At 52.5% G+C, this 57,671-nt stretch carries 53 protein-coding genes (1 of these 53 only partly in view); 26 read left to right on the top strand and 27 right to left on the bottom strand.

Going from position 1 to position 57,671, the window contains the following annotated elements; all coding sequences use genetic code 11:
• Together P1U71_RS05320 and P1U71_RS05315 are read left to right on the top strand one after the other, a co-directional pair.
• Nucleotides 1–1,073 carry the 3' portion of a long-chain fatty acid--CoA ligase gene (locus P1U71_RS05320; RefSeq protein ID WP_301104518.1) on the top strand. Its footprint begins 760 nt before the window's first position, so the window shows 1,073 of its 1,833 coding nt (coding positions 761–1,833); its start codon lies beyond the left edge, outside the window; its stop codon occupies nt 1,071–1,073.
• A 70-nt stretch (nt 1,074–1,143) separates the two neighbouring features.
• Entirely contained in the window at nt 1,144–2,337 is a 1,194-nt protein-coding gene (locus tag P1U71_RS05315; RefSeq protein WP_301104517.1) for an ABC transporter substrate-binding protein, read from the top strand.
• A 58-nt stretch (nt 2,338–2,395) separates the two neighbouring features.
• Here P1U71_RS05315 and P1U71_RS05310 read toward each other — a convergent pair whose 3' ends face one another.
• Nucleotides 2,396–3,322, bottom strand: a complete 927-nt coding sequence (locus tag P1U71_RS05310; RefSeq protein ID WP_301104516.1) for an aminotransferase class IV — start codon at nt 3,320–3,322, stop codon at nt 2,396–2,398.
• Nucleotides 3,323–3,560: 238 nt separating this feature from the next.
• Between P1U71_RS05310 and P1U71_RS05305 the strand changes: the two genes are divergently transcribed.
• The 8 genes from P1U71_RS05305 (at nt 3,561) to P1U71_RS05270 (ending at nt 11,809) form a co-directional block, all read left to right on the top strand.
• Nucleotides 3,561–4,100 carry a sigma-70 family RNA polymerase sigma factor gene (locus P1U71_RS05305; RefSeq protein WP_301104515.1) on the top strand — a complete coding sequence of 180 codons (540 nt, stop codon included), beginning with the start codon at nt 3,561–3,563 and terminating at the stop codon, nt 4,098–4,100.
• Complete coding sequence (locus P1U71_RS05300; RefSeq protein WP_301104514.1) at nt 4,097–4,819, top strand: anti-sigma factor; 723 nt, start codon at nt 4,097–4,099, stop codon at nt 4,817–4,819. The genes P1U71_RS05305 and P1U71_RS05300 overlap by 4 nt, the downstream gene beginning before the upstream one ends.
• Before the next feature lie 95 nt (nt 4,820–4,914).
• Nucleotides 4,915–5,475, top strand: coding sequence for a fasciclin domain-containing protein (locus tag P1U71_RS05295; protein WP_301104513.1), 561 nt, complete (start codon nt 4,915–4,917; stop codon nt 5,473–5,475).
• Nucleotides 5,476–5,757: 282 nt separating this feature from the next.
• Nucleotides 5,758–6,975: an FAD-dependent monooxygenase gene (locus tag P1U71_RS05290; protein WP_301104512.1), complete on the top strand. Its 1,218-nt coding sequence runs from the start codon at nt 5,758–5,760 to the stop codon at nt 6,973–6,975.
• Nucleotides 6,976–7,092: 117 nt separating this feature from the next.
• Nucleotides 7,093–8,256 carry a phytanoyl-CoA dioxygenase family protein gene (locus P1U71_RS05285; protein WP_301104511.1) on the top strand — a complete coding sequence of 388 codons (1,164 nt, stop codon included), beginning with the start codon at nt 7,093–7,095 and terminating at the stop codon, nt 8,254–8,256.
• Nucleotides 8,257–8,335: 79 nt separating this feature from the next.
• Nucleotides 8,336–8,902 (top strand): LemA family protein, encoded by a 567-nt coding sequence (locus tag P1U71_RS05280; protein ID WP_301104510.1) that lies wholly within the window; start codon nt 8,336–8,338, stop codon nt 8,900–8,902.
• A gap of 19 nt (nt 8,903–8,921) precedes the next feature.
• Entirely contained in the window at nt 8,922–10,865 is a 1,944-nt protein-coding gene (locus tag P1U71_RS05275) for a DUF2207 domain-containing protein (protein WP_301104509.1), read from the top strand.
• Between the two features lie 77 nt (nt 10,866–10,942).
• Nucleotides 10,943–11,809: a DUF1989 domain-containing protein gene (locus P1U71_RS05270; RefSeq protein WP_301104508.1), complete on the top strand. Its 867-nt coding sequence runs from the start codon at nt 10,943–10,945 to the stop codon at nt 11,807–11,809.
• Between the two features lie 10 nt (nt 11,810–11,819).
• Here P1U71_RS05270 and P1U71_RS05265 read toward each other — a convergent pair whose 3' ends face one another.
• Nucleotides 11,820–12,956 (bottom strand): acyl-CoA dehydrogenase family protein, encoded by a 1,137-nt coding sequence (locus P1U71_RS05265; RefSeq protein WP_301104507.1) that lies wholly within the window; start codon nt 12,954–12,956, stop codon nt 11,820–11,822.
• A 216-nt stretch (nt 12,957–13,172) separates the two neighbouring features.
• Between P1U71_RS05265 and P1U71_RS05260 the strand changes: the two genes are divergently transcribed.
• From P1U71_RS05260 to P1U71_RS05240, 5 genes are all read left to right on the top strand, one after another.
• Entirely contained in the window at nt 13,173–14,030 is an 858-nt protein-coding gene (locus tag P1U71_RS05260) for a TauD/TfdA family dioxygenase (RefSeq protein ID WP_301104506.1), read from the top strand.
• 33 nt (nt 14,031–14,063) lie between these two features.
• Nucleotides 14,064–14,672 carry a glutathione S-transferase family protein gene (locus tag P1U71_RS05255; protein ID WP_301104505.1) on the top strand — a complete coding sequence of 203 codons (609 nt, stop codon included), beginning with the start codon at nt 14,064–14,066 and terminating at the stop codon, nt 14,670–14,672.
• Between the two features lie 112 nt (nt 14,673–14,784).
• On the top strand, nt 14,785–17,643 hold the full coding sequence (locus P1U71_RS05250) for a YdbH domain-containing protein (RefSeq protein WP_301104504.1): 2,859 nt from the start codon (nt 14,785–14,787) through the stop codon (nt 17,641–17,643).
• A complete protein-coding gene (locus P1U71_RS05245) occupies nt 17,636–17,854 on the top strand; it encodes a YnbE family lipoprotein (protein WP_301104503.1) in 219 nt (72 codons plus the stop codon). Before P1U71_RS05250 ends, P1U71_RS05245 begins: the two co-directional genes overlap by 8 nt.
• A gap of 1 nt (nt 17,855) precedes the next feature.
• Nucleotides 17,856–18,227 (top strand): YdbL family protein, encoded by a 372-nt coding sequence (locus P1U71_RS05240; RefSeq protein ID WP_301104502.1) that lies wholly within the window; start codon nt 17,856–17,858, stop codon nt 18,225–18,227.
• A gap of 3 nt (nt 18,228–18,230) precedes the next feature.
• Here P1U71_RS05240 and P1U71_RS05235 read toward each other — a convergent pair whose 3' ends face one another.
• Complete coding sequence (locus P1U71_RS05235; RefSeq protein ID WP_301104501.1) at nt 18,231–18,695, bottom strand: L-2-amino-thiazoline-4-carboxylic acid hydrolase; 465 nt, start codon at nt 18,693–18,695, stop codon at nt 18,231–18,233.
• 68 nt (nt 18,696–18,763) lie between these two features.
• Nucleotides 18,764–19,648, bottom strand: coding sequence for a glutathione-dependent disulfide-bond oxidoreductase (gene yghU / locus P1U71_RS05230; protein ID WP_301104500.1), 885 nt, complete (start codon nt 19,646–19,648; stop codon nt 18,764–18,766).
• A gap of 458 nt (nt 19,649–20,106) precedes the next feature.
• On the opposite strand from yghU, the gene P1U71_RS05225 reads away from it, so the two are divergent.
• Nucleotides 20,107–20,829 carry a haloacid dehalogenase type II gene (locus P1U71_RS05225; RefSeq protein WP_301104499.1) on the top strand — a complete coding sequence of 241 codons (723 nt, stop codon included), beginning with the start codon at nt 20,107–20,109 and terminating at the stop codon, nt 20,827–20,829.
• 7 nt (nt 20,830–20,836) lie between these two features.
• Here P1U71_RS05225 and P1U71_RS05220 read toward each other — a convergent pair whose 3' ends face one another.
• The 3 genes from P1U71_RS05220 to P1U71_RS05210 all read right to left on the bottom strand — a co-directional run bounded on the left by P1U71_RS05220 (nt 20,837) and on the right by P1U71_RS05210 (nt 24,693).
• Nucleotides 20,837–22,489 carry a hypothetical protein gene (locus tag P1U71_RS05220; protein ID WP_301104498.1) on the bottom strand — a complete coding sequence of 551 codons (1,653 nt, stop codon included), beginning with the start codon at nt 22,487–22,489 and terminating at the stop codon, nt 20,837–20,839.
• 205 nt (nt 22,490–22,694) lie between these two features.
• A complete protein-coding gene (locus P1U71_RS05215; RefSeq protein ID WP_301104497.1) occupies nt 22,695–24,242 on the bottom strand; it encodes a sodium:alanine symporter family protein in 1,548 nt (515 codons plus the stop codon).
• A gap of 13 nt (nt 24,243–24,255) precedes the next feature.
• The gene (locus P1U71_RS05210; protein WP_301104496.1) at nt 24,256–24,693 is read right to left on the bottom strand and encodes a universal stress protein; all 438 of its coding nucleotides are present in this window, start codon (nt 24,691–24,693) and stop codon (nt 24,256–24,258) included.
• A 513-nt stretch (nt 24,694–25,206) separates the two neighbouring features.
• On the opposite strand from P1U71_RS05210, the gene P1U71_RS05205 reads away from it, so the two are divergent.
• A complete protein-coding gene (locus P1U71_RS05205) occupies nt 25,207–26,031 on the top strand; it encodes an enoyl-CoA hydratase (RefSeq protein WP_301104494.1) in 825 nt (274 codons plus the stop codon).
• Nucleotides 26,032–26,059: 28 nt separating this feature from the next.
• Here the strand turns inward: P1U71_RS05205 and P1U71_RS05200 are convergent, their stop codons facing one another.
• Nucleotides 26,060–27,286: an MFS transporter gene (locus tag P1U71_RS05200; protein ID WP_301104493.1), complete on the bottom strand. Its 1,227-nt coding sequence runs from the start codon at nt 27,284–27,286 to the stop codon at nt 26,060–26,062.
• Nucleotides 27,287–27,460: 174 nt separating this feature from the next.
• The gene (locus tag P1U71_RS05195; protein ID WP_301104492.1) at nt 27,461–28,255 is read right to left on the bottom strand and encodes a hypothetical protein; all 795 of its coding nucleotides are present in this window, start codon (nt 28,253–28,255) and stop codon (nt 27,461–27,463) included.
• Nucleotides 28,256–28,346: 91 nt separating this feature from the next.
• Between P1U71_RS05195 and P1U71_RS05190 the strand changes: the two genes are divergently transcribed.
• The 8 genes from P1U71_RS05190 (at nt 28,347) to P1U71_RS05155 (ending at nt 36,769) form a co-directional block, all read left to right on the top strand.
• Nucleotides 28,347–29,129 (top strand): IclR family transcriptional regulator, encoded by a 783-nt coding sequence (locus P1U71_RS05190; RefSeq protein WP_301104491.1) that lies wholly within the window; start codon nt 28,347–28,349, stop codon nt 29,127–29,129.
• Nucleotides 29,126–30,124, top strand: coding sequence for a thiamine pyrophosphate-dependent dehydrogenase E1 component subunit alpha (locus P1U71_RS05185; protein ID WP_301104490.1), 999 nt, complete (start codon nt 29,126–29,128; stop codon nt 30,122–30,124). The genes P1U71_RS05190 and P1U71_RS05185 overlap by 4 nt, the downstream gene beginning before the upstream one ends.
• A complete protein-coding gene (locus P1U71_RS05180; RefSeq protein WP_301104489.1) occupies nt 30,124–31,101 on the top strand; it encodes a transketolase C-terminal domain-containing protein in 978 nt (325 codons plus the stop codon). Before P1U71_RS05185 ends, P1U71_RS05180 begins: the two co-directional genes overlap by 1 nt.
• Nucleotides 31,101–32,831 (top strand): thiamine pyrophosphate-binding protein, encoded by a 1,731-nt coding sequence (locus tag P1U71_RS05175; protein ID WP_301104488.1) that lies wholly within the window; start codon nt 31,101–31,103, stop codon nt 32,829–32,831. The genes P1U71_RS05180 and P1U71_RS05175 overlap by 1 nt, the downstream gene beginning before the upstream one ends.
• Before the next feature lie 34 nt (nt 32,832–32,865).
• Complete coding sequence (locus P1U71_RS05170; protein WP_301104487.1) at nt 32,866–33,882, top strand: DctP family TRAP transporter solute-binding subunit; 1,017 nt, start codon at nt 32,866–32,868, stop codon at nt 33,880–33,882.
• Between the two features lie 87 nt (nt 33,883–33,969).
• On the top strand, nt 33,970–34,473 hold the full coding sequence (locus tag P1U71_RS05165; protein ID WP_301104486.1) for a TRAP transporter small permease: 504 nt from the start codon (nt 33,970–33,972) through the stop codon (nt 34,471–34,473).
• Nucleotides 34,470–35,762 (top strand): TRAP transporter large permease, encoded by a 1,293-nt coding sequence (locus P1U71_RS05160; protein WP_301104485.1) that lies wholly within the window; start codon nt 34,470–34,472, stop codon nt 35,760–35,762. Before P1U71_RS05165 ends, P1U71_RS05160 begins: the two co-directional genes overlap by 4 nt.
• 101 nt (nt 35,763–35,863) lie before the next feature.
• Nucleotides 35,864–36,769 carry a neutral zinc metallopeptidase gene (locus P1U71_RS05155; RefSeq protein WP_367281130.1) on the top strand — a complete coding sequence of 302 codons (906 nt, stop codon included), beginning with the start codon at nt 35,864–35,866 and terminating at the stop codon, nt 36,767–36,769.
• A gap of 108 nt (nt 36,770–36,877) precedes the next feature.
• On the opposite strand, the gene P1U71_RS05150 is transcribed toward P1U71_RS05155, so the two are convergent.
• The 4 genes from P1U71_RS05150 to P1U71_RS05135 all read right to left on the bottom strand — a co-directional run bounded on the left by P1U71_RS05150 (nt 36,878) and on the right by P1U71_RS05135 (nt 41,096).
• On the bottom strand, nt 36,878–38,203 hold the full coding sequence (locus tag P1U71_RS05150; RefSeq protein WP_301104483.1) for a TRAP transporter large permease subunit: 1,326 nt from the start codon (nt 38,201–38,203) through the stop codon (nt 36,878–36,880).
• On the bottom strand, nt 38,203–38,769 hold the full coding sequence (locus P1U71_RS05145; protein ID WP_301104482.1) for a TRAP transporter small permease subunit: 567 nt from the start codon (nt 38,767–38,769) through the stop codon (nt 38,203–38,205). The genes P1U71_RS05150 and P1U71_RS05145 overlap by 1 nt, the downstream gene beginning before the upstream one ends.
• 176 nt (nt 38,770–38,945) lie before the next feature.
• The gene (gene dctP / locus P1U71_RS05140) at nt 38,946–39,986 is read right to left on the bottom strand and encodes a TRAP transporter substrate-binding protein DctP (RefSeq protein ID WP_301104481.1); all 1,041 of its coding nucleotides are present in this window, start codon (nt 39,984–39,986) and stop codon (nt 38,946–38,948) included.
• A 282-nt stretch (nt 39,987–40,268) separates the two neighbouring features.
• Nucleotides 40,269–41,096, bottom strand: a complete 828-nt coding sequence (locus P1U71_RS05135; protein WP_301104480.1) for a 3-keto-5-aminohexanoate cleavage protein — start codon at nt 41,094–41,096, stop codon at nt 40,269–40,271.
• A gap of 283 nt (nt 41,097–41,379) precedes the next feature.
• On the opposite strand from P1U71_RS05135, the gene P1U71_RS05130 reads away from it, so the two are divergent.
• A complete protein-coding gene (locus P1U71_RS05130; protein ID WP_367281129.1) occupies nt 41,380–42,588 on the top strand; it encodes an acetyl-CoA C-acetyltransferase in 1,209 nt (402 codons plus the stop codon).
• A 78-nt stretch (nt 42,589–42,666) separates the two neighbouring features.
• Here P1U71_RS05130 and P1U71_RS05125 read toward each other — a convergent pair whose 3' ends face one another.
• From P1U71_RS05125 to P1U71_RS05060, 14 genes are all read right to left on the bottom strand, one after another.
• Entirely contained in the window at nt 42,667–43,638 is a 972-nt protein-coding gene (locus tag P1U71_RS05125; protein ID WP_301104478.1) for a nickel/cobalt transporter, read from the bottom strand.
• Nucleotides 43,623–44,258 carry a DUF1007 family protein gene (locus P1U71_RS05120; protein ID WP_301104533.1) on the bottom strand — a complete coding sequence of 212 codons (636 nt, stop codon included), beginning with the start codon at nt 44,256–44,258 and terminating at the stop codon, nt 43,623–43,625. Before P1U71_RS05120 ends, P1U71_RS05125 begins: the two co-directional genes overlap by 16 nt.
• A 229-nt stretch (nt 44,259–44,487) precedes the next feature.
• The gene (locus P1U71_RS05115) at nt 44,488–45,864 is read right to left on the bottom strand and encodes an aspartate aminotransferase family protein (RefSeq protein WP_301104477.1); all 1,377 of its coding nucleotides are present in this window, start codon (nt 45,862–45,864) and stop codon (nt 44,488–44,490) included.
• 28 nt (nt 45,865–45,892) lie between these two features.
• Nucleotides 45,893–47,383, bottom strand: coding sequence for an NAD-dependent succinate-semialdehyde dehydrogenase (locus tag P1U71_RS05110; RefSeq protein WP_301104476.1), 1,491 nt, complete (start codon nt 47,381–47,383; stop codon nt 45,893–45,895).
• Between the two features lie 160 nt (nt 47,384–47,543).
• Nucleotides 47,544–48,017, bottom strand: a complete 474-nt coding sequence (locus tag P1U71_RS05105; protein WP_301104475.1) for an Lrp/AsnC family transcriptional regulator — start codon at nt 48,015–48,017, stop codon at nt 47,544–47,546.
• Nucleotides 48,018–48,035: 18 nt separating this feature from the next.
• Complete coding sequence (gene doeB, locus P1U71_RS05100) at nt 48,036–49,025, bottom strand: N(2)-acetyl-L-2,4-diaminobutanoate deacetylase DoeB (protein ID WP_301104474.1); 990 nt, start codon at nt 49,023–49,025, stop codon at nt 48,036–48,038.
• A 4-nt stretch (nt 49,026–49,029) separates the two neighbouring features.
• Entirely contained in the window at nt 49,030–50,211 is a 1,182-nt protein-coding gene (gene doeA / locus P1U71_RS05095) for an ectoine hydrolase DoeA (RefSeq protein ID WP_301104473.1), read from the bottom strand.
• A gap of 17 nt (nt 50,212–50,228) precedes the next feature.
• Nucleotides 50,229–51,221 (bottom strand): cyclodeaminase, encoded by a 993-nt coding sequence (locus P1U71_RS05090; protein WP_301104472.1) that lies wholly within the window; start codon nt 51,219–51,221, stop codon nt 50,229–50,231.
• Nucleotides 51,214–52,227, bottom strand: coding sequence for a hydroxyectoine utilization dehydratase EutB (eutB, locus tag P1U71_RS05085; protein WP_301104471.1), 1,014 nt, complete (start codon nt 52,225–52,227; stop codon nt 51,214–51,216). The genes P1U71_RS05090 and eutB overlap by 8 nt, the downstream gene beginning before the upstream one ends.
• 244 nt (nt 52,228–52,471) lie before the next feature.
• On the bottom strand, nt 52,472–52,909 hold the full coding sequence (locus P1U71_RS05080; RefSeq protein ID WP_301104470.1) for a universal stress protein: 438 nt from the start codon (nt 52,907–52,909) through the stop codon (nt 52,472–52,474).
• 17 nt (nt 52,910–52,926) lie between these two features.
• On the bottom strand, nt 52,927–54,210 hold the full coding sequence (locus tag P1U71_RS05075) for a TRAP transporter large permease (protein ID WP_301104469.1): 1,284 nt from the start codon (nt 54,208–54,210) through the stop codon (nt 52,927–52,929).
• Nucleotides 54,211–54,219: 9 nt separating this feature from the next.
• Nucleotides 54,220–54,762 (bottom strand): TRAP transporter small permease, encoded by a 543-nt coding sequence (locus P1U71_RS05070; protein ID WP_367281128.1) that lies wholly within the window; start codon nt 54,760–54,762, stop codon nt 54,220–54,222.
• Nucleotides 54,763–54,881: 119 nt separating this feature from the next.
• Nucleotides 54,882–55,898, bottom strand: coding sequence for a TRAP transporter substrate-binding protein DctP (dctP, locus tag P1U71_RS05065; protein ID WP_301104467.1), 1,017 nt, complete (start codon nt 55,896–55,898; stop codon nt 54,882–54,884).
• Nucleotides 55,899–56,139: 241 nt separating this feature from the next.
• Entirely contained in the window at nt 56,140–57,531 is a 1,392-nt protein-coding gene (locus tag P1U71_RS05060; RefSeq protein ID WP_301104466.1) for a PLP-dependent aminotransferase family protein, read from the bottom strand.
• Nucleotides 57,532–57,671: the final 140 nt, after the last annotated feature.

Raw genomic sequence — 57,671 nt, 5'->3', positions numbered from 1 at the left:
CGCTCTTTGCGGGGTCTGTGATTAATTTCGTTGAGGGGCCGGACACAGTGCCGGAAAATATCCGGGAAGTCTCGCCGACCGTATTCTTCGCCGTGCCGCGTATCTGGGAAAAATTTTACTCGGCGATAACATTGCAGCTGAAGGAAGCGACAGGACTGCAGCAGCTTGCCTATAAACTGGCAATCGGGGCAGGCTACAGAATAGCGGATCGGAAGCTGAACGGAGAAACACCGAATAAACTGGAAGAACTTACTTTCTGGCTGGCAGACCATTTGGTGCTCAAGAACGTGAAGCGTCTTTTGGGACTTGATCGCGCGCATTACCTTGGTTCCGGCGCCGCGCCGATTTCACCTGACCTCATCAAATGGTACTGGGCGCTGGGCCTCAGCATGTATGAGGTTTATGGGCAGACGGAAAATACCGGCGTTGCGACGACCAATCTTCCTGATCAATACAAGCTCGGTACGGTGGGGGTTGCGGCGCCAGAGACGGAAGTGCGTATCTCCGATGAAGGAGAGATACTCCTTAAAGGACCACATGTCTTTCTTGGTTATCTAAATCAGCCGGAAAAGACCGCAGAAACGGTGACGGACGGCTGGTTGCATACCGGTGATGTCGGGTATGTGGATAACAATGGATTTGTGAAAATTACCGACCGAATGAAAGATATCATCATTACGGCCGGGGGGAAGAACATCACACCGTCAGAAATCGAAAATCAACTAAAATTCAGTCCCTATATCTCGGACGCGGTTGTCATCGGTGACAAGCGGAAATACCTCAGTTGTCTGATTATGATCGATCACGAGAATGTAGAGAAATACGCGCAAGACCTCGACGTCCCTTTCACGAACTTTCAGAGCCTTTGCAAAACCAGCGAGGTGCTGGACCTGATCCGCGAGGAAGTTGAAAAGGTGAACAAGAATTTTGCGCAGGTTGAGACAGTAAAGGAATTCAGGTTAATTGAGGAGGTTCTCACGGCGGAGGATGATGAGTTGACGCCGACCATGAAACTGAAGCGCTCATTCGTAAACCAGAAATACAAAGGGTTGATCGATACGATGTACGCTTGAGCAGTAATTTCGATAAATTAGAATAATAGAGTATAATGTCGCTATCAGGGAATAATTTGGGAGAATAACCATGAAACGTAGAAGCTTTTTGAATATCTCGTTGGGGGCTGTCGCGACAATCGCAACAGTATTTATCGGATCGGCTGGAACAGCCTTGGCCGATCAGGGAATTTCTGACGATAAAATTGTCCTTGGATCGCATCAACCGCTGTCCGGTCCGGTTGCTCTTTGGGGAGTGCCAGTGACTAACGGAATGCGGATGGCTGTCGAGGAAACTAATGCCAATGGCGGTGTCAATGGCCGGATGATCGAGTTGATCGTTGAAGATTCAGCTTATCAGCAGAACAAGGCTGCCCAGGCCGGGGATAAGCTGCTCAAGAAGGACAAGGTTTTCGCGCTTGTCGGTGCTCTTGGAACTCCGCCGAATATGGTAACCATGCCCCGCGCCCTTAAAATGGGGGTCATGAATGTTTTTCCGGTTACGGCCGCGAATGAGATGTTCCTGCCATACCATAAGCTTAAATTTGGCGGCTTTACACCCTATAGCGACCAGATGCAGGCTGCCGTGAAATATTTTGTTGATAATAAGGGTGTCAAAAAAATCGGCGTACTGTACCAGGACGATGACTTTGGTAAAAATGTACTTCACGGTTGTGAAGATCAGGCCAAGGACATGGGTCTTACGGACGTTGTAAAAACCAACTTCAAGCGCGGGTCCAAGGACTTTTCGTCACAGGTTGCCCAACTAAAGTCTGAAGGGGTTGAACTGGTCTGCCTTGGCACGATCATCGGTGAGACCATCGGTAGCATGGCGACAGCCAAGAAAATTGGTTACGACCCGATCTTTGTTGTCAGTTCAGCGGGTTATGTTCCTGAGAATGTAACGCTGGCGAAGGGCCTGACAGAAGGTCTATATGGTACGGGGCAATCCCCCATCCCTTATTACGAGGACGCAACGCCAGAAGTGAAGGCATGGATGGATGACTATAAGGCGCGCTTCGGTGACGACGCGGTTTTGCAGTCGATTGCCGGTTATGACGCAATGCATGTTTTTATCATGGCACTTGAAAAGGCTGGCCCGGATCTGACCGCCGAGAAAGTCGCTGAGGCTATTGAGAGCATTCAGGACTATCAGAATATATTTGGTGGCGCTCCCTACAGCTTCTCGGCTGAGGATCATCTAGGTCCGGACGCGCGTAATAGTGCCAGCCTTTATCAGGTTGTTGGCGACAAGTGGCAAAAAGTCAGCGCGATCAGTTATTAATACCGCGTAGTGGGAGGTGAAAAGCCCGGCTTTCGAGCCGGGTTTTTTATTGCCGGAATTATGGTTGCGTGTTCTGGGCGACAAGCTCCCGATAAAGGCTTTGAAGTCGGGCGGTCATGGGCCCGGTGCCGTCGTGAGGTCCGATCTTTTTTCCATCAATCCGCGCGACAGGTGTCTGGGCGCCGAACGTGCCGGTCAGGAATGCCTCTTCGGCGCCATATGCCTCGACAAGAGAATAGTTCTTCTGAAAAACCGGAATATTGTTCGCTTTGCAAAGGTCTATAACCTTCTGACGGGTCACGCCGTTCATGCAATAGTCGCCGGTAGAAGTCCAGACCTCCCCCTTTCGGACGATGAAGAAGTTGCAGGCGTTTGTGGTATTGACGAAACCATGCGGGTCCAGCATCAGGCCTTCGTCCGCCCCGGCCTGCTCTGCTTGCAGGCAGGCGATGACGCAGTTCAGCTTGGAATGTGAGTTATATTTTGCATCCTGCGACATAGGCAGGCCGCGCACTTGCGGCACGGTTGCAAGTGAAATGCCCTTGGCTTGAAGATGCGCTGCAGGTTTTGAATGCTCCATAATGATCACGATTGTCGGGCCGGATTTTGAAAGGTTAGGGTGCTGAAACGGCTTGGATTTAACGCCGCGTGTGATCATCAGGCGGCAATGAACGTCATGGGTCATTCCGTTGGCTTCAGCCGTCTGGGTGAGGGCGTCGAGAACGCCTTGCCGGTCCATACCGATATTCAACGAAACCGCTTTGCAGCTGTCGAACAACCTGTCCATATGTTCATCGAAGAATGCCCATTTGCCTTGGTAAAGGCGCATTCCTTCCCACATCCCGTCGCCCAGCATGAAGCCGGAATCATAGACCGATATCTTCGCTTCTGCCCGAGGAACAATTTCACCATTCACATAGATCATGATGTCCCGGTTTCGAATATCCTCTTCTGCATCGTGAGTGCTTATTTCGCTGTCGTCCATCTTGTCCACCTTGAATAATTTAGCGCCAGAGCAATATTCTGCCCGACCGCTATACTTTACTGATCTTGCGGCAAGGGTGAACGGGAAATAAAGATGTGATCTAAAAAAAAGGATAAAGAGAGTTCCTACATCCGCCGCAATCGTGAAAAGGGTTTCTTTGAAAAACGAGTGACAATTTGAGGGACCTTCCCTACTGTCGTGGGATGAGAAGTAAAGCACTTCAGGATAGCGTGTACCCGTGACCGCAAATGATATTTCATTATTGATCAGCCGTGTTGCGCTCGGGAACCGGGAAGCCTTTACTGATCTTTATTCCGCCACAAGCTCGAAACTTTTTGCGGTCTGCCTTCGTATCTTAAATAATCGGGCGGAAGCGGAAGATGCTTTGCAAGAGATTTACGTCAAGATATGGCGGGATGCGTCGAAATATGCGCCGAGTGATTTCAGTCCGATGTCCTGGTTGATTGCCATTGCACGCAATCACTCAATTGACAAAATAAGAGCAAGCAAGCCTGCCGCGGTTGATATTGATGAAATGACGGATTTATCAGATGAGGCGGCAGATCCGGAAAAAGAGGCAATAGCCTCCTCCGACCGGCGCGGAATTGATCGCTGCTTGAACGAGTTGCCGGACACGCGGGCTGCAGCAATACGTGGTGCCTATCTTGAGGGTTACAGCTATCAGGAACTGGCAGAGCAACAGAATATTCCATTGAACACAATACGGACATGGCTGCGCCGTGGCCTGTTGAAACTGAAAGAGTGTCTCGAAAGATGACAACTGAGGACGACATAAAGGAGCCTGACGACATACTCGCCGCCGAGTATGTGCTGGGTGTCCTGCCACATGCGGAACGGGTAGCCTTTGCGGCACGCCTTTCCAGTGAGGCGTCGTTGCGGGCTCGCGTTCAGTTCTGGGAGGGGCATTTTGCGGAACTCGAAGATGAGTTCGCACCGGTTTCCCCGCCATCTCGTGTGTTTTCCGGCATAGAAGCTGAAATTTTTGCATCGGGTGCCAGGTCATCCGCACCAACTTCTGGCTGGTGGGGCAGCGTTGGTTTCTGGCGTGGTTTGAGCGCAATTTCACTTGTTGCGCTCGTCATCCTTGCCGGACTTTATAGCGGCATCATAGCCGGACCGGGTGGATCAGGGCCTATTGTCGCGCCAGTCTTCGTTGCCGAGCTTTCCGGCGAAAGCGATGAAGTGGAACTGGTCACTCTCTATGATGCGCGGAGCGGTATTCTGAAGGTTAGTCGGGTCAAGGGCGCCCCTGCCGCCGGGCGATCTTTCGAGCTTTGGTTGATCGAGGGCGGCAATGACCCCGTCTCCCTCGGCCTGGTGCCGACAGGCGACCGTGGTGAAGTTACTGTGCCTGAAGCTTTGCGTGATAAGTTCTCCGAGGCGATTATCGCAATCAGTGATGAGCCCGAAGGCGGATCGCCGACCGGAAAGGCAACCGGGCCGGTACTTGCAGCCGGCAAGGCGATAGAAATTTAAATTTTTTTCCGAATACTGAAACTATTTCAGCAAGTCTCTCGTTGCTCCCTGTAACGGTTCATTGAAGAGCCGTGCATTCAACAAGGAGAATAGGAATGAGACTTCAAAGTATGCTACTCGCCGCCACGCTTGCCCTGCCTGTCGCTATCACGGGCTGTGCCGCTTCTGCCGATAATCCAATGGTTGGCGGAGCACCTATGTATGAGAGCAAGAACATCGTTGAGAATGCCTCAAACTCCAAGGACCATGAAACGCTGGTTGCGGCCGTAAAGGCCGCCGGTCTTGTCGAAACACTTCAGGGTGAAGGTCCCTTTACCGTTTTTGCGCCTACGGACGCAGCTTTCGCGGCGCTGCCCGAAGGCACGGTTGAAATGCTTTTGAAGCCGGAGAACAAGGACAAGCTTACTAAAATTCTGACCTGCCATGTGGTCGCGGCGAAAGCCCTCTCCGGCCCGATTAAGGGGATGGTGGATGACGATAGCGGTGCCCACCCCGTCAAGACAGTGGGCGGATGTGTTTATACCGCCATGTATAAGGGTGATACCATCATGCTCAAAGACGGCCAGGGCAATGTCGCCCATGTCACGATTGCGGATGTCGAACAGTCAAATGGCGTCATTCACGTGATTGACAAGGTATTGCTTCCTGCGTCCTAACTCAGAGCATTGATTGCCCCCGCCAAGGCGGAGGGTCACTCCGGGGCCGCAAATCCTTTTAGGGTTTGCGGCCTTTTAATTTGCCCACCTCTCAATGATGTGCAAATCTCTATCAAATTAGAAACTCCTGATGCGAATTTCCGGCAAAATACGGAGACAATAAATAAAATAGTGAATGGAGATGGGGGATGGCTTTTTTCTTGTCGTTTGTGCTTAAGTCTGCAACCCTTAAGCTCTTGCATTTTCAAGAATAACACGGAGAAAATCCGGAGGGAGAATAACATGCATGTTATTTTGATTGGCTGTGGGATCGCAGGCGCGGCATTGTCGCTCACTTTACAGAGGGCTGGAATTTCCCATTTGGTGCTGGAGCAGGCATCGGAACTTTCCGAAGTTGGCGCGGGCCTTCAGCAAAGCCCGAACAGCATTAGGGTTCTTGAATATCTGGGTCTTAAGGACGAACTGGCGCGCATCGGCGTGCCGCCCTCGGCCCACCTGTTCAAAGATTATAAAACAGGGGAAGTTTACCTCAAGACACCATTAATGCCGAAGGTCGAAGAATTCTTTGGCGCACCCTATTACCATGTACATCGGGCGGACTTGCTCGATATTATGGTGAAGGCGATGGATCCGAAAAACATCCGGCTGAACTGCAAGGTCGTCGATGTTAAAGAAAATGACGACTGGGTCGAAGTTCACTTAAGTGACGGAACGGTCGAAAAGGGAGATGTCCTGATCGGATCTGACGGGCTTCATTCCATGGTGCGGGAGAAATTCTTCGCGCCCGAAAAACCCCGCCCCTCGGGCTGTGTCGCCTGGCGCGGACTGGTGCCGGTTGATGTCGCACGGAATCTCGGCTTCGAACAGAATTCCTATGTCTGGATGGGGCCGCATCGGTCTGCGGTACTCTATTATGTCTGTGGCGGCGATCTTTTTAACTGGGTCGGGATTGGCCCCTACAATGACAATGCGAAGGAATCCTGGTCACAGACTGGCTCTCGCGATGCTGCCCTTAATGAGTATGATGGCTGGAACGAGCAGATACGTGAGTTGATCGCGGGCACGGAAAGCCTCTTCATGACCAATATGATCGATCGTGAACCGCTGGAGAGTTGGGTCACGAGCCGGGTTGCTCTGATGGGGGACGCGGCCCATGCGATGATGCCGTATCACGCACAAGGCGCAGGGCAGAGTATTGAGGATGCCTGGGTGCTGGGCCGATCCCTGGAGATGGCGGAAGGTAATATTTCTGCGGCACTTAAAAAGTACGAGAGACTTCGCCTCGACCGCGCCAATCGGGTCCTCCTGCAATCGCGCGCGGCGGAACATCTGTTCCATATGACCGACCCGGAAGAGGTTTCGCGCCGGAACGCCCGTTTCGCGCGTCATCAGCAGGAAGATCAGGACGGCTTCCCGGTCGGTCAGCGCTGGCTCTATTCCTATGATGCGGAAAAGGCGGTCATGGGCACGGATGATGAATGGCGAGAACTATCCTGGTAAGGCATAATCCTGCCCGGAAATAACAACCATTCTGATGACCTGTTTTTTAAACTCGATAAGAAACGGGTCTGCTTAGCCGGGCAGGAGCGCCAGTCAGATTACAAAAAGGGGAAAATAATGAATAATACACAGCCCGCAGACTATATCACCGTCGCTGATCATGCGCATTTAATGGAGACATATACCCGGGAGGGCGAGGCGCGCGCCTATGCGCTCGGGAATCGCGGTCCGATCAAGTTGGACCCGGATGGCAAGTTGGACAAGGAAATCCTCGATGCCTACCGGGAGCATGGTTTTTACGTTTTTGAGAATGTCGTGGATGCCCCTGAACTGCATGAGCTCCGTGAAGATGTCGAACACTTCCTGTCGCGAGCGCCGGTCGAGCCGGAGGCAGAACTGGACGCGGCGGGTCGACCGGCGTTAGGTCCAGAATTTGTACGTTATCCCTACCGCTTTGCCAAGCCGCTCAGCGATCCGCTTGGGGGAACTACAAAGAACAAGGGGCGTCATCCAGTCAAGATGCTCAATCCGACACCGGGCGAAGATGCGCCGAGTTGGACCATCGAACTTTTGACGGGCAATTTGCACCTGATGGATTCCTGTCTGCGCCTCTATGGTCATCCGGGCTTGCTTGCCGTGGCGGAGGCTATTAGCGGCCCCGATTTTGTTCCCTATAACGAAGTGGTTTTCATCAAGGAGCCGGGCCTTGGGCCCTCTGTTGCCTGGCATCAGGACGGCACGACCCATTGGGATGCGCCGGACTGGGACGGAGATGCGCATGGCTTTAATTTCATGACCCAGCTTTACCCAAGCACACCCGCCAACTGTGTCTGGGTTCTGCCGGGCAGCCATAAGGGTGGGAAAGCGGATATTCCTGCCCTTGTAAACGAAAGCAGATCGGAGCGGCTGAATGAAGCTGTGCCGCTTGTCTGTAAGGCAGGCGAGGTTTTTGTCGTTAACCGGCAGATGGTGCATGGATCTTTTGCGAACTCCTCACCGGATCGACGCGTGACCATAAATGCCGGATTTTTCCCGCGTCATCGTGTCCTCGATATTTCGACAAGTCAGTTGGATGGGCGAATGGAAACATATGATGCAGAGCGTATTCATACGCGCAGCCGGATCATCGCACTTGGCATTGATGCGCGCCAGCAGCGGTTTCCGGATGAACCAAGGTATGATTATCAGCCGTTGTCAGGTGAAATTGAGGAAAATCGCTGGAACGAGGAGAATCGCGAAAAACTCCTCAAAAATTACAACCTCAAGGATATCTATATTTGACGTTAACGATTTAGGCCGTAAACTTGCAGCAGCGCGCATATCCATGAATGAAATGTGCCTGCCGTGGGAGTAACGCGACATGATTTCCTTACTGATTGTCTTTGGCCTGATTGCCGCCGTCATTCTATATGTCATTGTGACTTACAATGGATTTGTCACTCTGCGTGAGAAAACCAACGAGGCATGGAGCGGGATCGAAGTCCAGATGAAGCTTCGATATAATCTCATTCCCAACCTGGTCGAGACCGTAAAAGGTTATGCCAAGCATGAGGCGGGCACGTTCGAGGCCGTAACACGGGCGAGAAACGAGGCTATGGCCAATGATGGGTCTCCGGCGGAGCAGGCGGAAGCTGAAAATATGCTGTCGGGCGTTTTGAAATCCCTGTTCGCCCTTGCGGAGGATTATCCCGAGCTCAAGGCTAATGAAAACTTCCAGAGTCTTCAGGATCAGCTATCGGAGGTAGAGGACAAGATACAGTCCGCCCGGCGTTACTATAACGGGATGGTGCGGGACAACAATATCAAGATTGATCAGTTTCCCAGCAATCTCGTTGCCAACGCCTTTAACTTCCTCAAAGCCGAATTTTTCGAGCTGGCCGAGGATGAAGAGGCAGCTCGCAAGCCGGTCGATGTTAAGTTCGACTAATCGGTGCATCCCTGATCCGGTGACTTTTACAGCCCGAACGCCAAAATTTCCCCTCGCGGCTCTGTTCGGGCTGTTCTTTCTGATTGGAGCTATTTCTCCGACCTTATCCCATGCAGAAGAACTCATTCGGAATTTCCAAAGCAATCTCTGGGTTCATAGCGATGCAACCCTGACAGTGCAGGAGCGGATTACCGTCGTAAGCGAGGGGAACCAGATCAGGCGCGGAATTTACCGCGATTTTCCGACGGACTACAAAGATACCCAAGGAAACCAGTATCGGGTTGGCTTCGAGGTCGAGGAAGTCACCCGCGACGGGCAAGCGGAACCATTTCACACCGAGCGACAATCCAACGGTGTGCGCGTTTATATCGGGGATAAGGATGTCATCATTCCACATGGTGAGCATAGCTACATGATTACTTATCGAACGACGCGCCAGATTGGGTACTTTGATGGAATTGACGAGCTTTACTGGAATGTGACTGGAAATGGTTGGGCCTTTGCGATCGAAAGGGCGAGTGCCCGCGTGCATCTGCCGGAAGGTGCCTCTGTACAGGATTATATCGCCTATACCGGATATCAGGGGGATCAGGGCAAAGCCTATGGAACTCGCGATTTTGTCGATGGCATTGAATTCTATACGACGAAGCCGCTTCGTCCCCAGGAAGGATTGACCATTGCCGTTTCCTGGCCGAGCGGTTTTGTTACGAAGCCCACGAATACGGAGAAGCTGGGCTATCTGCTGTCTGACAATAAAATCCTCTTCATTGGTATCATTGGCTTGCTGGTTATCGTTGCCTATTATCTATTTGTCTGGTGGCGTGTCGGACGGGATCCGGCGGCTGGAACGATTATTCCCTTTTTCGAGCCCCCCGATGGATATTCTCCTGCGGCGATGCGATATATCCGGAACATGGGCTTTGATAACAAGGTTTTTTCAGCGGCCATATTGAGCATGGCGGTGAAGGGCTACGTGACAATTCATGAGGATTCTTCGGGGACATATACCGTGAAAAGGATCGCAAAGAAGGTGCCGCTCTCTATGGGGGAAAGAGCGGTTGCCAGAAAGTTTTTCAATTTCGAAGATAATGAACTTGAGCTCAAGCAGAAGAACCGGGCGATCATACAAGCTGCTCGTAATAGCCTGAAAGAATGGTTGCGGACCGAGTATGAAAAAACCTACTTCAATGATAACCGGCATTATTTCCTGCCGGGTGCAGGGCTTTCAATTCTTGTCATCATATTGATGATTATCGGGGCAAGGGAGCCGAGTGCTGCCGCTTTTATTTCGTTTTGGCTCGCCGGCTGGGCTGCAGGGGTCTATTTTATTTTGCGCCGAGGTTATCGGGCATGGCGGGAATTTTTAAGCGGAAAAAATCCTCTTTCCGGTATTGGCGCCATAATTTTGTCTGTCATGGCAATTCCGTTTCTCGGCGGGGAAGCTATGGGCCTGATGTTTTTGGTCGAGGCAACCTCACCTGCAGCTGCGATCGTTTTTCTGCTGATACAGATAGTAAATCTTGTCTTTTATCATTTGTTGAAGGCGCCGACTTTGCTGGGCCGGAAGATGTTGGACAGGTTTGCGGGCTTTGCCGATTTCCTGAGTGTTACCGAAAAAGATCGGATGAATTTTTTCAATCCGCCGGAACGGACACCGGAGCTGTTTGAAAAGTTCCTGCCCTTTGCCGTGGCGCTGGATGTTGAAAATGCCTGGGCCGAGCAATTCTCGAACAGCTTTGCAAATGCACATGAAGCTCCTGCGCAGATGACCGGCTATCGCCCGACCTGGTATCACGGACGGCATTTTAATCCGACAAATCTGGGCGAATTTTCCACCTCTCTCGGACGTGGATTTACGAGCGCTATTTCCTCCGCGGCGACCGCACCCGGCAGTTCCAGCGGCTCGTCAGGCGGCGGGTCTTCCGGCGGTGGCGGAGGTGGAGGCGGCGGAGGTGGCTGGTAATTAAATTTCCGGCTCCTCGCTTGCTCGCCTTGTCAGAGCATCGTAGGATCGGCTGTCCTTAACGAAGGAGCCGTTCGATGAAATGCAGCCCGCAAAACAATCCCCCTGAAGATGCAAAGAGCCGCAGAGCCATCAAGCCGGTGATTGTTTATCCCGTTGATACGCTCCCGCTGCCAAACGCAGATATTTATTCTGACGCACGGGCACATCTGGAGCAGATCGATGAAGTTATTGTCGCCCCGCGAGATGCGAAATGCTTTCAGGTGCCGGCTGGGCATTTCTTCCGTATTGTCAGTATCGAAGGCCCTCAGGTTGGTGACCTTAACCTCTGGAACGCACATGACGTGAACGAACGGTTTTTCAGCGGCAAGACACGGGCGCTTCATGGTACCCATGTCAGCGTTGGAGACCGGCTCTGGAGCAACCTGCCCTATATGCGGCCCATGGCGACGATCACTCATGACACGCTTGACTGGTATGGCTGGGATGAGGATGGCGGGGGCATCCATGATGTCATCGGAACGCGCTGTGATCCCTATACCAATGTCATGCTGGGCAGTGAGGAATATCATTACTGCTGTCATTCCAATCTTATTCGCGCCTTCGCGACGTCGCGGAATATTTCATACGATGCGGCGGAGCCCTTTGTGCATGACGTCCTGAATGTATTTATGTGCACGGGTTTCACCAAAGATACGCATCAGTATTTCATGAAAGCGAGTCCTGTCCGACCTGGCGACTATCTGGAAATTTTCGCGGAGATTGATCTTTTAGGCGGGCTCTCGACTTGCCCCGGCGGGGATTGCAGTTCCGGTCATTCCAGCGATGAGGCGGCCTGCTATCCGCTGAAAGTTGAGATATTCAGGGCTTCCGAAGGTTTGCCCGTAGACTGGCAACCGGCGGAGCGATCCCCATACTCCCGTAATCACGGCGCAAAAGGCTAATATTAGCGGGTTATCGGCTTCTCGCATGATGGAGGACCGTCGTGCCGATTTTTGCAAGACGGGCGACATGGGCATTTTTGGCGATAGAGAGTGATTTTGATATATCGCGGAACAGATAATTGATATGAGGACTGTCTGAATCGGGCAGCTTTTCAAGCAGGGCGCCAAACGCTTCGGAACAGTTCTGGCATTGCTGATGAAATCCGAGCTGTAACTCCAACAGAGGCTGAAGATCATTCCCTGCGGCGTCCGCCATTGATGCAAGATGCTCAGCAATAACATCCAGTGCTTGCAGCCTTGTCGCGATTGCTCCGATTTCCATAGCGAGATCGTTGCCTGCCGTCTCGGCAATATCCGACAGAAGGCAATACATCGATCCGACCTGACCGGCGGCCCCGGCGGCATCCTCGATCGCCCGCATTCGCATAGAGGTTTTAGTAAAGGCGTCCCCCTCCTCACCAAGCAGGTTTGCTACCGGAACGCGGCAGTCCTCAAGCGCGATGCCACCGTGGGGACAGGGGTGCAGGAAATCTATCTTAACGCCTTCCGTCCGGTGAAATCCGGGGCTATCGGCGGGCACGAGAATGGCGCTGAAGGCTTTCCTGCCATCTGTTTCACTGGTTATCGCAAGGACGATAAACTGATCGGCGAGTGGCCCGTTCGTCAGAAAGGCCTTCTCTCCGTTTAGAACGAAATCATTACCGTCCCGTCGTGCCGTTGTTTTTAAATGCTTCGGATGGGCACCGGCGCCGGGTTCGGAAATCGCGACAGAGAGCGTCGTTTTCCCGGCGGTGAGTGATGGTATCAAATGCCGCTGCAGCGAGGAAGGAGCGTCTGTCGCGATATGCAGTTTGGACATGAGCCAATGGGCCATGAAGACCATGGTTACACCCGGAACGCCGCCGGTCCGGCTGATTACACGTGCGGCAGCAGACAGAAGCTTATAGTTCGCGCCAAGGCTTCCGTGATCTTCGGGTAGGGAGAGGCCCGCGAGACCGGAGGCAGCAAAAGCCTGCCAAAGATCCTCTGGAAATACGTCGGAGACAATTAATTCCGCACGCCGTGGCCGGATATGATCGTCGGCAAAATTCCTGATTAGTTGTAGTATGTCTGCTGATTGGTTCTTTGCCGGATTCACGTCACTCATCCTTTATTATGGGTCTGGTTTTTATTTTTCGCGTGAACGCTGCGGCCATCATAGCATAACGGTGGAGATAATTTCGAGTTCCTTGCATGTCAGCTGTTATTCACTCTGTAGACGCTGACATCGCAAGCCTTTATGGTAGGAATATTGATGGCGGCGGAATCAAGCAAGAGAAATCAAAAACTCCCGCCGCCCTATTTTTCAGGGAGGGTTAATATCATGAATTTTACCGTAAAACCTGTCGATGCAACGTTCGGCGCCGTTGTTACAGGCCTTGATCTGAAATCCTTGAGCGAGGGTGATTTTTCCGATCTTTATGCCAACTGGCTGCAGTATTCACTGCTGATATTTCCGGCGCAGCATTTAACCACGGAAGAACAGGTAGAGTTTGCCCGCCGCTTCGGCGATATGGAGTTTGATCTCACGGCCATCAGCAATGTTGATGCCGCCGGAAATTTGGTCAAGTCTGATGAGAATGATATGGTCAAGATCCTCAAGGGAAATATGGGATGGCATCAGGACAGCACATATATGCCGGTGCAGGCCAAGGGCGCGGTATTCAGTGCCCATGTCGTTCCGTCAGAGGGAGGGGAGACAGGTTGGGCCGATCTCACCGCAGCTTATGGGGCGCTTGATCAAGCAACGCGGGACCGCATTCAAAACCTGAAAGCATATCACTCGCTCCATTATAGTCAGCAGAAAATGGGTTTCATCCAGAAGAAGAAAGATAGTGAATACAATGGTTACGGCCTTCACAATCTGGAGCCGCCGCTTCGTCCTCTCGTAAAAACGCATCCGGAGACCGGTCGTCCTTGCCTGACCATCGGACGTCATGCGTATGGTATTCCGGGCCTGAGTGAGGAGGAGTCTGAAACGCTGTTGGAAGAACTGGTCGATTTCACTTGTCAGGCACCTCGCATTTATCATCATCACTGGGAGCCAGGGGATGTGGTGATTTGGGACAATCGCTGCCTCCTGCATCAAGCCACCCCGTGGGATATGAACCAGCCGCGGGTTATGTATCATTCGCGTATTGCCGGAGATCCGAAAAGCGAATTTGCATCGAGCCAGCCGTAATCTCACGGATATAAAAACAAAGAGGAGAGCATTGTGAAGCTTTACGATCTACCCGCATCGCCAAATGCCCGCCGGGTCCGGATTTTTATCGCGGAAAAGGGGTTGGATATCCCGAAAGAGGAAATCGACCTTTCCACGGGCTATAACAAAACATCAGAGTATTTAGAGAAAAATATTCTTGGACGTATGCCGGTGCTTGAATTGGATGATGGAACAACGATCTCGGAAAGCCATGCGATCTGCCTCTATCTGGAAGGGATGCATCCTGAACCGCCGCTAATGGGAAACACCCCTTTGGAGCGGGCGCAAATCGAGATGTGGAACCGGCGTATGGAATTGGAGTTGCTGATCCCACTTGTAAGCGCCTTTTCTCATGGCCATCCCATGTGGAAGGGTATTCGCGAACAGATCCCGGATTACGTGCCGGTTTGCCAAAAACAGGCGACCCGAAGTCTAGACTGGCTTGAGACGTCTTTAGACGGGCGTGAGTATATCGCGACAGATGCCTACAGTATCGCTGATATTACGGCGCAGTGCGCGATCCTGATGGGAAAAGCGGTTGGCGTCCGTCCCGCTGAGGAGCAGGCAAACATAAATAGCTGGTGGGTGCGCGTAACCAGCCGCCCGAGCGCCCGAGCGTAAAATTATAGGAGCGTGAGAAAGAAATATAACTTTCTCACCCCTTTAGTCATGCTCTAGGCTTGCCTTATTGGTATGTCCATGTAACTGACATAAAGACATGCAGGAAGGGTCGATGGCGGCAGGCGCTAAATCAGGCAATCTTCGAAAGCTTATTTGGGGCGGGTTTTTTTTGCTCGTTGCCTTGCTTGTCTCCCTGATTCTCCTGCGCTCCACCGTGCTTGAATATGTTGGCGAACTTGCTCTTGATTATTACGGGTTTGACGATGTCACCTTGACCGTTGAGGTGGTTACTCTCGATCACGTCACTATTGAAGAATTATCGCTCTCTGATCAGATTATACTGCGTGATGTTGCTGTGCATTATACGCCTCTTTCCCTCCTGCGGGGAGAGATCGATAAGGCGGAAATCGACGAACTTCTTATCGATTTTTCCAACCCGGAAGATGGTGCAATAAGGCAAATAGTCAGCCTTGTTAATGAGGAGGGTGGCGGTGAAGATGCCGTGCAAACCCGCCAGATTCCGGAAATCTCCCTAAAAGCGGGAAAAGCTTTCTCGAAAAACGAAAAGCGGTCGTTTCATGCGGATTTTTCGGGCGCCTTGTCTGCCGATCAGAGGCTAATGGTCAAGGCCATGGTAAAGGCTCAGGTCAAAACAACCTCAGGTCCGATCATTCTGGAAGATATGACGCTCTCTCTGCGCGCGGATTTGGGGATGCAATCAGCGGCGCTGGTGCTCAATGGTGGGATCATACGCCATGCCGGACCCAAGCCGGATTGGGCGCCGCTCATGCTCACGGGGCAAGGAGAGCTGGCGGCGGGCGTATCTACTCTACAAATGGCGGTGAAAACAACGGACGGCCCGTCTCTGATGGAGTTGACAGGAAATTATGACATCGCCTCCGCATCTGGCAAGGTTCAGCTTACGCTGGAAGCCTTAATATTCCGGCGTGATGGGCTGCAGCCTGTGGATTTAACACGTTACGCGGAAAGATTCCCGGCCATTGATGCAACGGTAAAATTTGTGGCAACTGCTGACATTGCGGGATCCGCCATCACTTATGAGGGGGATTTTGTCGTTGAGGAGATGGCGATGGCGGTCGCCGATGGGCATCTTGTCTCGGATCGGCTGCCTGTTGGATTTCGGGGGAAATATGATCTGCAAGACAATGCGCAAAATGCCCGAGTGACATTACATAAGTCTGAAGTGTCGGGTGAATTTTCTGGTAAGACGCTGGTCGTCAGTGACCTTTTCGGCGAGCTGGATGTTCAAAATCTTACCAAAAAGCTTGATCTAAAAACACTGAGCGGAGTGATGAGAGATACTGGTTCAATACCCGATTTTTTTCCTTTTTATTTTACGCTCGCCGGTGGGATGTTGTCATTACAGGACCTATCGCTTCAAGGAGAGGTGGGCAATAGAGCGGAGAATTTCAAAGTTGATGTATCCGCGGCGTATGGGATTGAGTCCGGTGAAGGGAAGCTATCCTTCCAGATACCGAACACCCAAATCGGAAAGGACGGAGCGTCACTTGCCGGGCTATCATCTCATTTAAAGGAAGTTGGAAATAGCCTTACCGGGACTGTGGCGGGAGCTGGCGAAATAACCCGTGATGCAGCGGGTAAACTTGTCTTTTCATCGCTGGAGGCTGAGCTGAGAGATGGCCGTTGGCAGGACAAGACGCTGGTCGCAGAGGGGCTCAATTTCAAAGTAATTGGCGGGCAGAAGGAAGAGGGCGCTCTATTTGAGGGAGATATTACAGGGCGCGCTGGAAATGTTCGGCTGGATGCCCAGAATATGGCCATTTCGGATATTAGGGCGGGGTTTGAGACCTCACTTGAGAACCTCAGTCCCGGGGAAAGCGGGGGTTTTGTGATATCCCATCTGAAGGTAAACCCGAAAGAAGGCGCGCTTTTCAAGGAGGCTCAAACCGTGACGGGAGATGCGAGCTTAAGAGGCGGACAAATTGTTTTCTCGCTGGCGCTGGCCTCAGATTTTCTGGGGAAGTACCTCCATCTGGGTGGTCATCATTCTTTATCGGGCGGTGCCGGAGCGGTACAAGTTACCGTTAATCCGCTCTCCTTTTCGGAAGACGGCCTGCAACCCTCTGATCTTATCGCTGTCGATACCGAAATGAAAGTAGAGGGCAGCATTGTGCCGATCGGCGAGGCAAGCTGGTCTGCAAAAGGGATGAAGTCTTCTGCGGATATCAGTCTTGACGATCTTTCGATCAAGGCGGCGGGGAGCAGTATTTCGGGCCTCACTGGAAAGGTTCATGTTAGTGAGTTGAACCCAATCACTGTTTCATCACCCCAGGAACTGACAGCGCGGAGCGCTACGGCGGGCATTTCCCTGGAGAAGCCTTTTTTGCGGTTTCGCGTCGAGACCAAGAACGGCTCTCCGGTTCTATATATTGATCGGCTAACCGTTGGGCTGGTGGGCGGTGCGGCCATTATTGAAGAGGCGCTCATAGATACGGGGGCTAAAATCAACCGTGTGGAGGTTCAAGTGACCCGCCTTGATCTAGAGGAAGTTATGGCGCTCAGCAATGTCGAGGAGCTCATTGCGACCGGCCGCGTCAGTGGAAAAATACCGCTGGTTTTTGGCGGCGCGCGCTTGCTCGTTGAGGACGGATCGCTGGCGGCGGACGGGCCGGGGGTCCTGAAAATGACGTCGGACGCGGCGCGTCAGGCCCTTGGCGGCGGGGGAGAGCAGGCGGAGTTACTTCTCGATATATTGGAGAATTTCCGCTACTCGGAGCTTTCGATTCAGATTACAAAGACGGAAAGCGGCGAAGATACGGTTAAGCTGCACGCCGCAGGCAGTAATCCTGATGTTGAAAATAATCGCCCCGTGGTCCTCAACATAAATCTGACGACAAGCCTGGACAAGATATTTAATGCCATTCTGGATGGCTATCTCTTGTCGGAAAAAGCGCTCCGTGCTACCGTCGGTGACCGATATAATGAGTGAAGGAATATCTGTGGATAAGCATTCTCTTCTCGCGATTCCGATCGTGACAGTGGTTTTGTTCGTCGCAGTTTCCTGCACACCAACAGTTAAGGTCGAGGCGCCGGCTGAACCCATCACAATCAATCTGAATATCAAGCTGGATGCGGAAGTACGCCTCAAGATTGAAGAGCAGGCGAAAGATGATGTTAGTAACAATCCGGGAATCTTCTGATATGCGATCTGGAAAAAACATTGGAAATTTGAGCCGCAGGCAGCTTTTTCGGAAAGCTGTGCTCTCTCTCTCCATTATTGCGTGCCTCCCGCTTTTTGCGAGCGTGCCCGCTTGGGCGGACCAGCTTGAAGACATGCGGCGCTCCGGTGCGGTGGGGGAGGCGTTTGATGGATTTGCCCGCGCGCGCGATGGGTCAGCGCAAGGATTTGTTGCCACCCTGAATGAGCAACGGCGCGCCATTTACGTGAAACGCGCGAAGGCGGAAAACGTCACCGTTGAACAGGTCGGGCGGGTTTATGCTGTGGAAATCTTCAAGAAGGCGCCGCAGGGAACCTGGTTTCTGAATGAAAACGGTAAATGGACGCAGAAGTAGATCTTATTTCTCTACTTTGCGAAAGCGAAAGTCGCACATCCCATCGCCCTTCATGCAGGTTTTTTCGCGCTTGAGTTCTAGGCCCAAACCTTCCGCGAGCGCATAATCGCAGTTGCAGATCAGCAGCGGACCAAGATCGCGGGCCTCCATCTCTTCCATCATTTTTGTATAGGCACATTTATGCACATCGACGTGAAACTCATCGTCACTGCGCTTTAGCACATCAAATTCGAAATCAACACCTATCCCGAACGAGGCAAATTCGGCTTCAAGTTTAGGAATGGTCATCGGCGCTTCGCGCGATCGTGCCTCGGATATTTTCCGGTTGCGGCTGTCCAGTGCCTGCCGCACCAGTTGATGGGCCTTGTCCCGCCCAAGCTCTTTTTCCATTGCCCGAACCAGCGGAATTTGCGTTTCGACTGTGAGCTTGATATGTTCAAACGGGGTAATATCGGTTGCATCCGTCATCTGTTCAACGTCCTTGGTGCCGGTTTCCCGCCCGGTTGCTGCCGGGCGGAATTATCGTGCAACTTCGTCTAGCTCGCGTCGTCCACTGCTTCGAGTTTGTCCTGAGTCTTGTTCTCGAAATCACTGGCATCGTGTCGTTCGTGGAGTTGTTCTTCCAGCGGACCGGCCGTCTTGTTGACCATGCGGCCGCGTCGAACTGCATCCCGGGCACCGACCTCTTCCGTCCAGCGGTTAACATGCTTGTAGGAGGCGGCGTCAAGAAACTCGGCCGCCTCATAAACCCTGTTTAAAACCAGCGCACCATACCAGGGCCAGATGGCCATATCTGCAATTGTATACTCATCTCCACAGATATACCGGTTGTCAGCTAGTTGTCGGTCCAAAACATCGAGCTGCCGCTTCACCTCCATGGCGAAGCGGTTAATCGGATATTCGAATTTTTCCGGCGCATAGGCGTAAAAGTGGCCAAATCCGCCGCCAAGATAAGGGGCGCTGCCGATCTGCCAGAAAAGCCAAGAGAGACATTCTGCCCGCTTGGCAACGCCGGTTGGGATAAAGGCTCCGAACTTTTCAGCCAGATGCAGCAAGATTGCCCCGGACTCAAATAATCGTATCGGCTTTTCGCCGCTATGATCCATCAATGCCGGAATTTTGGAGTTTGGATTGACTTCAACAAATCCGCTGCTGAACTGATCTCCCTTTCCGATATTGATGAGCCAGGCGTCATATTCCGCGCCGGAAAAGCCTTTTGCCAGCAATTCCTCCAGAAGGATCGTGACTTTGACCCCATTAGGCGTTCCGAGAGAATAAAGCTGCATCGGATGCTTGCCGATGGGACGGTCCTTTTCATGGGTTGCACCCGCGATAGGGCGATTGATGCTGGCAAAGCGGCCGCCGCTTTCCATTTCCCATTTCCAGACCTTTGGGGGTACGTAGGCTGCTGTTTCATTCATTTTCGAAACTCCGTTCACTTATCGTGTGACGCGATAGGTGGCATTTTTTCTGTTAAGCGCCCAAGGTTATTTTGAACAAATTTCCCCAAAAGTCCACCAACAGATTTGTGATATGCAGTGTTCGTCACAAATCGGGCCTTGACGGGATCGGCCTTACTATATCCAGGCCATAATTGGATCATAATAAATACTCTCTTATATAGAATTAAGAAGATATTTTTTCTCTCTTAATATTATATAAGAAGTATGTGAGCTTGCTGGCAAGTTCTTTTACGTTATCAAGAACCGAAAGGCCTAATTTTTCCGCCGCAGCGCAGTCGTATTCGGGGTTTTCCTCACCTTGAATTATAACATGCAGACGGTTACACATAAATTGAACATTCCAACAGCTATAAATCTATCGGTTTTTTGAACAGAATTTTTAGCTTGATAATGGACGAAAGCAGAAAGGTCAGATCGTGTTTGCTTCAAATGTAAAGGTCCTGTGTTTTGACGTCTTCGGAACCGTCACGGATTGGTATTCTTCCGTGACGCAGGAAGGGCAAAAAATATCAGACAAGACCGGGATCGCTGTTCCATGGGGAGAGTTCGTCAACAAATGGCGCATTGACGGCTATCTGCAAGCGCTTGGCGATATCTCCACAGGAAAGAGGGAAGTCATCCCGACCGCTGAAATCCATCGAGAAAAACTATTATGCCTGATTGATGAGTATGGGATAAGCGGGCTTAGTGACAAAGATATTGAAGATTTCAATCTTGCCTGGAACCATCTGGGTGTTTGGGGTGACGCTGTGGAAGGTCTCGCAGAGTTGAAAGAAGACTATATGATCTTGCCTTTTTCCAACGGGGACTTTCGATGCTTACTCGATATAAGTCGCCACAACAACCTTCCATGGGATGGAATAATCTCCGCTGATTTTTTCAAGAAAGTTAAGCCCGATCCCACAATTTATCATGATGCCGCTGCCCTGCTTCAATTGCCGCCTGAGCAGATCATGATGGTGGCCTGCCATGCGCGAGATCTTGAGGGGGCAAAGAATGCCGGCTTTAAAACCGCTTACGTCAACCGACCCCTTGAGTATGGTCCGGGCGTTGCGCCGGAAGAAAAACCTGTTCCCTTTGATTATGATGTCGATAGTTTTATCGAGCTTGTAGAGGCTTTGCGAAAGTCATCTTCCTGACAGGCTGCTAATCCAACTCAATATTTTGTTCCGGAATCTCGCTTCCCTGAATTCTTCCGCTGATGATCCATTGATTGAGCGGGGTTCTCTCCGCGCCGGAGGTATAATATTTCAGCGTTGTATAGAAGATATAGAATTTATCCCCCGCCGGTTCCGCGGTTGCGACCTGAAACTGATCCCATTCGTAAAAATAGGTGGTTTCCGTTCCTGAAAGTGTGACGGTGCCGGTTGAGCTGACATCGACCTTGTCGAATTCCGCTGTACTGGTCTTTTTGGTACGATGGGCTTTCTCGGTATTGATAACAAGACGCTTAATCTCCCCCACATAGCCATAATCCGGGCTCTTGAGCGTTTCCATCGCGATATCGGTCAGATCGGAATCCGTTGTTGCCGCTTTTGGCATCCGCACCAATTCCCGTGCCTTTTTGTAGTTGCTTTCATATCTGCTCGCGACATCTTCGACGCGGGCGAGCAGTGTAACCCTGTCGTCATAGGTGTCGTGCTTGAGAAGCTTTGCGTATTCGGCTGCTTCGCTGACCAGAAGATGTTTTCCTGCCAGTTCCTGACGAATTTCATCCGCCCGCCCGGCGAGCAGGAACTGCTGCATTTGTTGCTGTGGGTCCGTAGGGTCAAAATTGTCATAGTATGACAGGTTCTCGGTCTCAAACTGGACGGTATGGGTAAGGTTGGCAGTGAAAGTTCTAACGCCATTATCTATATTGCCAACAACTTCTCGCAGGTAGCGATCAAACCTGTCGACATCCTGAAGGTCATAGGGAGCGCCCTGTTCTACGGTGCCGACATTATTCGGCAGATAGGCGCGTTTCGTTATCTCGGGTATGGGCTGATAGATAGAAACTGCGGCTTTTCGTGTTTTGGCAAGATCGCGGAGCCATTGCGCCAATTGTCCTTTTTCAAACGGCTGTTCCGGCGTAGGCGGGATTTTTAGCTGACGAATATAGCCATTGATTTCTGTAAGCCGCGCCTGCACATCCCCAAGTTCGGCAAGTTCCTTCGCGGCGTGATCCTTCCCAAAGGCGACCATATTTTCCAGCGTAGCCAGAGCGTTTGCAGCGGCAACAACATCCGGGTCATCTTTAAAATCTGTGAATTTGGCATATGTACCCTGAAACCTGCCAACGGCGTTATCCACTTTTTCAACATAAGTCGGGTCCTGGAAAGGTTTGGGTCCGGCTTTGTCGACAGTATCCGTCGCGCTTTCAACATCGCGTTTCAGTTTTTTGATATGAACGCGTTGCTGAGAGATCATCTGTTTGGGCGCTGAACTTGATGTAGTCGCGGCGGTAGGTGAGTCAGCTTTCTTCGGTGCTGTTGACGTAGTCGAGGTCGCACTTGATGTGCCGCCGGATGGGTTCAGTAGGCTATTCAGATGCGTCAACAGGGCATTGTACCGTTGATCGGCCTGTTGCCATTCAGGTTGGCTGTGATCTGCTGCGTCATCAAGTCGCTGGCGGGTTAACTTCAGAAGCTTCAAGTCACGATTGATACTCGTTTTCGAGGCAGAAGTCTGTCCGGAATACTTTTGCTCATATTTTTCGATATCAGTGAGGGCCGCAGCCACATTCCTGTCGACATCGGCAAGGGCCGCTCCGGTCAGGACAAAGAACAATAGAAAAACGGCACTGGTCAGCTTTTTCATGATCGCTAAATCCGCCCTTGTTTATTTATAAAAAAGTGATTTTTACGCGTCTTTACGGTCCTTGAAGCAAAACCGTAGCATATTTCGTCTGGGCAGACGAGACCTTCGGTCCACGGCGCGGCGTGCAACACCAAAATTTCATAAAAAAGAAAACGCGATTGGAAATGTAAAGGGAGACGCTCTTGAAGGGCGTCTCCCTCTGTTGTTAGCCTTTGAACTTCTTGATTTCACCCGAAGCAAGGCGCTCGCGATAGGAATAGAATTCCTGTTTCACTAACTTCATCAGGAAGTAAAGCGCGAAAATATTGACAACGGCCATCGCGAAAATCGCGGCATCCGAGAAGTCAATGACCGGCCCGAGGCTTGCTGCGGCGCCAATGATCACGAAGGCGCAGAAGATCAGCTTGAAGATCAGCTCCGTTGTTTTCCCCTCACCGAACAGATAGGTCCAGGCTTTCAGTCCGTAATAGGACCAGGAAATCATTGTCGAGAAAGCAAACAGGATCACGGCGATCGCCAGAACATACGGGAACCAGCTGACAGCGGATCCAAAGGCCGCGGAGGTCAATGCAACGCCGGATGTTCCGCCGACCGTGGCAATCATCGAGCCATTCATCATGTAGTCGCCGGTTGCCGGATCAACAATAAGCTGGCCTGTGATGATGATGACCAGCGCCGTCATCGTACAGATAACCACCGTGTCAATGAAAGGTTCCAGCAGGGAGACAACTCCCTCCGTGATCGGTTCTTTCGTCCTTACGGCTGAATGGGCGATGGCGGCGGAGCCGACACCGGCTTCGTTGGAGAAGGCCGCCCGTTTGAATCCCTGGATCAATGCACCGACAAACCCACCAGCGACGCCGAGACCCGTAAAGGCACCTTCAAAAATCTGACCAAAAGCCCAACCGATCTGGTCGTAATTGACCGCGAGAATAATAATCGCGGCGGCTACATACATGATGCCCATAAAGGGGACGACCTTTTCAGTTACCCGCGCAATTGACTTCATGCCGCCGACAATCACGGCAAACACGACGACGGCGAAGACGACACCGGTAATCCATCCGGGATACTCCCCAACAATGCCGGAAATCTGGGCGTGGGCCTGGTTCGCCTGGAACATATTACCGCCGCCGAGGGCGCCGAGAATACAGAAAATGGAGAAGAGAATAGCGAGAGGCTTGCCGCCCGGAATGCCGAGCTGCTTGAAACCTTTCGATATGTAGTACATCGGTCCACCTGAGACCGTGCCATCTTCATATTCATTCCGGTACTTAACGCCGAGCGTACATTCCGTGAATTTTGACGCCATGCCAAGAAGCCCGGCAAGGATCATCCAGAAGGTAGCGCCCGGGCCGCCAATGCCAACAGCGACGGCCACACCAGCAATATTGCCAAGTCCGACAGTGCCCGAGAGGGCTGTTGCAAGGGCCTGGAAATGGCTGACTTCACCTGCGTCATTAGGGTCTGAATAATCGCCCTTCACCAGGCTGATTGCATGCCCGAAGAAGCGGAACTGGACGAAACCGAAATAGATTGTGAAGATAGAGGCGGCAATGACAAGCCACATCACGATCCAGGGAAAGCTGGTTCCCGGGATGGGTGCGAAGATAAAACTGACAAACGGGCCTGTGACGGCGGCGAACGTCTGATTTACCTGAGCGTCCAGCGACATTGCCTCCTGGGCGAGCGCGGGCCCGACGGCGGCGATTGCTGCAATCTGAACTAGCAGTGCGATAAATATTTTTCTCATGACAACTCCCCCTTCAGCCAATCACAGTTACAGGTACATGTGCGCTCATCACCAGAGTAGACGTTGAGCTCCCAAACAGTCGATCAACCAGCCCCTGATTTGAGGCACGCCCGACGATGATTTGCTCCGCGCCTTCTTCCTTGGCGACAGCGTTCAGAATGTCTGCGACATGGCCATGGCGAACGACGCCCCGGGCGTTGACGCCGGCCTCTTTCAGCTTCGCCAATGCTGGATCGATCACCCGTTCGGTCGCGAGGGAGATTTCTTCATCTCTTCGCTTGTGGCGCTGCGCATTTTCCTCAGGCGTCTGAAATGAATAGGGTGACCATTCAACGACATAGACGACCAGAAGTTCGCTGTCCTTGATCAGACCTGCCATTCGCTTGCCATAGTCAAGAACACGTTCCCCCGACTCATGGCCATCAAGACCAATTACCAGTGTAGTTGTCATTTTTACTTCCCCTCCTCTAAAAATACCGTTATTTGCACACACTTGCTAAGAGTATGTTATTGCTACAAAATATCGGGAGGGCAAAAAATCGAAACTAGAAAATATATGCGTCGATACAATCGTCCCCCGATCACATAATAGATTAAAATGATGTAAATGGGGAGCAATCTTATTAGGCTTGTTGAAATGATCCGAAATACGAAATTTTTGAAGGTCAAATATAGGTTGGCCACGGGATGCATAAAAAGGCTGAAATCTTGAACCTCGTCCTATCATAAGTACCGTTAGCTGTCGCAATCAATGCAGGGCAAGGTTTTTTCTTATGGATGCTTTAGGGCGGCGCATCTTCAAATGAAAGTAATTGCTCTTGCCGCAAGAATTCATCAATAGCTACATGGGTCTGTAGTCCGTGGATTAAGGTCGAGATTGGGGCCTCAAAAAAGACAGCGAGACGCCTCTTCTGATTTGGGTTAAACTTTATTCCCCGTCAAAAGCAATAAAAAGGGAAATGTAATGGCCTATGAGCATATAAAATTCGAAACAGAAAACGGTGTCGCAATAGTAACCCTGAACCGGCCGGATAAGCTGAACGCCTGGACCCGGACGATGGAACGCGAAGTGCGTGACGCGATGGAATCTGCGGAAAAAGATGATGCGGTTCGGGTTATTATCCTCACCGGGGAAGGTCGTGGGTTCTGCGCCGGGGCCGATATGGATCTCTTGAGCGGAATTGAGGATGGATCGGAAAAGCGAGAGGCCGGCGCGGTATATGGTACAAAGGCATATAATGTTGCAGTCCGGTCGGACTTCCAGACGCAATATTCCTATTTTCCATCCATCAGCAAACCCATCATTGGCGCTATTAATGGCCCCGCTGCCGGATTGGGGATGGTTGTGTCCCTATATTGCGATATGCGCTTCGCCAGCCGGGACGCTATCTTCATGACGGCATTCGCGAAACGCGGCCTGATCGCTGAGCATGGTATCTCCTGGATGCTGCCGCGCTTGATTGGCCACTCGGCGGCGCTGGATCTCCTGCTGTCCTCCCGTAAGGTGACGGCGGAGGAAGCCCTGCAACTCGGTCTTGTGAACCAGGTTCATGATGCCGACGCTCTGATGCCAGCTGTCAAAGCCTATGCAGCGGATCTTGCGCAAAACGTCTCGCCACGCTCCATGGCGGTTATGAAACGCCAAGTGTATGAAGCCCAGTTCCAAAGCCTGAGCGATGCCGTCGCAACCGGCAATGAGGAAATGATCAAGAGTTTTGCGAGCGAGGACTTTAAAGAAGGCGTCGCCCATTTCCTGGAAAAGCGTCCCGCGAAGTTTTCAGGGCAATAGATGAGCGCATTGCATTTCTTACAAATGCTTACGCGGGCAGGGGTTTCTCGGGCGGTCTGTATAGGGCAAACATAATTTGCGCCAGACCGGCTGAAATCCCCAGTCCAACGCCAATTTGTAGCGCCAGATCATAGGAGCCGAGCAGGTCAAACAGCCAGCCGCCACCGAAGGCGCCAAAAAAACTGCCAATCTGGTGGCTAAAAAAAGCGAGCCCCTGGATCATTGCTTGCCAGCGCAGACCGAACATCTCAACAACGGATCCGGCGACAAGCGGTGAGACACCAAGCCAGAGGAACCCCATAACGGCCGCGAACAGTATCGTCGTTGTCGGGGTGGGGGGGAGAATGAAGTATATGGCAAGGACAAATGATCGTGAGACATAGATTATCCCAAGCAAAACCTGCTTCGACCAGCGTCCGCCAGCCCAGCCGAAAAAGAGGCTGCCCACGACATTGAAACCGCCAATGATGCCAAGTGCGGATGCGCCCAGCATTGGATCCATTCCGCATATAACGAGGTAGGAAGGCAAGTGCGTTGTCAGGAAGACGAGTTGCATGCCACATACAAAATAAGCAATCGCCATTACCAGAAACGGTGCGTGCCGGAACGCAACGGCGACGGCGGCTCCTGCGGGCAGTCGATCCGAGTTGTTCTCGGAAAGCTCCAGCGGTGCTTCCTTGTCGACGCGTCCGGCAATCCAGGCCGCAGGAATGATAACGAGGGCGACGACGGTAAAACCAATTAAGCCAACATGCCAATCATAAAGCGATTCAAGCAATTGCCCGAGTGGGGCCGTGAACATCGCACCTACTGATCCGGCGGCGGACATAATGCCGAGGGCGGTGCTGCGCACTGACGCGGGAACCAGCCGCGAGGTGAGAGACATCGTCATCGCGAAGGACGCGCAAGCCATGGCAATGCCGACGCAAATACCCGCCCCGAGGATTACCGTCATCGTTCCACTCGCGTTGACAAGGCAAATCATCCCTATGGCGTAAAATACTGCGCCGCCGACCATAACGGGGCGATATCCCCATCGATCAGCGAACATACCGGCAAATGGTTGACAGAGGCCCCAGACAAGGTTCTGTATGGCAATCGCGAAGGTGAAGTCCGTAATCGTAACGGCAATATCCTGCGTAAGCGATGGCATAAAAAGACCCAGGCTTTGCCGAAGGCCGAAACTCAGGCTCAACATCACAGCGGCGGCGATCAGGATCGGTAGAACTGGCCGTAAGGCCCTTAAATTGGACATCGGGAATTTACCGTTATTATTATTTTGCGCCATCATAATATGCGGACGCGGTTTTTTGCAAATGAGTTTACCGACACGCGCCTGAATGAATTCAGCTCTGATCATTCCATTCAATCAGAACCGCTCGCACAATTCGAGCAAATTGGTGCGAGATAACCCTCTATGAGAATGATGCTATAAAGCTGTTAGCCAGACCTTCAATTTCATGCCTGTTTCCGCGTTGGCACTCTGCGCGTGCCTGTTGACTTTCGATATTACCCCGGTTTCCAGAGTGGATCGGGCATCGCCGATTCGTGCCGTTTCATGGGAGACTGTCACGGCAGCCACTCCTTGATCATCAAGGGCAGGCAACCGAGAAATACCGACTTTATTGGAGAGCACCCCGGCGTCGTTAAAAACAGCGATGCGTGCGGCGGCTTTAAGCGCCCGGGCTGGATTTCCACCAATAAGGTAACCGTGCGACCCGGTAACTATGATCTTGCTTTTATCTTCCGGGGTCACAAGAGAGGCAGAATCCACCATCAATACCTCCAGTCCGTTTTCTTTCAGTCGCAGTTCATTTCTGGATTCGTTCACTTCGGGTAGAAGGCCTTGCGGTTGCGGTGCATTTTCAAGTGCACGTACTGCCTTGTCTACCGGCATGCCAGCCGTCAGGCCACATTGGGCTGCGATGGAATTTACGGTAGTAAGGATTCCCCGCCTAAAGGCATCTTCCGCCGATCCTATCAGGCAGCTTCGGCAGTCGATCGCGGCAGCAGCCATGCCGCTTCCGGCAAGCGCAAGCACCCCGGCGACACCAGCCTGATCGAGGCCGATGCCCGCGTCATTGAACAGGACAGCGCGAATACCTGCTTGGGATGCAATGGCAGCCGGATAGATGCCACCATGCGATCCGGAAACCACAATCTGGCCCCGGTGCCCTTCATCTGCATCCGTTATAGAATCGAGTAAAATTGGATTTTCTGACATTTTTTGACCTTACATATCTTGACTCTTCCCTTCAATAAGTTTCAAATTGCGCAACAAAAAATTCCGATAAACGGAATTAGCGGGAGAGAGCATGACAAACTTGTCGGCACCAAAAGGTTCGATAGCCCGTGCAGCGCGCGTGCTGGATGTGCTGTCACTTGCGTCTGAGGGTGCGGATCTTACGGAAATTGTGGCGCAATCGAAATTCACGAAAACGACCACGTTTCGTGTATTGGCGTCTTTGCGCGAGGTCGATTATGTTTTCCAGGATCCTGCGACCAGGGTTTATCGGCTGGGATCTAAACTCGCTGAGCTTTCCCGAAATGCGGAGCGAGTCAACGTCGGCGCCTTTGCCGAACGTGGTATGACACGCTTGGCGGAAATGTCGGAGGATACGGTTTTCCTGTCTGTCCCGGAGGGCGCGGCCTCAATCTGTGTCAGCCGAAAGGTCGGGGCATTTCCGATTCGCACCCTTACGCTTGATAAAGGAGATCGCCGACCCTTGGGGGTCGGTGCAGGTTCCCTCGCTCTTTATTGTTCGCTGTCTGAAGATCAAAGGGCAGCCGTCTGCCGGGTCAACAAGAACTGGCTGACTGACTATGGCGTCACCAATGAGGGTCTGGAAACTGAGTATAAGTTTTTTAAGGCGCATGGCTATGCTCGCAATCAGGGAGGGGTTGTCAGTGGCATGAGCGCGATCGCCGTGCCTGTCGTAACAGCCAGTGGCCGGTTGGTCGCGGCTCTCGCCATCGGTGCCATCAACGACAGAATGAAACAGTCGCGTATCGACGATCTTCTTCTGCCGGGATTGAAACGAGAGGCCCGTCGGCTCGCCGGTCGGTTTAATGCATTGGAAAGGGAACAAAATAAATGACTTCCGCCGGTCACAATTTTGAGCGTGGGCGATCGTTGCTCGAGATGATGGAGCGTATTCGCGCGTTTGAGGAGCAGGCCTGTCTGGCAGCGGAGCGCGATCAGCTGGTGCTTGGCGCGATTCATCCTTCCATTGGTCAGGAGGCCGTCGCCGCCGGCATCATGCATAACCTGAAAAAAGAGGATATTCTTCTGTCAACGCATCGTGGTCACGGACATACACTGGCCAAGGGTGCGAGCTCCCTCGCAATGATGCGCGAATTGCTCGGCCGGGAGGGCGGTTGTTGCGGTGGCAAGGGCGGATCCATGCATATTGCGGATTTTGATGTTGGGATGCTGGGCGCCAATGGTGTCGTTGGTGCGAATATCACGATTGCGGCCGGTGCGGCCCATGCGATCAAGTTGCTGGGTGACAATAGAATTGTGGTCGACATATTTGGTGATGGCGCCATTAACAGGGGACCCTTTCTGGAGGGGATGAACTGGGCGGTTGTCTTCAAGCTTCCGATACTTTTTGTTTGTGAGGATAATCAGTATTCCGCAACGACAAGGACGGCGTCGATGACGGCGGGCGATGGCGCCGCTACGCGGGCTGTGTCTTTGGGGATGCGATCGACAACGGTTGATGGAAATGATGTGGAGGCGATCGCCGATACGGCCGCAGATATTGCCGCACGCTTGCGCGCGGGCGGACCGCCGGAATTTCTTCATGCGAAAACCTATCGCCGTACTGGCCATACGTCATTTGATCCGGCAACCTATCGCCCGGCAAACGAGGCGACCGAAGAAGAGAAAAGGAGCGATCCGATAAAACGCCAGCGCGCAATTTTGCAGACCGCTGGCATGTCGGAAGCCGACACACAGTCTCTACATCAGAGTGCTCAGAAAGAAATGATAGATATACTCAAAGAAGCCGCCAATACGCCATTCCCGGCAGATGCGACAGCATTTAACGATGTGCAGGATATCGGTAGTCCCGCAGTGGAGGCTTATTGATGCCGACATTAAGTTATAGAGACGCGAGCCTTGCTGCCATCCAGCACTCCATGCGAGAGGACTCGACTGTCTGGTGCGTGGGCGAAGATTTGGGTCGCGGGGGTGTATTCGGCCAGTATAAGGGATTACGTGAGGAATTTGGCGAGGCACGGATTTCCGATGCGCCCATTTCCGAAGCCGCAATTATGGGTGCCGCTTTTGGCGCCGCGATGATCGGCACACGCCCAATCGTCGAAATGCGGTTCTCAGATTTTGCGTTATGTGCGACAGACGAACTGGTCAACCAGATCGCAAAGGCCCGGTTCATGTTCGGCGGCCAGTCGCGTGCGCCGATGGTCATTCGAAAACCGATGGGCCTTTGGCGTTCATCCGCAGCGCAGCATTCCCAATCCCTTGAGAGCTGGTATGCGCATATCCCTGGTCTTGTCGTCGTATGCCCCGGAACGCCTCAGGATAATTATTCCATGTTAATGGCGGCCATCGCCTGCGATGATCCTGTGGTCTATCTGGAGCATAAGGGTATTTGGGACCTTGAAGGCGACGTTGATTTCTCGAAAAAATATGAGTTTGGAAAAGCTGAAATACGGCGTGAAGGTTCGGATGTCACCATTGTCAGTTGGTCAAATACCGCGAATCTTGCGATGGAAGCCGCTGAGGCTCTCTCCAATCAGGGTGTCAGCGCCGAAATCATTGACCTTCGCAGCCTGTGGCCATGGGATAAAGAGGCTGTACTGAAAAGTGTCGCCAAAACCGGCCATCTGGTCGTCGCTCATGAGTCGGTTGCTGTCGGAGGGTTTGGGGCGGAAATCGTTGCCACCGTTGCTGAAAAGGCTGGCCATACACTTAAAGGCCCGGTTCGCCGCCTCGGTGCGCCCCGTTCGCTGGTCTCCTATGCGCCGAATCTCGAAGACATGCTGCGTGTTACGTCGGAAATGATGGTTACCGCAGCGCAAGAAACACTCAAAAAGGCAAGTTAATGATTAAAAATGAAATGACAGGCGGTGAAGCGCTGGTTCGGATGCTACTCGCACATGAGGCGGGCCCGATGTTCGGTATGGGCGGGTTTCAGCTCTTGCCGTTCTATGACGCGGCACGGCGTTTGGGCCTTAATCACAATCTGATCAATGATGAGCGCTGCGCGGTATTCGCCGCAGATGCCTATGCCAAGGTATCAAACCGGGTCGGTTTGGTCGATGCGACATTGGGGCCGGGGGCAACGAACTTGGTGACCGGACTGGTGGAAGCCTTAAACGCGGGCTCCCCAATGGTTGCCATTATCGGAGATGCGCATCGCGATCATGCCGGGAAGAATATGACCCAGGAAACGGATCAGGTTTCCATACTCCGGCCCGCGTGCAAGGAACTCCTCAAAATCGAGACTATTCACCGAATTCCGGAAATCATGCGGCGGGCCTTTGCCATCGCGACATCCGGCCGGCCGGGTCCGGTCGTGGTGAATGTGCCGGAAGATATCGCGCACGGGACCCATAATTTCGAACCAGAAGAATTCGCTGTTGATGGTGCTCATTCCAGGATGCCATCCCTTCGCTGCCGCCCGGATGCCGAGATGGCGGCAAAAGCAGCGGCTCTTATTGCAACGGCGAAGCGACCGATGATACTCTGCGGCGGTGGCGTCCATATTTCCGGCGCGCAAGAGCAGGTTACGCGATTGGCCGAAGCCTGTAGTATTCCGGTTGCCCATACGCTTACGGGTAAAGGGGCGATTGCCTGTTCCAATCCGCTGAGTGCCGGTCTTTTTGGTCGATATGACCGCATTGCAAATGACTTGATTGCCGAAAGCGATTGCCTGTTGGTAGTTGGATGTAAGCTGGGCGAGATTGCCACCAAACGATATACCATCCCCGAAGCCAATGGACCCGTCATTCATCTCGATATCGTCGCCGAGGAAATGGGGCGGACTTATGAGCCCGCACTCAAACTATGGGGCGATGCTAAATCCGGATTGAATGACCTTTATGACCTGCTGAAAGACAGCGTGAGCGAACAGCGGCAAATGCGCGAAGGCTATATTGCGGAAATCCCCCAAAAAATGGCAGTCTGGCGGGATGATGTGTCGGAGCGTCTTAATTCAGATGAAACGCCTGTGCATATGGCGCGGCTGATCACGGAAATTAACAAGCTGCTGCCGGAGGATGGGTATCTCGTTGCCGATGGTGGGTTTGCCGCGCATTGGGGCGGATTACTCTTTGATACAAAGAAAGCGGGCAGGGCATTTGTTCCGGACCGTGGCTTTGCCTCAATTGGCTATGGGCTGCCAGGTGCGATGGGTGTTCAGTTGGCCGAGCCAGGAGCAATCGTGGTTGGAATTACCGGCGATGGCGGCTTCAACATGGTTCTGGGTGAGCTGGAAACGGCCCGTCGAATGAATCTTGGCGTGACCATTGTTGTCGTCAATAATGCCGCGTCCGGATATGTCAAAGCTTTGCAGCATCTGATGTATGGGGATGGAAATTACCAGTCATCGGAACTTTCGGAAACCAACTATGCCAGCGTGGCAAATGCTATGGGATGCCATGGAGTCCGCGTTGAAAGCCCGGACCAGTTGGAAGCCGCATTGCTCAGCGCATTTTCCGAAAAAGACCGCCCAAGCGTCGTAGATGTTGTCGTCACGAGAGACCCCGCAAGAATGCTTCCTGCGGTGGATAACAGGACCGTTCAGGTCAAAAAAGGAGACCGCGTGGCATAACGCGCGGCTTTCATAAAAAGGGAAGGAAAAGACAATGAAACTGTATGCTTTGCTTGCGTCCGCCTTGATTGGCGTTGCCAGTATTTCGCCGTCATATGCGGCCGACTACAAGTCTGAATATAAGGTCTCAACCGTTGTGCCTGCGCCGTTTCCATGGGGACTTGCTGCAGACAAATGGATTGAACTGGTGCGGAAACGTTCCGATGGCCGGATCAATATGAAGGCCTACCCCGGTACGCAGCTTGTAGCCGGTGAACAAACCAAGGAATTCACCGCGGTGCGCAAGGGAGCGATTGACATGTCCGTCAGCTCCACCATCAACTGGTCACCGCAAATTCCGGAAATGAATATCTTCGCACTGCCATTCCTGATTCCGGATTATAAGGCCATGGATGCGTTGACCGGTGGTCCGGTCGGCGAGGAAATTTTTGAAATCGTCCGTTCCAAAGGTGTTGAACCTCTGGCATGGGCTGAAAACGGGTTTCGGGAACTGACAAATTCAAAAAGGGAAGTTCGGTCGCCAGCCGACCTGGAAGGCATGAAGATTCGCGTAGTCGGTTCTCCGCTTTTCAATGATACCTTCACGGCTTTTGGCGCGAACCCGGCCCAGATGAGCTGGGCGGATGCGAAACCTGCGCTCACCACAGGCGCCGTTGATGGTCAGGAAAATCCGTTGACGATTTTCACCATTGCGAAAATGCATCTCGTCGGTCAGATGTATGTCACCACTTGGGGATATGTTGCGGATCCGCTGATTTTTGCGGTTAGCCACAGGGTTTGGAACGACTTCACGCCTGAAGATCAGGAACTTATCCGTCAGGCAGCTGTAGATGCCGGTGCATATGGCATCGAAGTAGCGCGTACAGGCCTGACCGAAGGGGATGACTCTCTGTATAAGTCGATTGAAGGCCTTGGTGTGACTGTGACGCATCTCACGGATGAAGAGCGGCAGAAATTTGTTGATGCAAGCCGTGGCGTTTATGAGAAATGGACGGAAATTGTCGGTCCGGATCTGGTGAAGAAGGCGGAAGAAAGCGTCGCGAACCGCTAATTCGCTTTATTAAATATGGTGAGCCGGAGGGACAGACGCCGCAAACGCGGAAAGGCCTTCCGGCTTCTATAAGGTAAGTATGAGTTCATGGAACAAGAAAGCGCGGATGAAACAGACGACAGTCTGCAAGAAAAGCAACCGTTTCGAATAGAAGAGGCAGTTGGAGCCCTTGCAATGGGCCTGATTTGTCTTATCAGCATTCTAAACGTCGTTGTTCGATATGCGACAAATGTCTCTTTTGCCTTCACAGAGGAATATTCGGTATTTCTTCTGGTTATTGTCACCTTCGTCGGCGCAGGGCTGGCCTATACCAACAACGGCCATATCTGCATTACTTTTGTTGTCAACCGGTTCGGCCGGCACGGGCGGGCATTGCTGAATACAATTTCGTTCCTGGCATCTGTCTCCTTATTTGGGTTGCTTGTCTACTACGGTTCAGATCTGGCCATTGACGAGTATCTGTTCGAAGAAACGTCCCCGGCGCTCGGCTATCCGACCTGGATTTATACGATGTGGTTGCCACTGCTGTCACTGGCCGTTCTCTTCCGGATTTTCCAGGTGCAGTGGAATGAACTGAGGAACAAGAGATGAGCGCGCATGTCATCCTCCTCGGGTCGTTTTTCCTAATTCTTATCTCCGGCGCGCCAATTTCTGTCGCTCTTGGGCTTTCAGGAGTCATCGCTATATTCTTTGGCCTTGATATGGATGCCGTTGCGAATATGAGCACCATCACCTATGCCAGTATCGCGAAATACCCCCTTATCGCGATCCCGCTTTTTATTCTGACCGGCATGATTTTCGAGCGGTCTGGCGTGGCAGAAAGATTGGTCGAATTATCGCGGGCAGTCGTCGGCCCTCGCCGTGGCGGCCTCGCGCTTGTTGCCATACTAGTTTGTCTTATCATGGGCGGGATGTCCGGCTCTGGTCCGGCGGATGCGGCGGCCGTCGCGACTGTCATGATCCCGAGCATGTTGAAGGAAGGGTATCCGCGTGCCTTTTCCGCCAGTATCATTGCCGCCTCCGCCTCCACCGCTATCCTCATTCCGCCCTCCATCGCCCTGATCGTTTATTCGATCATGGTACCGGGAGTTGATCTGCGGGCCTTGTTCGCCGCAGGCTTGTTTCCGGGCCTTCTCGCAGGATTGGCCGTTGCAATCCCGGCGCTTCTCATCAGCCGCCGAAAAGGGTTTGGCGCTGTCGATACCGGACGTCCGCCGCTTGGGAAGAGCTTTGTCCGGGCGTTGCCAGGGCTATTCGCACCCGTTATTATCCTGGGTGGATTACGAAGCGGTCTGTTCACGCCAACCGAGGCGGCTGCGGTTGCCGTCTTTTACGGACTAATCGTCGGCCTGTTTTTGCACCGCTCCATGGGAATGCGGGACATTTACAATGTCCTCGCCGAAGCGGCCCAGATTTCTGCGGTTGTGATGATCATTATCTCGCTCGCCGGAATTTTCGCTTTTGCCGGTTCGATCCTTGGCACATTTGACGCGGCGGCGAACCATATCCTGTCAATTTCGGAATCCCCGATGGTTGTGCTGATCTTGGTAATGGCGATTATTCTGCTCGCCGGAATGGTCCTCGATGGGGTGTCGATCTATTTGATTGCCTTGCCGTTGCTGATGCCAATTATGGCGACGCTTGGCTGGAACCAGGTATGGTTCGGCGTCCTGATGGCCATGAACGTCGCGATCGGCCAGTTTACGCCGCCGGTTGCCGTTAATTTGATGGTCACGGCGAAGATAGCGAATGTGCCGATTGAGGCCACGATGCGATGGGTCCTTTGGCCGATTGTTGCGATGATCATCTCTGTTGGTCTCGTTATCGCCTTTCCGTCCATCGCGCTTTGGCTCCCCACCGTCCTCGGATATAAAGTGTAGTTTTCTCCATGCAGGAGAGAGCCTTCCACCGATCTGCATGACATTCCTGCCTGCCCATGACATGATTATAGGCAGTGTATGTGAATAACAAAGGTGATGTCATGCGGTGGCGGGGCAGACGGCGAAGCGACAATATTGAAGACCGGCGCGGGCAGGCAAGTCCGAGAGGACTCGGTCGAGGCCGGGGAATACCCATTCGGCTGCCAGGAGGGCGAGGCGGGAAGCTCGGGATTGTCGGTATTCTTGCCGTTGTCGGTATTTCGCTTTTCCTTGGCATTGATCCGACAGTATTGCTGCAAGGAGGGATGCAAACCGGTGGAATGCAATCGCAGCCGCAGTCAGGCACAACCCGATCCGCAACGGATGATGATCTCACGAAATTTGTTTCCGTAGTCCTGGCGGATACTGAAGATACATGGCACGGGTTATTTGAAACTGCTGATCGGCGCTATCAGGAGCCGACCCTGGTGCTTTTTTCCGATGCCGTTCAGTCCGCTTGCGGCTATGCACAATCTGCTATGGGGCCGTTCTATTGCCCGGGGGACCAGAAGGTTTATCTCGATCTATCCTTTTTCAGGGAGCTTCATAATCGATTTGGCGCGCCGGGTGACTTTGCGCAAGCCTACGTAATCGCGCATGAAGTGGGGCATCATGTTCAGACTTTGCTAGGTATTTCCCAGAAAGTTCATGAACAGAGGGGCCAACTCAGCAAGGTCGAAGGAAACAAGCTATCGGTCCGTCTTGAACTGCAGGCAGACTGTTTTGCCGGTATCTGGGCCTATAATGCGGATCGATCCCGTAATCTTCTGGAAGCCGGGGATATTGAAGAAGCGCTTAATGCGGCCACGGCAATCGGTGATGACAGATTGCAGAAACAGTCAACCGGTCGGGTCGTGCCGGATTCCTTTACGCATGGGTCATCCAAGCAGCGCGTGAAATGGTTTATGACGGGCTTTGAAAGCGGCGATGTCCGTAAGTGCGATACCTTCAGCACGGATGATCTATAAAATACCGCCGACAATGTAATGATCTTGTGAATTCAAAAAAATCCCGTTGCGCAGACTAGTTTCTGCGCAACGGGGCTGTATGAGTTTATATGTAACCTACCCTACACCCTACTGGAACAGATAGTTCGGTAGCCACAACGCAATTGCCGGAAACAAGACAATCAGGAAGAGCCCTGCCAGTTCGACCAGGGTATAAGGGCCAACCGACCAGTAGATATCCTTCATCGTTACATCCGGAGGGGCAACGGATCGAAGGTAGAACAGGTTGAACCCGAAGGGCGGCGTCATATAGCTGATTTCCATCATCACCACGAACAGGATGCCGAACCATACCGGATCAAATCCGTGGCTTGCCACCAGCGGCAGGAAGACGGGCAGGGTAATCAGCATAATACCGACGGGATCCAGCACCATCCCCAAGAGGAAGAGAACAAACATCATAAAGGCAAGCGCCCCCCATTTTCCGCCAGGAATCTGCGCGGTCATATGGGTGATAAACTCTTCCGCGCCCATTGCGGTATAGGCCATCGAATAGGCATGTGCCGCGAAAACGATCCAGGTAATGATCGTCGTAAGCCGGAAGGTTCGAAGTGAGGATTCCGAGATTACCTTCCACGTCAGCTTGCGGTTTATGGCACTGGCAACCAATGCACCGAAGACGCCAACAGCGGCGGCCTCCGTCACAGTGGCGTAACCGCCAAATATCGCCCCGAGAACGAGGAAGATAATAAAAATCGGCAGAAAGACGGCGCGAAGTGCGCTTAGCTTTTCACTCCAGTCCGCCCGTTCCTCTTCTGGCAGGGACGGTCCTAAATGAGGCTGGAACCAGCATCTGACACCAATATAGATGGAGACCAGCGCAAAGAGAAGCAGACCCGGGAACACACCGGCAGCAAACAGTTTGCCAACCGAGACTTCGGTAATCAGCGCATAAAGAACCATCAGGATAGAGGGCGGGATCAATATGCCCCAGCCACCCCCGGCGTTAATGGCACCAAGCGCAAGGCGTTTATCGTAGCCTCTGTCGAGCATTTGCGGGAGGGCAATTGTTCCCATGGTGACAACAGCTGCACCGGAAATTCCGGACATCGCCGCGAAGATCGTGCAAATTCCAACGGTGCCGATAGCGAGGCCGCCCCGCACGCCACCCCACCATAAATGCATCATTCGGTAGAGGTCATGTGCAACGCCGCTTCTCTCCAGCAACATGGCCATGAAAACATAGAGCGGAATCGCAATGAGTGAGGACGTCTCCATCAAATCCCACATCTTTGAGGCGATCAGGTAGAAGGCGATTGGACCCTGTTCAAAATACAGGAAGATAATAGATAGCCCGCCCAGAACGAACGCGAGCGGCACTCCGAGCATGATAAACAGGAACAGGAGACCGAAAAAGAGGAGGGTAAGAACCTCGATACTTAAGAGATCATACATCAAACAGATTCCTTCTCGTCATGCTCGTCATCCCGCAGCGGGCCAAAGGCAGTCTCATCAACTTCTATGCCGCAGAGGATCATGATGTCGGCTATCAATTTCACTATTCCCTGCAGCAGCAGTAGGAATGCGGCAACAAAAATCATCGATTTGGAGGGCCAGATCGCGGGTCGCCATGTGGTTTCATAACTGACTTCAAGGCGGGAAATGCTATCAGATGCCATCGAATAGGCTTCGGTAAGCAGAACGCCTAGGAAAAGGAAAAACAGGAATGATGTTGCGATATCTGTTAGCGCTTTCTGCTTTGCCGTGAAGTTGCCGTAGAAAAGATCGACATTGACATGATCACGGCGCGCGAGCAGATAGCCGCCACCGATAATTGCGTAAATACCGAACACAATTTTTGACGCTAAGGCGGACCAGGATATCGGACTTTGCGTCACATAACGCATGATTACGTCGCTGAGCAAGAGAACAAACAAGATAAGAACGGCATAACTTGCGAGCCGACCGATCTTGGCGTTTGTATTTGTCACTGCACGAGCGAATGCTGTTAAGGCAGCCATGATATTCTCCAGAAAAAATTGACTAAAGCGACCTGTTCAATCTCAGGCACAAGCTCAATCAACCGGAAAAGGTCAAATTTGCCGTCACCCCACCGTAGTCCGTTGCAAATTTCTGCAACGAACTCCGGATGAGGTTAGGTTAGCATGTGCCAAATTTTTGACAGATGAAACGGGCCTTAGACGTAGCCCATTCCCTTGAGGAAATTGGTGAGCATTTCACTCGCTTTTGTCGCGTTTCCGCCCTTGGAGCTTTCCTCGGCCAGAATTGCGCCTGATGCTTCGGCGAATTTTTTCTGCACATCCGCCGGGAACTGGGAGACAGTAATGTTCTGTTCCGCCAGACCCTTCGAGAGAGCAAGCTTCTCTTTGTACTGATACTCGGTCGTCCGCTTCCAGAAACGCATGTCGAGAAGAGTGAGGAACTCCTTGCGGAGGTCAGGTGACAGATTGTCAACTGCTTGCTGGTTCATGATGAGCGTGTCAACCGCCAGCCCGAGAGTTGGCTTCATATGGAATTTGGCAACTTCCCAGAGGCTCATTGACATGGCACCTTGTGCGGCACCCCAATGTGCGCCGTCAACAACGCCGCTGGCCAGGCTCGAATAAAGCTCGGGGCCGGCAACATATTGCGTTGAAGCACCGGCGGCTTCCAGGAATTTCTGGTAACTACCGGATGAGCGCAATTTCAGCGTGGAGAAGTCCTCAACCGAATTGATCTCTTTTGAGACAACCAACTCCGTTGGATAGACTTTTTCAGCCCGGCTTATAACACCATGCGCCGCCAGATCTTCGTTGAACAGATCCTCGAAACCCATGTTTTTCAGGAAATGCGCAAATTCCCATGGTTCACGGAAAGTGCCCGGGACACCAAGAGCAATGCCGGCTGTCGGGGCTTCACCCAGGATATAGCCTGGAGAGATTGTGCCCATTTCAACTACGCCCTTCCGGACGATGTTGAAGATTTCGCCGCCTTTTGCGAATTCGCCAGCCCCGAAGAGCTGCAGTTCAAATTGCCCGTCAGTGTTAGTCTTCAGTTCCTCTGCAATAACGGCGAGACTGTCGCCATAGGACGAAGATGCTTTTGGCCAATGCGACTGCACCTTCCATGTCACCTTCTCGGCGGCGGCCGCCTTGCCAATAAAGGCCGGAGCAGCGAGTGCAGCAGCGCCGCCTGCCAACGCGCCACGCCGACTAATTACATTTGTTTCTTTTGTCATGGTAGTATTCCTCCCGTTGTGCGTTTTTGCTGCCCTGTTAAACAGCCATATTTTTGTTTTCTTGCCGCAGCTATTTCTCTTTGGGAATAAGCATTGCTGTATGGGCCTTTTGATTGAATGTTGCCACAATTCACTTTTTTTGATTAGGCCGACAACAATATATTCCGCTTTGATGGTATAATAAAGAATTCGGATTTACAAGCCATGGCGTAAACTGCCCGTCGAATTTTAACGAGGGGCAAATCTGCAAGGCGGCGACTAATGGCAATGATTCAATTTGCGCTAACCTGTAAATGTTTTTCTCACGTCTTCTGCTGTTGCGATGGGCCGGCCAATAGCCTCGGCCACTTCCCGGACCTGTCGAATAAGATCCGCATTCCTCCTGGCGCGCTCGCCGGTTTTTAAAAGCATATTGTTTTCAAAGCCTACTCTTACATGCCCCCCCATTGCCAAAGCGCCGCTCGCGGCGGCATGTTCCAACGGCCCGAATGCACAAGTTGCCCAAATTCTGGAAGGACTCATATGGTTCAGGAATGGGATTAAATCATGCGGATGGGATGTCTGGTTTGATGTGTACCGCCCGAGCACTAATATCAGAAATGGATTTTCGAAGGGGATAACATTCTCAGATTTCAGAGCCTCGAACCTCTGCATATCCTCGGGGGAGTAAAGGATGAACTGCGGCATGATTTGAAGCGCGTGCATTTCTTTAAAGAATTCTTTGGCCGCGGGCTCATGCCCTTCCGGGGCCAGTTCCTTGATCGCGAGGGAGGCGGCTTCGGGCTTCAACTCCAACACCATATCCATCTGTTGCTGCGGTGTGTAAATACCGACAGCCTCCGTCGTTGCCTGTATAACAAGGGCATCTCCGACCTTGTCCCGAATTGCCGCGATGGCCTCCCGATATTTTGTGACATCCAATGTGTGCCTTTCCTGATCATCACGCACATGCAGATGTATCATGGCCGCCCCTTCTTTCAGGCAGGCCTCGGCCTCGTCTGCAAGCTCGGCAGGGGTAATGGGTAGCATCGGATGATCCTGCTTGGTCTTTCTCGCCCCATTTGGCGCGACCGTCAGAATTGCCGGGGGAAGGGAGGATGGATTATCCATGACATCTTGTTCCTGAACTCAAAAAACATCGTCTCAAATGCACTTTATCTTAAAGCTGATCAAGTGAGTGTGTAAACTGCAGCACGTTGGGTTTTTATCGGCATTTGGGATGGATCACGCCGTAAATGATGGCATCACGGCACTTGCCGAGAGTGTCAGATATGGGTATTGACTACGTACAATTTTTAAATCGGGTTGGATAACAAGTAAGCAGGTGAGTTCGGATAATAGTCGTCGGGTCACCGCGCAAAATCTCCCCTCAGTGAAAAGGACAAGAATAATGCTGAAAGACGTCGTGATCTGCGAACCAGTAAGAACACCTGTGGGCCGTTTTGGCGGCCAGTTCAAGGATCTTCATGCCCATGAACTGGGCCGCACTGTGATTGAAGGATTGCTGGCCCGCTGCGACGGCCTTAAAGATCGGGTGGAAGATGTGATCTTTGCTCAATGCTATCCGTCGATGGATGCCCCGGCGCTTGGTCGTGTCGTTGGATTGGATGCGGGTCTTCCCATAACCATAGGAGGCTATCAGCTTGACCGCCGATGCGGCTCCGGCCTTCAGGCGATCATTAATGCGGTTATGCAGGTGGCGACGGGAGGTTCATCCGTCGTGATTGCGGGCGGGGCGGAATCTATGTCGAATGCACCGTTCTACTCCACAGCCGGTCGCTGGGGGATCAAGGGTACGTCCCTTGAATTTCACGATGCGCTTGCCCGCGGCCGCGTGACTGCCGGCGGCATTAACTTCCCCGTACCCGGCGGTATGCTGGAGACGGCTGAAAATCTTCGCAAGAGCCATTCCGTTCCGCGTGATGAGCAGGATAGCTTCTCGGTGGAATCCCATCGTCGGGCAGTGGCTGCGCAAGGCGGGGGGCGCTTCGACGATGAAATTATTCCAGTGACCGTAAAAGGCCGGAAAGGGGATACGGTCTATGACAAAGATGAGCACCCCCGACCGGAAGCGACTGAGGAAAGCCTTGGCAAGCTACGCCCGATACGTCTTAAACAAGACCCGGACTCAACCGTTACCGCCGGTAATGCCAGCGGACAGAATGACGGCGCATCAGCCTGTGTTGTCACAACACGGGCGATAGCGGAAGAGCTTGGCCTCAAACCTTTCGGCAGTCTGGTAAGCTGGGGCGTCGCGGGCGTGGGGCCGGAAATCATGGGTATCGGGCCCGTTCCGGCGACGGCGAAGGCGCTGGATCGAGCCGGACTTGGCCTTAAAGATCTGGACCTGATCGAGCTGAATGAAGCATTTGCCGCGCAGGTTCTGGCCTGCACCCGCGACTGGAAGTTTGAAAAATCTGATTTTGAGCGGATGAATGTGAATGGTTCCGGTATTTCGCTCGGTCATCCGGTTGGCGCCACGGGCGGTCGTATCCTCGCAACCCTGCTTCGGGAGATGGAGCGGCGGGACGCCCGTTATGGCCTTGAGACCATGTGCATCGGCGGTGGGCAGGGTCTGGCTGCGATCTTCGAACGCGCTTAAAAACCGATTACCATATTGCAAGGCGTAGCAAATAGTTACGCCTTACACCAAACGGCTTTTCCAAAAGGCGTCGTCTGCCTAAAGCCCAAGAGGGTGGCGGCTATAAAATGAAGCGCTGAGCAAGGATATTCCGATGGCGAGAAGTATGCCGCCACCGGCCAACGCAACGCCGTTCCCAAGAACTTTCCATAGGACGCTGTCCGTGGTCGCCGCTGCGGCTTTTTGCCGGGCAGCCACAGCCAGGAAGGCGAGCAAGGCAACCGCCATACCGGTTCCAAAAGACATTGCGATCACGGCACCAATACCCGCGAGCGGCAGTCCCATGGCCTTTGCCAAGACAAGCACCAGAACGGCACCGGTGCAGGGGCGGAGCCCGATGGCTAAAATAACGCCGATTGCGGATCGAAGACTGTTGATTTGCTCTATCTGATCCCCGCTTGGCATATGGGCATGGCCACAGCCGTCGTCATGATGATGATCATGGGAAGAATGATCGACGGCATGTTTCTGCGCCATATAGCGGTTGAACAGCTGCCGGATAGTCCGCAAAATCAGCAGGGCGCCTATGCCCGCAACCAGTAAGTAACTAAGCCGTTCGCTCCATGCTACAGCGGAACTGGTCTCTCTCGGAATCCAGCCGGCCAGATAGATCAGCCCATAGACAAGGATTATCGCCACAAATCCCTGGCACAAGGCGGCCGCCCCGGCAATGCCGACGCCGCGCCTGATCCTGTGCGGATGGGTCAGCAGATAGGTTGTGAGGATGACTTTGCCATGCCCGGGCCCGGCGGCATGAAAAATCCCGTAGAGGAAACTGCCAAGAATAAGGCCCCAGGCTGTGGTGATCCCGCCGGAATCTGCAAGGGCTTTTAGGGCGGTTACCAGCTCTTCATGAAAGGCGCGTTGCTGCGCCATGATCCAACTGACAAGACGTGACCAGGCCGAAGGTTCCACCGTGCCCGCAACCGCAAAAGCTGACGGAATGATCAGGGGTGATAGGGCCACGACGCACAGGCAGAGCCAAATGACATAGATTACTCTTCGGGACATATCAGGTTGACGCGTTCTGCAAAAAAAGATCCCAGGCCTGTCGCCCCGCGCTCAGATGCATCCAGCATGGCGGCCTGCGCGACCGCGCTCGGGTCTGGGTTAGGCGGTATCAACTTATATGTACATCCTTCCGGGGCGCCAGATATGATGACGGGCGTGTCGGTTTCCGCGTGCAACATCTCGACATAGTAGGTGGGATCAAAAATGGCGTAGGAAAAATCATTCCCGGTCACTGATGCAGGTTCTTCAAAGGGCGTCACGAAAGACATCTCCAGCCGCTTATCAACCATTTTTGTGGACATATTGGTTACGGGCTTGAGTTTGATAACCTTGTTCTTAACCGCCACTTCCGTGAAATATCCATATTCTTTCAGATGACCCATGTTCACCTTCATGATTTCATCGAGCTCTTCCTGATCGGGAGTGCCGTTGCCATCTCGGTCGGTCCCTTCAACCGCATAGGCTGTGTAATAATCATCAAACAGCCAGGTTTGATGCAGGCCATAAGCCCGTCCGTTGTCATCAAACAGGATTTTGATTGTCATGTCCGTCCAGACGTGAGGATGGGCAAGGACAGCGCGCTGCGGGGCCAGCAAAAAAATGCAGCATATGAAAATCATCAAGCGCATAAAAGATCCTAGTGTGAACGCGACTGGGCGAAAGATAGTGTAGCTTTTCCTATATGGAACCACCAATCACTTTCTACAATAGAGGGCGTAGGAGTATTCCATATCTTAGCGCTCAGATCTTCCGCGTTCACGGGTTTAGATGCCGGGCGGCCCAAAGGCGGCCCGACAGCACCTGCAATATTCCCCCAAGCGAGGATGCAGGGGTTGCAAACGGCTTTAGTTAGGCATTATCGAAAACTTCGCCGACGGCTTCGGCCATAGCGCCGACGATGGTGTCGGCTTCTCCTTTCGTCAGGCATAGTGGCGGTGCGAAGCCGAGGATATCCCCCTGAGGCATAGCGCGCGCGATAACACCTCTCTTCAGAAGGGCGGCGGCCACTTTTGCACCTGTCAGTAAGGAAGGATCGAGAAAGGTTCTCGTTTCCTTGTTCTCGACCAGTTCAACGGCCATCATCAGGCCCTCTCCACGGACATCCCCGACATTCGGGTGATTGCCTATCGCGTCGGTCATAGCTTTCTTCAAGTAAGGACCGACGTCACCCGAATTCGCGACGAGCCCCATGCTATCGATTAGTTTCAGATTGGCAACGCCTGCGGCCGCGCAGACGGGATGAGCAGAATAGGTCCAGCCATGGCCGATGGCACCGAATTCGTCTGTGCCCTGCTCAAGTACCTTCCAGACTTTCTTCGACACAATAGACGCCGACAGCGGCGCATAGGCGGAGGTGAGGCCTTTGGCTGACGTAATGATATCCGCCTCAATGCCGTAGTGATCGGAGCCGAACATAGAGCCAAGGCGCCCGAACCCGGTGACCACTTCGTCCGCGATCAGCAGAATGTCATATTTTTTAAGAACGGCCTGAATTGCGTCCCAATATCCGGCTGGAGGAGGAACAAGGCCACCCGTTCCAAGTACAGGCTCCCCGATAAAGGCGGCGACGGTATCGGGTCCTTCTTTCTGGATAAGGGCATCCAGATTTTCCGCGCATTGGCGGGAGAATTCTTCCTCGCTGAGATTCAGGTCTTCGCGGCGGTAGTAATAGGGCGCATCCGTGTGGATAACCTGCGTCAGCGGAAGGTCGAATTTTTTATGGAAGAGCTCCAGTCCTGTCAGGGAACCCGTCATCAGGCCTGACCCGTGATAACCGCGCCAGCGGGAGATGATCTTTTTCTTCTCGGGACGGCCGAGGACGTTGTTGTAATACCAGACCAGCTTGATGTTCGTCTCGTTGGCGTCCGAACCGGAAAGACCGTAATAGACCTTGCTCATATTCTTCGGAGCCCGGTCGATAATCATTTTCGACAAGGTGATGGAAGCTTCGGTGCCGTGCCCGACATAGGAATGGTAATAGGCAAGTTCTTTCGCCTGTGCCGCGATGGCATCGGCGATTTCGGTGCGGCCATAGCCGACATTGACGCAATAAAGGCCAGCAAAGGCGTCCAGAAGTCGGATGCCATCCCGATCTTCAATGTGAACGCCAGACCCACCCGTTATAATGCGGTTGGACATTTCGCCGCGGGCGAACTGCGCAAGATGCGTGGAGGGATGAAAGAAATTCTCACGGTCCCATTGGCTGAGTTGATCATTTGTAAGCATTATACTCTCCTGATTAAAAGTGACTGGATTAAGCCCAGTCCCGACAGACATATTTGATATTTGAAAACGCCTCGATCCCGTGGCGGGAGCCTTCGCGCCCGAGCCCGGACTGCTTCATCCCGCCGAAGGGGATCGGGGCGCCAGTGACTTTCGTGCGATTGACGCCGATCATCCCAAATTCCAGCGCCCGGCTCAGGCGATAGATACGAGACGGATTCTTGGTGTGAACATAGGCCATCAGCCCGTATTCTGTGTCATTCGCACGGTGAATGACCTCGTCTTCGGAATCGAAAGGAGCAATGGCGGCGACGGGTCCGAATGTTTCGTCATGCATAATTTTGGCAGACGCCGGCACGTCCTTCAGAACAGTCGGTTCAAAAAACAACGGCCCCAGTGCATGGCTCTTTCCGCCGGTCAAAAGCGTTGCTCCCTCTTTGAGGGCATCTTCAACATGTTCTTTCTGTTTGGTAACGGCATTTTTATTCATGAGAGGGCCGATGTCCCGATCATCCAACCCACGCCCAATTGTTAAAGCGGCTGCCTTTTTTGCAAACTTCTGGCAGAAATCGTCATAGATGGATCGCTCCACAAAAAAGCGATTGGCACCCAGGCAATCCTGGCCGGATGTGGCGAACTTGGCACCGATACCTTCTTCAACGGCCTTGTCCAGATCCGCATCCGCAAATACGATAAAGGGCGCATGTCCGCCAAGCTCCAAACTCAGGCGCTTGATGGTCGGGGCCGATTGCGCATAAAGGAGACGACCGATTTCTGTTGATCCCGTGAAGGAAAGTGCCCGAACGCGGACATCTTTCGTCCATTCCCCGACAATTTCGACAGGATCGCCAGTGATAACATTGAAAACACCAGTGGGGAAACCTGCGCGCTCAGCAAGTTCGGCGAGCGCGAGCGCCGAAAAGGGCGTTTCCTTGGACGGATGCACGATAACAGGGCATCCGACCGCGAGGGCGGCCGCCGCTTTCCGGGTTATCATGGCATTCGGAAAATTCCATGGCGTTACGAGGGCCGCAACGCCAACCGGTTCCAGCCACACTTCAACCTCCGCATTATGGAGATGTGACGTTACGCCTAGAATGTCCGTGCGCTTGGCCTCTTCGGCAAAGAATTCGATAAAAGACAGGCCGTAATCGATTTCGCCCCGGCTTTCCGATATGGGTTTGCCTTGCTCCAGCGTCATGATCAGAGCCAAATCTTCCTTGGTGTCATTGATCAGTTGGAACCAGTTTTTTAAAATCGATGCTCTTTCTTGAGGGAGAAGGGACGCCCAGCCCGCAAATGCCTGATGGGCCGCGGCAACCGCCGCCTTGCTTTCTTCTTTACTGAGTGACGGGATATTCCCCATCCAGGCGTTATCTGCCGGATTAGTCACCTCAATAATGTGACCGGACTTTGCAGACTGCCACTCACCACCGCAGTAAGCAAATTCCTTGAACAATCTGGGATCTTTAAGCAGATCCAGCTCCGGTATCCGGGATAGGTTTTTCTTTCCTTCGCGCATCACTTATCTCCGCCAAAAACTCTGAAGGAAGTATAGGAAAGATCGGCTAGAGAGTGCGTTTATAGTAGCGGGAGAATTCAGAGAAGAATTCTTGGAAACCCGACAAAGAAAGAGGATTTATCGGATCGTTCCGTTCACATTGAGAATTGCCCGATGAAACTTAGCTGAAGGCGGAAGCGGGGATCTGGTCTGTATTCTTTACAGGCTTGGTCACCACATATGTGTAGTAGCGCCGTAAACCGATATCTGCCGCCAGCATTTCATCAACTTTTCGCTGATAGGCATCAACCCCTTTGCAGACCAGCTTCAGGAAATAGTCTACGCCGCCGCCGACGGCCCAGCATTCCGTGATTTCGTCAATTGCGCCAACAGCGTTTTCAAAGCGCTCAAAATCTTCGGCGCGATGGCTCGCAAGTTCCACCTGCATAAAAATTATCGCCGGGGACCCTAGGCTGGGGAGTGAAAGCCGAGCTCCATAACCCTCGATAACACCAGCCTCCTCCAGCCGTTTTAATCGTTCCCAGCAAGCCGTTGGAGAGAGATGCACTCTCTGTGCAAGCTGGTTTTTGGGGATGCGGCCATCCTGTTGTAGGACAGCCAGGATTTTCAGGTCTCGGTCATCAAGTTTGATCATACTCTAGATATACCGCTTCTATGCTTTAACGGCAACGACGCCCACAATATCTCCCATGCCGATCAGGCCGGGAAAGTGGCGGGCGGCAAAGATACCCTCCATCGGGCTGATATACTCTGTGGGATCGCTGCCCGTGCGCTCCATGTCATAGACGCGGGCCAGAAGCTGCCCCTCCATCACGACGTCGCCCAAATCCACACAGAGTTCGAGCAGCCCTGTGGTTTCGCTGGAGATAAAACAGCGGTGATCCGGCATGTACAGGGCAACCGACTCGCCGCCTTCCGGTTCCCCGGCCAGAACGCCGGCATGGTGCAGAAAATTCTTCACGCCCCTTTTGGCGATGGCCACACTCCGCACCGTCGTTGATCCGCCGCCGCCGAGTTCAGTGGAAATAAATATCTTTCCCATTTCCTCTGCGGCCGTGTCAAACATGCCGGTTGAATCCACTTCCAGAAGCATCATTGAAAAAGGCGCATTGAAGGCCCGCATGGCGGCAACGCATTTTTCTTCCTGCACCTTGTCGTCCTGAAAATGGACCGCACAGAAAGGCACAAATTTCAGCGTTTTCCCGCCCGAATGGATATCCAGCACATAATCGGCAAGGGGCAACAGGGTGCGCTGGAAATAATCTGCTATTTTTTCGGTCACCGTCCCGGCGGGATTGCCGGGGAACGTCCGGTTCATATTTCCGCTGTCAATGGGTGATGTCCGCCGCGCCGCCCGGAACGCCGGATAATTCATGCCGGGCACAATGATGACACGGCCGCTGATATCCTCATATTTTATCGTTCTGGCAAGGTCGAATAATGCCACCGGGCCTTCATATTCATCGCCGTGATTGCCGCCGGTCAACAGGACCGTCGGCCCGTCACCATTTCGGGCAACCGTAATGGGGATCATGATCGATCCCCAGGCAGATCCGTCATGGGAATACGGTAGCTTCAGGAAACCATGTTGAACACCATCTTCATCATAGTTGACTGTGGCGGAAATAGGATTGGCTCTCATAGGCTTAATCCTTGATCATGAGTTGGCGGGGGACGGACGCAAGGAAATCGGGCGCTCCATCAGTAATGATAATGCTTTCCGTTGTTTCCATGCCCCAGTCATCCATCCAGAGGCCTGTCATGAAATGAAAGGTCATGCCGGGTTCGAGAACTGTTTTGTCCCCAAGCCGTAAACTCATCGTCCGTTCGCCCCAATCCGGTGGGTAGCTCAAGCCGATGGGGTAACCGGTCCGATTGTCCTTGATAATGCCGTATTTTTTTAACACAGCAAAAAAGGCACTCGCGATATCTTCACATGTATTACCGGCCTGCGCTTTTTCCAGCCCGGCTTCCATGCCTTCCTGAACCGCTTTATCCGCATCGATAAATGTTTGCGATGGCTTTCCAAGAAAAATAGTTCTGGATAGCGGTGCATGATAGCGCCGATAACAACCCGCAATCTCGAAGAATGTGCCTTCGCCCGCTTTCATGGGTTTGTCATCCCATGTGAGGTGTGGCGCCGCCGCATCTGCGCCTGACGGGAGGAGCGGAACAATTGCCGGATAATCTCCGCCGAAGCCATCCGCCCCGCGAATGCCTGTATTATAAATTTCTGCCACGAGTTCATTTTTTGGAAGGCCGGGTTCAATTTTTTCGAAAATGCATTTGTGCATCTCCTCGACAATGCGGCCCGCTCGCCGCATATAGATTAACTCCTGCTCCGACTTTACTGCGCGGCACCAATTCACCAATGCCGTGGTGTTCTTGAACTCGGCATTGGGAAGATGATTGACCAACGACATATAGGCGGCGGCGGAAAAATAATAGTTGTCCATTTCGACGCCGATAACGACATTTCCAAAACCGCGATCAGTCAAAACTGTGCTCAGATAATCCATAGGGTGACGTACTATGGATTGAACATAGTTATCCGTATAAAAGAGGATATTGTTCTCACTCAGGAAAGTAGTTCGCACGGCACCATTCGCGTCTTGCTTGCGGCCAAACCAAAGTGGATCGCCGTCCATCGACAGGATAACGCATTGATGGACATAAAAGGACCAGCCGTCATAGCCCGTGAGCCAGGCCATGTTGGACGGGTCGGTGACGATAAGGAGGTCAATTCCATGTTCGGCCATTGAAGCTCGCGCTTTTGCAATGCGCTGCTGATATTCTGAAAGAGCGAAGGGTAGATCAAGTCCAGACATAGTTTTCTCCAAACCTGCTAGCTGTTGAAAATGGTGCCGATGTCTGCGTCCTGCGCTAGCTCTCGGGCTAAGGTGGCAATGGCGGTATCCTGAACGCCTGTACCGGTCAGATCGCAGATCGTGATACTTTCATCCGACTGGCGGCCGTTGTGGTGCCCTGCAATAATACCGCCGAGTTCCGGGAAATCAGTAGATTCGCCTACAGTTCCAGCAGCGATGGCAGCGCGCAGTTCACCCTGCTTGCGGCATTGGGCAAGGTTGTCGCAGACATATAGATCGGCTGTGGGGATAACGTCTGGCGCGAGCTCGGTTTTGTAGTCGGCATCCGTTCCCATGGCAGTTATATGTTGGCCGGGTCGAAGTTGTGCCGCTGAAATCAGGGCGGTTTGGGATGGCGTTGTCGTCACCACGATATCGCTCTCGTCCATCAGGGCATCAATGGTTTTGGCGACCTCGATTTCGATCCCGAGTTCTTCTTTGCATTCTTTGGCATATTGCTGTGCCTTCACGCCATTCCGGCCCCAGACAACGGCTTTTTTGAGGTCACGAACAAGGGTGAGGGCTTTTAGCTGGAGTTTGGCCTGTGTCCCAGTGCCAATTATTCCAGTGACATTCGCATCCTTTCGGGATAACCACTTGGCAGCGACTGCACCAGCTGCCGCGGTCCGCACATCCGTCAGATACCCGTTGTCCAGCAGGACGCCTTCGACGATGCCCGTCTTTGAGGAAAAAAGAACCATTAATCCATTGAGGCTTGGCAGGCCCAGTTTGGGATTATCAAAGAATCCGGGACTCATTTTAATTGCGAAGGAGCCAATTCCCGGGACATAAGCCGTTTTGACGTCCACTTCCCCGTTATGATCCGGGACGTGAAAGCTGAGGATGGGCGGCATTACCACATCCCTCGTTGCGAGAAGCCGGAATGCATTTTCGATGCAGTCAACGGCAGCCTTGTCCAGCGAAACGACCTGCCTTAGTTCTTTTTCGCTCATAATGGTAATTTCAGGCATGTCGGGCTTCCGCTTCCAACTGTTCCCGACCGACGTCGACATTCTCTCCGTCGATAAGCCGTTTATGCAATTTCATGTCAATGTTGCATCCACTGATGAGGCTAACGCAGGTGCCAGGGGTCTCAATCTTTCCGGCAAGCAAGGCGGCAATGCCGACGCTGCCGGACCCTTCGATCACCAGCTTTTCCTGCCAATAGGCATGGCGGATGGCCTCGGCAATTTCGGTTTCTGTTACCAGCACGATGTCATCGACAAGTTCCTTCACCATCTGGAATGTGTAGCGATTGTTAAGACCAATCCCACCGCCCAGTGAATCTGCGAGAGTGGGGCATTCTTCTACCAGAATGGGTTTGCCAGCCCGTTGACTTTCATGCATGGTGGCACCATGGCCCATAGAGACACCGATGATCCTGATCGCGGGGCTTTTGGCTTTCAGGGCAAGGGCAACACCAGAAATCAGGCCCCCACCGGACAAGGGCACCAATACGGTTTCAACATCCGGAAGCTGTTCCTGCAGTTCCAGACCGAGCGTTCCCTGTCCCGCAATAATATCTTCATGGTCAAAGGGCGGCAGCATGGTCATCCCTTCTTCAGTAACCAGCCGATCCACCTCCACCTGCGCATCGTCTTGCGAACGCCCAATAATACGGACTTCTGCGCCATGCGAGCGGATGCCGTCCACTTTGTTTTGTGGCACGAGTTCAGACATGCAGATGATGCATTTCACACCGGCGTTATGGGCAGCATAGGCAAGTCCGCGCCCGTGGTTGCCGGTTGAGACACCGACAACACCGTTTGCCTTTTGATCCTCGGACAAGGACAACACAGCATTCGTTGCGCCGCGCAACTTGAAACTTCCCGTAATCTGGAGCTGCTCAAGCTTCAGATGAATATCTCCGCCCGTCCGTTCCGACAGGGACGGGGAGGATACCATCGGCGTTTGCCGGATAAAGGGAGCTATCCTGAGACGCGCCTTTTCAATAGCTGCCAAACTTATTGAACCCATCTCGTGGTCCTTCATGCTGGGTAAATAAAATTTGAAACAGTCGGCCATAACCGGGAATTTTTCTGCGTAAAATCCGGCTCTGGTATGTGATCAGTAGCAAGAGCGATCAGGCCAGTTCTTTTAGAGACGGGAGATGCATCCAACTCGGATGAAAAGATCCGGGAATATTGAGTTGAAGATTCCATTTAATTTTATCCCACCTGAAAAATATGATGAGGTCGATATTACAAGTCGGACGAGGCGTTTAAACGACCATCACTGGACAGTTTGCGAGGCTTGTTACCTTGTGGGAGACGCTTCCGAGGAGGAAACCTTCCAAATCTCCGTGTCCTCGGCTGCCCAGAACAATGAGATCCACATCCTTGTCCTTTGAAAAATTGACAATTGTTCTGGCGGGCGGGCCGTTCTTTACAAAAGCCCGAACTGCTTTGGCGCCCATATCCAGCGCCGCTTTTTTTGCACTTTCCGCTACATCGGATGCATGCTTCCGCAGAATATCATCCATAACCTCGGGTTCCTCCGAACGGACCATCGATATGGATGTTTCCAAAAGACTATGATGTCTGAAAACAGTCAGGATGAGGAGTTCGCAGTCAAAAGACTCTTGCATTTTGACAGCTGTTTTCAGGGCTTTCTGGGAGGGCTCAGAACCATCCATCGGGATCAGGATTTTTTTAAACATATATTATCTCCTGCCCATCAACGAAAGGCCAGATCGCGGGCAAACAGGGCAATCTGCGGGAAAAAGATGAGAGCGACCGACACAGCCGCAAGAATGATCGTAAACGGGAAAATCCCCCTTACAACATCTGCATATGGCCTTTTAAAGACGGCAATTGCCGTGAAAATATCACATCCAAAGGGCGGCGTAGCCGAGCCAATGGCAACCTGCAGCGTGATAATCGTTCCCACCAGAACCGGATCCAAAGCGACGGCCTCGACCACCGGCGCAAAAATGGGCACGAGAACCAAGATCACGACGATCGGATCAACAAACATACATCCGATGAAGAAGGAGACAGAAATGACGCCCAGAACCCCTTTCGGGCCCATCTCGGTAATACCAATCGCCCCCAGAATTTCCTGCGGGATCTGGGCGAAGGAGATGACCCATGAAAAGGCGGCTCCGGCGCCAACCAGGATAAAGACGACGGCCGTAATCAGTCCTGTGGATTTGGCGATCTGGTAAATATCTGTGAGTTTCAGGGACTTGAAAATGACAATTTCCAGAATCAGGGCATAGAATACACAGGCCGCTGCCGCTTCTGTCGGGCTAAAAATGCCACCATAAATACCGCCAATAATTATGACCGGGAAACCGAGTGGCCAGATAGCTCTTCGGGCGGCGCCCAACCGTTCGGACCAGGTTGCTTTCGGTTCAGTCGGCACCTTGTTAATGGTCGCATAGATCATACTGTAAGCGGAAAAGAGGACCATTAACAGAAGGCCGGGGCCAACACCGGCGATGAACAATTCTGAAATGGACGTGCTGGAAATTACGCCATAAATAATCATGCCAATGCTGGGCGGAATGAGGAAGGCAATATCACTGGCATTGATGATCAGGGCGAGGATAAATGAATCCTTGTATCCCGCCTTCAGCATACGAGGGCGCAATGGCGAACCCACGGCGACGACAGTGGCCTGGGTGGAACCGGATACCGCACCGAAAAGAGTACAGGCCGCGGCCGTGCTGACGGCGAGACCGCCCCTGACATGGCCGATAAACTTCATCACCATATCAATAAGACGGTTCGCGGACTGGCCCCGGGTCATGATTTCAGCGGCGAGAATGAACATCGGGACTGCTATTAATGACGCGGGGCGTATGCCAGCGAGCATCTGCTGGACCATGAAGTCCATTTTCGAGAAGCCATTGAAAAGCTCATAAAAGCCATAAAAAGCGCCGAGCAGGAGCGGGATCATCATGGGCAGGCCCGCGAGTAGCAGGACGATCATGATTGCTGTTATTTTGATTGCCATCCGACCCTCCTAAACTTCGATCTCGTCGTCGTCATAACCTTCCAGCATGCTGGTGGAGAGGTAGACGTCTTTTTCGAGAATATTTTTGACCGTTGTGAGCGCATACTGGATTCCGGTGACGGCGAAACCGACGGGTACCCAAAGAAAAATCAGATAAACCGGTATCTGAAGGGCAGGTAGTACACGTCCGGAGTTTGCAACTTTCATGATATAGCCGATTGAGAAGTAACACAGGGCAAACATCGTCAACGCGGTGATTATGGTAATGAGGATCATCATGACTTTGCGCGTTCGAATGGGCAGGGCGTCATAGATCGCTGACATCCTGATATGCCGCCCGTGCCGCGCGGCATAACCGATGCCCGCAAAGGTGATCATGATAATAAGAATTCTGTTTATCTCTTCGGTGAAGAAGAAGCTGTATTGGAAGATGAAACGGCCAATGACATTGCCCACTGTATTCAGGCCCATCAATAATACACCGGCTGCGAGGATGACGGCTTCCACCCGACCGATCAGAGTATCGATCTGACCCAGGAAACCGGGTAGCATTGATTTGTGAGCTTTATCTGTCACGAGGCATCCCCTGTATCGTCCAAATCCAAAATTCTAGAGGGAAAAATACCGGGCAATTTCATTTTGGATCGCCCGGTATTTTTGGATGTACAGCCCTATTTTGTGGCCGCAAGATCTGCCTTGAACTGTTTAAGGATTGCCGTGCCGCTATCACCGGTCATTTCGATGAATTTGGCCTCAACGTCTCCTGCTGCTTCCTTAAAGCAGGCGCGCTGCTCCTCGGAGAGGACGGTAACTGTCATGCTTGGCTTGGATTCCTTGATTTTTTTCAGTTCCTCCTGAGCCAGACCTTCCTGATAAACAACAATATGTTCATAAGCTGCTTTGGCGGCATCCTGAACAATCTTCTTGTCGGCATCGCCAAGACCATCAAAGAATTCCTTGTTGGCCATAACCGCAGTCGTAAAATTGCTGTGGCCTGTATAGGTGATGTAATCAGTCACTTCATACAGCTTGGTTGAATACAGATAGAAAGTCGGGTTTTCCTGGCCCTGAATGATATTGGTTTGCAGGCTTCCGTACACTTCTCCCCAAGGCAAAGGCGTTGGTGTCGCGCCGAACGCTTTATAAGCTTCTACCAGAAGAGGGTTCGTCATGACGCGGAATTTAACTTCATCCAGATCCGCGCAGCTGTTGACGGGCTCTTTGGTCGTCATGGCTACTTCGCCTTCAGGGAACATTTGAAGGAGTTCAAGCCCTTGGTTCGCGTAAAGCCCTTTGAAATCCTTGTTAATAGCCTTGCTTTCCCGGAAGAAGCGGGCCAGATGCTCCTGATCTGTCGGCAGCAGGTAGGGGACAAAAAAGACCTGTGCTTCGGGGATCAGCGCGCCAGTAAATCCGGGAGACTGGTCAACGAATTGCAGGATGCCTGCCTGTGTCTGCTCCATCAGATCGGCTGACTCGCCTAATGTGCCATAAGGAAACAGCTGGATTTCGTGATCAGAGTTTTTCTCAATCTCTTCCTTGAATTTTGTAGCATAAACCCCCTGGACTTCGGTCAAGGATTCCTCAAATGCATATTTCCAGGTATCCGCACTTGCAGCGCTCAGTCCGGCTGCAATTGTCGCCACTGCTGTTAAGCCGCTAATCAAGCCGCGTTTCTTCAAAGTCATTGGTATCTACCTCCTGTTGGATTTTGGTAATTATTGACGCGTTTATCTTCCTGGCACGAAGGCCCCATAATCCTGAAACACCTCACGGTCCGTAAAAGCAATACTGGCTCTTCCTGTGAATGCATGCCCGAAAATACTGCTGGAGTCAGAATTTGGCGAAAAACAACCCGCCTGAATTTTTCAACCGAAAGTCTGGCCTCCAATTGTAATGCATGTCAAATATTATATTGACGCAGTACAATTATAGAAGTTGTGGTAAGGGTTCGGGAGATCGTTTCAACAGGCTTTTGATAAGGCCGAGCCCTTGTTGAAACCTTTCCGTACGGGCTACGCCACCAACGGCGATCCGGACCGCATTCAAGGGTTCGCACTGCGCCGTCATGAAAGGTTGCGGTGGGGCCACGGCAACACCGAGAGCTTTCGCATGCTCCACCATGTTATGTGATGTCCATTGCTCAGGTAGCGGAAGCCAGAAATGCAGGGCAGCCGGATGGCCGACCCAGGTAAATTCGGTCAGTTCTTCAGCCGCGATTTCATGACGTTCGGCAAGTTTCTCGCGCTGCCAAAGCACCAGTTCGTCTGCCGTGCCATCCTCAATCCAGCGACTTGCGAGTTCCGAGATAAAGGGAGTGGCCATCCAGCTGAACACAATCAGCCTTCCAATAATCGAGGGCAGCAAGGCTTCTGGCGCAACCAGATATCCTGTTCTAAGGCCCGGCATTACGCATTTTGTAAAAGAGGTAAGATAAATTGACCGTTCGGGGGCGAGCGCAGATATCGGAGTTGGGCGGATTTCTGGCAGGGGGCCGAGAACATCATCTTCGATAATCAGAATATCATATTGTCGTGCGATTCGAATGAGTCTCTCTCGCCTTTCCATCGACATTAAACTGACGGACGGGCTGGCAAGGGTCGGAACCGTAAAGAAAACTTTCACATCCTGTTGTTTGCAGGCTTCTTCAAATGCATCCGGCAATACTCCTTCCTCATCCATCCGGAGACCCTGCAGGCGCAGGCCGAGATAGGCGCAAAGAGAGATAATAAGATGATGGGCAATGGTGTCTGTCACGATAACATCGCCATGACGGGCAACCGAGGAGAGAGCCGTCGCCATGCCGTGGCAGACGCCATTGGTCATGACAACATTTCCTGCTGAGGTTTCCAGCCCGCACTTCGACAGCCACTTCACGCCTGCATGACGATGTTCTTCTAATCCGATGTTGGGTCGGCAGGCCAGATAAGTATCCGGGTTTATCCCCTCGGACATCTCCGCCAGTGCGGATTGCATCTTGTTGACATGAATATTGTCATACAGCGGCCGGGCAATTGAAAGATCAATCAGCCCTTGGTCGGTTCGCTCCATCAGAAATGGTTGGCGGGAGGTTCGTGCGGGATCCAGAACGAATGTCCCGCGCCCGACCTGACCACCAATTAGCCCGGCGCGCGTGAGCTCATCATAAGCCTTGCTGACGGTATGAACACTGACGCGTAAAATATCGGCCAGTGTTCTGTGCGGCGGGAGACGTTCCCCAACAGCCAGCTGCCCGTCAGAGATGGCGTCCCTGAGGAGATTTGCAATACCAATATGGAGGGGGCGTTCGAGTGTTTCACGCTTGGGGATCCATTTTGTCATGCAACAATTGTAATCGATAGCATGACAACTGCAATATAATTTCTTTCGGCTGTGTCCGGCGCGCAATAGCCTCCTTTTGGAGAGCCTATTTGCTACTCAACGAAACTAAATAATCCAAAGGATTGGCTTTTGCTGTCAGC

Source organism: Sneathiella sp., assembly GCF_029233945.1.
Taxonomy (GTDB): Bacteria; Pseudomonadota; Alphaproteobacteria; order Sneathiellales; family Sneathiellaceae; genus Sneathiella.
Note: the sequence above shows the minus strand (reverse complement) of the source record. Positions and strands in the feature narration are given on the sequence as shown.

Bases quoted from the DNA above. Each gene is read 5' to 3' on its own strand.
- P1U71_RS05110 (WP_301104476.1), bottom strand. From the start codon at position 47,383: ATGCGCGAAGGAAAGAAAAACCTATCCCGGATACCGGAGCTGGATCTG.
- P1U71_RS05245 (WP_301104503.1), top strand. From the start codon at position 17,636: ATGAGTGAAGGAATATCTGTGGATAAGCATTCTCTTCTCGCGATTCCG.
- P1U71_RS05180 (WP_301104489.1), top strand. From the start codon at position 30,124: ATGCCGACATTAAGTTATAGAGACGCGAGCCTTGCTGCCATCCAGCAC.
- P1U71_RS05285 (WP_301104511.1), top strand. From the start codon at position 7,093: ATGAATAATACACAGCCCGCAGACTATATCACCGTCGCTGATCATGCG.
- P1U71_RS05175 (WP_301104488.1), top strand. From the start codon at position 31,101: ATGATTAAAAATGAAATGACAGGCGGTGAAGCGCTGGTTCGGATGCTA.
- dctP (WP_301104481.1), bottom strand. From the start codon at position 39,986: ATGACAAAAGAAACAAATGTAATTAGTCGGCGTGGCGCGTTGGCAGGC.
- P1U71_RS05150 (WP_301104483.1), bottom strand. From the start codon at position 38,203: ATGTATGATCTCTTAAGTATCGAGGTTCTTACCCTCCTCTTTTTCGGT.
- P1U71_RS05185 (WP_301104490.1), top strand. From the start codon at position 29,126: ATGACTTCCGCCGGTCACAATTTTGAGCGTGGGCGATCGTTGCTCGAG.
- P1U71_RS05300 (WP_301104514.1), top strand. From the start codon at position 4,097: ATGACAACTGAGGACGACATAAAGGAGCCTGACGACATACTCGCCGCC.
- P1U71_RS05165 (WP_301104486.1), top strand. From the start codon at position 33,970: ATGGAACAAGAAAGCGCGGATGAAACAGACGACAGTCTGCAAGAAAAG.
- P1U71_RS05115 (WP_301104477.1), bottom strand. From the start codon at position 45,864: ATGCTTACAAATGATCAACTCAGCCAATGGGACCGTGAGAATTTCTTT.
- P1U71_RS05190 (WP_301104491.1), top strand. From the start codon at position 28,347: ATGACAAACTTGTCGGCACCAAAAGGTTCGATAGCCCGTGCAGCGCGC.
- P1U71_RS05310 (WP_301104516.1), bottom strand. From the start codon at position 3,322: ATGGACGACAGCGAAATAAGCACTCACGATGCAGAAGAGGATATTCGA.
- P1U71_RS05205 (WP_301104494.1), top strand. From the start codon at position 25,207: ATGGCCTATGAGCATATAAAATTCGAAACAGAAAACGGTGTCGCAATA.
- P1U71_RS05070 (WP_367281128.1), bottom strand. From the start codon at position 54,762: ATGCTACCCGGTTTCCTGGGTCAGATCGATACTCTGATCGGTCGGGTG.
- yghU (WP_301104500.1), bottom strand. From the start codon at position 19,648: ATGAATGAAACAGCAGCCTACGTACCCCCAAAGGTCTGGAAATGGGAA.
- P1U71_RS05200 (WP_301104493.1), bottom strand. From the start codon at position 27,286: ATGTCCAATTTAAGGGCCTTACGGCCAGTTCTACCGATCCTGATCGCC.
- P1U71_RS05060 (WP_301104466.1), bottom strand. From the start codon at position 57,531: ATGACAAAATGGATCCCCAAGCGTGAAACACTCGAACGCCCCCTCCAT.
- P1U71_RS05170 (WP_301104487.1), top strand. From the start codon at position 32,866: ATGAAACTGTATGCTTTGCTTGCGTCCGCCTTGATTGGCGTTGCCAGT.
- P1U71_RS05265 (WP_301104507.1), bottom strand. From the start codon at position 12,956: ATGAGTGACGTGAATCCGGCAAAGAACCAATCAGCAGACATACTACAA.
- P1U71_RS05075 (WP_301104469.1), bottom strand. From the start codon at position 54,210: ATGGCAATCAAAATAACAGCAATCATGATCGTCCTGCTACTCGCGGGC.
- P1U71_RS05080 (WP_301104470.1), bottom strand. From the start codon at position 52,909: ATGTTTAAAAAAATCCTGATCCCGATGGATGGTTCTGAGCCCTCCCAG.
- P1U71_RS05125 (WP_301104478.1), bottom strand. From the start codon at position 43,638: ATGTCCCGAAGAGTAATCTATGTCATTTGGCTCTGCCTGTGCGTCGTG.
- P1U71_RS05135 (WP_301104480.1), bottom strand. From the start codon at position 41,096: ATGGATAATCCATCCTCCCTTCCCCCGGCAATTCTGACGGTCGCGCCA.
- P1U71_RS05160 (WP_301104485.1), top strand. From the start codon at position 34,470: ATGAGCGCGCATGTCATCCTCCTCGGGTCGTTTTTCCTAATTCTTATC.
- P1U71_RS05260 (WP_301104506.1), top strand. From the start codon at position 13,173: ATGAATTTTACCGTAAAACCTGTCGATGCAACGTTCGGCGCCGTTGTT.
- P1U71_RS05280 (WP_301104510.1), top strand. From the start codon at position 8,336: ATGATTTCCTTACTGATTGTCTTTGGCCTGATTGCCGCCGTCATTCTA.
- P1U71_RS05295 (WP_301104513.1), top strand. From the start codon at position 4,915: ATGAGACTTCAAAGTATGCTACTCGCCGCCACGCTTGCCCTGCCTGTC.
- eutB (WP_301104471.1), bottom strand. From the start codon at position 52,227: ATGGGTTCAATAAGTTTGGCAGCTATTGAAAAGGCGCGTCTCAGGATA.
- P1U71_RS05315 (WP_301104517.1), top strand. From the start codon at position 1,144: ATGAAACGTAGAAGCTTTTTGAATATCTCGTTGGGGGCTGTCGCGACA.
- P1U71_RS05290 (WP_301104512.1), top strand. From the start codon at position 5,758: ATGCATGTTATTTTGATTGGCTGTGGGATCGCAGGCGCGGCATTGTCG.
- P1U71_RS05250 (WP_301104504.1), top strand. From the start codon at position 14,785: ATGGCGGCAGGCGCTAAATCAGGCAATCTTCGAAAGCTTATTTGGGGC.
- P1U71_RS05195 (WP_301104492.1), bottom strand. From the start codon at position 28,255: ATGTCAGAAAATCCAATTTTACTCGATTCTATAACGGATGCAGATGAA.
- P1U71_RS05270 (WP_301104508.1), top strand. From the start codon at position 10,943: ATGAAATGCAGCCCGCAAAACAATCCCCCTGAAGATGCAAAGAGCCGC.
- P1U71_RS05155 (WP_367281130.1), top strand. From the start codon at position 35,864: ATGCGGTGGCGGGGCAGACGGCGAAGCGACAATATTGAAGACCGGCGC.
- P1U71_RS05220 (WP_301104498.1), bottom strand. From the start codon at position 22,489: ATGAAAAAGCTGACCAGTGCCGTTTTTCTATTGTTCTTTGTCCTGACC.
- P1U71_RS05120 (WP_301104533.1), bottom strand. From the start codon at position 44,258: ATGATTTTCATATGCTGCATTTTTTTGCTGGCCCCGCAGCGCGCTGTC.
- P1U71_RS05215 (WP_301104497.1), bottom strand. From the start codon at position 24,242: ATGAGAAAAATATTTATCGCACTGCTAGTTCAGATTGCAGCAATCGCC.
- doeB (WP_301104474.1), bottom strand. From the start codon at position 49,025: ATGAGAGCCAATCCTATTTCCGCCACAGTCAACTATGATGAAGATGGT.
- P1U71_RS05210 (WP_301104496.1), bottom strand. From the start codon at position 24,693: ATGACAACTACACTGGTAATTGGTCTTGATGGCCATGAGTCGGGGGAA.
- P1U71_RS05105 (WP_301104475.1), bottom strand. From the start codon at position 48,017: ATGATCAAACTTGATGACCGAGACCTGAAAATCCTGGCTGTCCTACAA.
- doeA (WP_301104473.1), bottom strand. From the start codon at position 50,211: ATGTCTGGACTTGATCTACCCTTCGCTCTTTCAGAATATCAGCAGCGC.
- P1U71_RS05240 (WP_301104502.1), top strand. From the start codon at position 17,856: ATGCGATCTGGAAAAAACATTGGAAATTTGAGCCGCAGGCAGCTTTTT.
- P1U71_RS05090 (WP_301104472.1), bottom strand. From the start codon at position 51,221: ATGCCTGAAATTACCATTATGAGCGAAAAAGAACTAAGGCAGGTCGTT.
- P1U71_RS05145 (WP_301104482.1), bottom strand. From the start codon at position 38,769: ATGGCTGCCTTAACAGCATTCGCTCGTGCAGTGACAAATACAAACGCC.
- dctP (WP_301104467.1), bottom strand. From the start codon at position 55,898: ATGACTTTGAAGAAACGCGGCTTGATTAGCGGCTTAACAGCAGTGGCG.
- P1U71_RS05235 (WP_301104501.1), bottom strand. From the start codon at position 18,695: ATGACGGATGCAACCGATATTACCCCGTTTGAACATATCAAGCTCACA.